The 40,529-nt window shown below is 69.8% G+C and carries 40 protein-coding genes, 1 tRNA gene and 2 pseudogenes; 36 read left to right on the top strand and 7 right to left on the bottom strand.

The window, feature by feature from the left end:
* Positions 1 to 420: 420 nt before the first annotated feature.
* On the bottom strand, positions 421 to 1,161 hold the full coding sequence (locus K377_RS38540) for a GntR family transcriptional regulator (RefSeq protein ID WP_111668310.1): 741 nt from the start codon (positions 1,159 to 1,161) through the stop codon (positions 421 to 423).
* 204 nt (positions 1,162 to 1,365) lie between these two features.
* Between K377_RS38540 and K377_RS38535 the strand changes: the two genes are divergently transcribed.
* The 7 genes from K377_RS38535 to K377_RS38505 all read left to right on the top strand — a co-directional run bounded on the left by K377_RS38535 (position 1,366) and on the right by K377_RS38505 (position 6,689).
* Positions 1,366 to 1,710 (top strand): hypothetical protein, encoded by a 345-nt coding sequence (locus K377_RS38535; RefSeq protein WP_111668309.1) that lies wholly within the window; start codon positions 1,366 to 1,368, stop codon positions 1,708 to 1,710.
* A 212-nt stretch (positions 1,711 to 1,922) separates the two neighbouring features.
* The gene (locus K377_RS38530; RefSeq protein WP_258395299.1) at positions 1,923 to 3,032 is read left to right on the top strand and encodes an FtsK/SpoIIIE domain-containing protein; all 1,110 of its coding nucleotides are present in this window, start codon (positions 1,923 to 1,925) and stop codon (positions 3,030 to 3,032) included.
* 14 nt (positions 3,033 to 3,046) lie between these two features.
* A complete protein-coding gene (locus tag K377_RS38525; protein ID WP_111668308.1) occupies positions 3,047 to 3,241 on the top strand; it encodes a hypothetical protein in 195 nt (64 codons plus the stop codon).
* Between the two features lie 224 nt (positions 3,242 to 3,465).
* A complete protein-coding gene (locus K377_RS38520) occupies positions 3,466 to 3,729 on the top strand; it encodes a hypothetical protein (RefSeq protein ID WP_111668307.1) in 264 nt (87 codons plus the stop codon).
* The gene (locus K377_RS38515) at positions 3,726 to 5,102 is read left to right on the top strand and encodes a replication initiator (protein WP_111668306.1); all 1,377 of its coding nucleotides are present in this window, start codon (positions 3,726 to 3,728) and stop codon (positions 5,100 to 5,102) included. The genes K377_RS38520 and K377_RS38515 overlap by 4 nt, the downstream gene beginning before the upstream one ends.
* Positions 5,092 to 5,307, top strand: a complete 216-nt coding sequence (locus K377_RS38510) for an AlpA family transcriptional regulator (protein ID WP_111668319.1) — start codon at positions 5,092 to 5,094, stop codon at positions 5,305 to 5,307. Before K377_RS38515 ends, K377_RS38510 begins: the two co-directional genes overlap by 11 nt.
* Positions 5,304 to 6,689, top strand: a complete 1,386-nt coding sequence (locus tag K377_RS38505) for a site-specific integrase (protein ID WP_111668305.1) — start codon at positions 5,304 to 5,306, stop codon at positions 6,687 to 6,689. The genes K377_RS38510 and K377_RS38505 overlap by 4 nt, the downstream gene beginning before the upstream one ends.
* 244 nt (positions 6,690 to 6,933) lie before the next feature.
* Here K377_RS38505 and K377_RS38500 read toward each other — a convergent pair.
* Positions 6,934 to 7,005 (bottom strand) — tRNA-Arg (locus K377_RS38500).
* 170 nt (positions 7,006 to 7,175) lie between these two features.
* On the opposite strand from K377_RS38500, the gene K377_RS38495 reads away from it, so the two are divergent.
* From K377_RS38495 to K377_RS38375, 25 genes are all read left to right on the top strand, one after another.
* The gene (locus K377_RS38495) at positions 7,176 to 7,724 is read left to right on the top strand and encodes a response regulator (RefSeq protein ID WP_111668304.1); all 549 of its coding nucleotides are present in this window, start codon (positions 7,176 to 7,178) and stop codon (positions 7,722 to 7,724) included.
* A gap of 104 nt (positions 7,725 to 7,828) precedes the next feature.
* Positions 7,829 to 8,842, top strand: a complete 1,014-nt coding sequence (gene nrtL, locus K377_RS38490) for an ArgS-related anticodon-binding protein NrtL (RefSeq protein ID WP_111668303.1) — start codon at positions 7,829 to 7,831, stop codon at positions 8,840 to 8,842.
* 28 nt (positions 8,843 to 8,870) lie between these two features.
* Positions 8,871 to 10,262 (top strand): diaminopimelate decarboxylase, encoded by a 1,392-nt coding sequence (gene lysA / locus K377_RS38485; protein ID WP_111668302.1) that lies wholly within the window; start codon positions 8,871 to 8,873, stop codon positions 10,260 to 10,262.
* A 123-nt stretch (positions 10,263 to 10,385) separates the two neighbouring features.
* Positions 10,386 to 11,678 carry a homoserine dehydrogenase gene (locus tag K377_RS38480; protein WP_111668301.1) on the top strand — a complete coding sequence of 431 codons (1,293 nt, stop codon included), beginning with the start codon at positions 10,386 to 10,388 and terminating at the stop codon, positions 11,676 to 11,678.
* Between the two features lie 14 nt (positions 11,679 to 11,692).
* On the top strand, positions 11,693 to 12,751 hold the full coding sequence (thrC, locus tag K377_RS38475) for a threonine synthase (RefSeq protein WP_111668300.1): 1,059 nt from the start codon (positions 11,693 to 11,695) through the stop codon (positions 12,749 to 12,751).
* A gap of 281 nt (positions 12,752 to 13,032) precedes the next feature.
* Complete coding sequence (gene thrB, locus K377_RS38470) at positions 13,033 to 13,950, top strand: homoserine kinase (protein ID WP_111668299.1); 918 nt, start codon at positions 13,033 to 13,035, stop codon at positions 13,948 to 13,950.
* A 396-nt stretch (positions 13,951 to 14,346) separates the two neighbouring features.
* Positions 14,347 to 16,380 carry a transcription termination factor Rho gene (gene rho / locus K377_RS38465; RefSeq protein ID WP_111668298.1) on the top strand — a complete coding sequence of 678 codons (2,034 nt, stop codon included), beginning with the start codon at positions 14,347 to 14,349 and terminating at the stop codon, positions 16,378 to 16,380.
* Positions 16,381 to 16,674: 294 nt separating this feature from the next.
* The gene (locus K377_RS38460) at positions 16,675 to 17,775 is read left to right on the top strand and encodes an LCP family protein (RefSeq protein ID WP_111668297.1); all 1,101 of its coding nucleotides are present in this window, start codon (positions 16,675 to 16,677) and stop codon (positions 17,773 to 17,775) included.
* Positions 17,776 to 17,917: 142 nt separating this feature from the next.
* Positions 17,918 to 18,139 carry a 50S ribosomal protein L31 gene (gene rpmE, locus K377_RS38455; RefSeq protein WP_018535357.1) on the top strand — a complete coding sequence of 74 codons (222 nt, stop codon included), beginning with the start codon at positions 17,918 to 17,920 and terminating at the stop codon, positions 18,137 to 18,139.
* Positions 18,140 to 18,247: 108 nt separating this feature from the next.
* Positions 18,248 to 19,324 carry a peptide chain release factor 1 gene (gene prfA, locus K377_RS38450; protein WP_111668296.1) on the top strand — a complete coding sequence of 359 codons (1,077 nt, stop codon included), beginning with the start codon at positions 18,248 to 18,250 and terminating at the stop codon, positions 19,322 to 19,324.
* 37 nt (positions 19,325 to 19,361) lie between these two features.
* Entirely contained in the window at positions 19,362 to 20,207 is an 846-nt protein-coding gene (prmC, locus tag K377_RS38445; RefSeq protein WP_111668295.1) for a peptide chain release factor N(5)-glutamine methyltransferase, read from the top strand.
* A 50-nt stretch (positions 20,208 to 20,257) separates the two neighbouring features.
* Positions 20,258 to 20,905: an L-threonylcarbamoyladenylate synthase gene (locus tag K377_RS38440; RefSeq protein WP_111668294.1), complete on the top strand. Its 648-nt coding sequence runs from the start codon at positions 20,258 to 20,260 to the stop codon at positions 20,903 to 20,905.
* The gene (locus K377_RS38435) at positions 20,902 to 21,573 is read left to right on the top strand and encodes a protein-tyrosine-phosphatase (RefSeq protein WP_111668293.1); all 672 of its coding nucleotides are present in this window, start codon (positions 20,902 to 20,904) and stop codon (positions 21,571 to 21,573) included. The genes K377_RS38440 and K377_RS38435 overlap by 4 nt, the downstream gene beginning before the upstream one ends.
* A gap of 98 nt (positions 21,574 to 21,671) precedes the next feature.
* On the top strand, positions 21,672 to 22,940 hold the full coding sequence (gene glyA / locus K377_RS38430) for a serine hydroxymethyltransferase (RefSeq protein WP_111668292.1): 1,269 nt from the start codon (positions 21,672 to 21,674) through the stop codon (positions 22,938 to 22,940).
* Positions 22,941 to 23,086: 146 nt separating this feature from the next.
* Positions 23,087 to 24,442: an MraY family glycosyltransferase gene (locus K377_RS38425; RefSeq protein WP_111668291.1), complete on the top strand. Its 1,356-nt coding sequence runs from the start codon at positions 23,087 to 23,089 to the stop codon at positions 24,440 to 24,442.
* A gap of 261 nt (positions 24,443 to 24,703) precedes the next feature.
* Positions 24,704 to 25,147, top strand: a complete 444-nt coding sequence (locus K377_RS38420; RefSeq protein ID WP_111668290.1) for a hypothetical protein — start codon at positions 24,704 to 24,706, stop codon at positions 25,145 to 25,147.
* 225 nt (positions 25,148 to 25,372) lie between these two features.
* Positions 25,373 to 26,194 (top strand): F0F1 ATP synthase subunit A, encoded by an 822-nt coding sequence (gene atpB, locus K377_RS38415; RefSeq protein WP_111668289.1) that lies wholly within the window; start codon positions 25,373 to 25,375, stop codon positions 26,192 to 26,194.
* A 77-nt stretch (positions 26,195 to 26,271) separates the two neighbouring features.
* Positions 26,272 to 26,523, top strand: a complete 252-nt coding sequence (locus K377_RS38410; protein WP_111668288.1) for a F0F1 ATP synthase subunit C — start codon at positions 26,272 to 26,274, stop codon at positions 26,521 to 26,523.
* Positions 26,524 to 26,563: 40 nt separating this feature from the next.
* On the top strand, positions 26,564 to 27,109 hold the full coding sequence (locus K377_RS38405; protein WP_111668287.1) for a F0F1 ATP synthase subunit B: 546 nt from the start codon (positions 26,564 to 26,566) through the stop codon (positions 27,107 to 27,109).
* Positions 27,106 to 27,927, top strand: coding sequence for a F0F1 ATP synthase subunit delta (locus K377_RS38400; RefSeq protein ID WP_111668286.1), 822 nt, complete (start codon positions 27,106 to 27,108; stop codon positions 27,925 to 27,927). Before K377_RS38405 ends, K377_RS38400 begins: the two co-directional genes overlap by 4 nt.
* Before the next feature lie 110 nt (positions 27,928 to 28,037).
* Positions 28,038 to 29,630: a F0F1 ATP synthase subunit alpha gene (atpA, locus tag K377_RS38395; RefSeq protein WP_111668285.1), complete on the top strand. Its 1,593-nt coding sequence runs from the start codon at positions 28,038 to 28,040 to the stop codon at positions 29,628 to 29,630.
* 20 nt (positions 29,631 to 29,650) lie between these two features.
* The gene (locus tag K377_RS38390; protein WP_111668284.1) at positions 29,651 to 30,568 is read left to right on the top strand and encodes a F0F1 ATP synthase subunit gamma; all 918 of its coding nucleotides are present in this window, start codon (positions 29,651 to 29,653) and stop codon (positions 30,566 to 30,568) included.
* Entirely contained in the window at positions 30,568 to 32,004 is a 1,437-nt protein-coding gene (gene atpD, locus K377_RS38385; protein WP_111668283.1) for a F0F1 ATP synthase subunit beta, read from the top strand. Before K377_RS38390 ends, atpD begins: the two co-directional genes overlap by 1 nt.
* 115 nt (positions 32,005 to 32,119) lie before the next feature.
* Positions 32,120 to 32,494, top strand: coding sequence for a F0F1 ATP synthase subunit epsilon (locus tag K377_RS38380; protein ID WP_111668282.1), 375 nt, complete (start codon positions 32,120 to 32,122; stop codon positions 32,492 to 32,494).
* A 158-nt stretch (positions 32,495 to 32,652) separates the two neighbouring features.
* Positions 32,653 to 33,108, top strand: a complete 456-nt coding sequence (locus K377_RS38375; RefSeq protein ID WP_111668281.1) for a DUF2550 domain-containing protein — start codon at positions 32,653 to 32,655, stop codon at positions 33,106 to 33,108.
* A gap of 150 nt (positions 33,109 to 33,258) precedes the next feature.
* On the opposite strand, the gene K377_RS38370 is transcribed toward K377_RS38375, so the two are convergent.
* From K377_RS38370 to K377_RS38360, 3 genes are all read right to left on the bottom strand, one after another.
* Positions 33,259 to 35,130: a glycoside hydrolase family 18 chitinase gene (locus K377_RS38370; protein WP_111668280.1), complete on the bottom strand. Its 1,872-nt coding sequence runs from the start codon at positions 35,128 to 35,130 to the stop codon at positions 33,259 to 33,261.
* 180 nt (positions 35,131 to 35,310) lie between these two features.
* Positions 35,311 to 35,946 (bottom strand): response regulator transcription factor, encoded by a 636-nt coding sequence (locus K377_RS38365; RefSeq protein WP_111668279.1) that lies wholly within the window; start codon positions 35,944 to 35,946, stop codon positions 35,311 to 35,313.
* Positions 35,943 to 37,133, bottom strand: coding sequence for a sensor histidine kinase (locus K377_RS38360; protein WP_111668278.1), 1,191 nt, complete (start codon positions 37,131 to 37,133; stop codon positions 35,943 to 35,945). The genes K377_RS38365 and K377_RS38360 overlap by 4 nt, the downstream gene beginning before the upstream one ends.
* Before the next feature lie 163 nt (positions 37,134 to 37,296).
* On the opposite strand from K377_RS38360, the gene K377_RS38355 reads away from it, so the two are divergent.
* Positions 37,297 to 37,848 carry a hypothetical protein gene (locus tag K377_RS38355; protein WP_111668318.1) on the top strand — a complete coding sequence of 184 codons (552 nt, stop codon included), beginning with the start codon at positions 37,297 to 37,299 and terminating at the stop codon, positions 37,846 to 37,848.
* On the opposite strand, the gene K377_RS38350 is transcribed toward K377_RS38355, so the two are convergent.
* Together K377_RS38350 and K377_RS42565 are read right to left on the bottom strand one after the other, a co-directional pair.
* On the bottom strand, positions 37,845 to 38,417 hold the full coding sequence (locus K377_RS38350) for a cob(I)yrinic acid a,c-diamide adenosyltransferase (protein WP_111668277.1): 573 nt from the start codon (positions 38,415 to 38,417) through the stop codon (positions 37,845 to 37,847). The two genes, K377_RS38355 and K377_RS38350, sit on opposite strands and share 4 nt — an antisense overlap.
* Before the next feature lie 13 nt (positions 38,418 to 38,430).
* A pseudogene (locus tag K377_RS42565) lies at positions 38,431 to 38,574 on the bottom strand (ABC transporter permease); the annotation flags it as partial.
* Here K377_RS42565 and K377_RS38340 point away from each other — a divergent pair.
* The 3 genes and pseudogenes from K377_RS38340 to K377_RS38330 form a co-directional block, all read left to right on the top strand.
* Positions 38,567 to 38,839: pseudogene (locus K377_RS38340) on the top strand (TetR/AcrR family transcriptional regulator); the annotation flags it as partial. The pseudogenes K377_RS42565 and K377_RS38340 sit on opposite strands and share 8 nt — an antisense overlap.
* A 157-nt stretch (positions 38,840 to 38,996) precedes the next feature.
* Complete coding sequence (locus K377_RS38335; RefSeq protein WP_111668276.1) at positions 38,997 to 39,848, top strand: 3-hydroxyacyl-CoA dehydrogenase family protein; 852 nt, start codon at positions 38,997 to 38,999, stop codon at positions 39,846 to 39,848.
* A gap of 175 nt (positions 39,849 to 40,023) precedes the next feature.
* Entirely contained in the window at positions 40,024 to 40,347 is a 324-nt protein-coding gene (locus K377_RS38330; RefSeq protein WP_111668275.1) for an STAS domain-containing protein, read from the top strand.
* The last annotated feature ends 182 nt before the right edge of the window (positions 40,348 to 40,529 follow it).

Below are 40,529 nucleotides of genomic sequence, written 5' to 3'. Positions count from 1 at the left end.
GTGGAGCGGGCGTGGTTCATGGCGTCCAGGTGGAGCGCGCCACTGTACGAACGACCTGGACGCCATGGGCCGCGTCTGCTCGGCTCTGCCTGGGTCGACAGTGGACGGGATGGGAGCCCACCACGCCCACCACGATGTGCCCGCGGCCGGGAACGGCGCCCCCCTCCCACCCGGTGCCGGCCGATCCCCCGCCGGAGGCATCGTCTGTGACCGAGGGCCGAGAGCGTGCCGAGTGCTCGACTCATGACCTCAGGGCCTAACCACAGTGGGCGGGCGTCGGCGCAGCCGGGGCGGAGCGGGCCGAAGGCAGGAGCGGCGCCCCGAGCGGAGCCGGGAAGCCCGCCCGGCGGAGCGGAGCGCAGCCGGGTGCTTGAAGAAGTAGAGAAAGTCTGAACCGGGAGCCGATTCTTGCGCGGCTGACTACAGGGCGAACGCAAGCTCCAAGTCGTGCCCTGAAAGGTTCAACTCCTCTAGGGCTAGCGGCTTGTCCGCTGCCGTGAGCGTGACGCGGAGGATGTGCAGCATGGGTACCCCGTCGGCCAAGCGAAGGGCCCGGGCCTGGTCCGGTAGAGGCATGCGGGTGCGGATGTACTCCGTGAAGTGGAGTTCGTGGCCCAGTTCGGCGAGCGCGTTGTAGAGGTGCGGCGCCGGCGGCGGGGGCTGCTCCTCGTACTTGGTATCCAGGAGCACCGAGAACGGGATGTAGGTGCGGTGGAGTTGGCGTAGGCGGCCCTGGTCGGCGGTCTGCAAGGCGTCGTAGGTGAACAGGGGCTCGCCCGGCGGGACACGGAGAAGGTCAGCCAATGCGAGCGGGGCGTCTGTGCGCGTGGCCGCGGGCTCCTCGGCGTCGGTCCAGCGGATGCCGTCGGCCTCTGTGTATGAGCCGTCGGAAGCGCGGCGGACACCTCGGGGGAGCGTGAGGCTGGGGCGGTTCTGGGGGGAGCGGGCGAACGTGCCTCGGCCCATGATGGCCTCGACCAGTCCGGATGCCCTTAGTTCGGTGAGGCCCTGACGGACAGTCGGGCGCGTCACGCCGAACTGCTTGGCCAACGACTCCTCCGAGGGGAGCGGCTGGCCGGCCGGGAAGGTGCCGTCCAGGATGCCTTCGCGCAGGTAGTCGGCGATCTGCCGGTACTTCGGCTGCGTGTTCTTTGGCGGCATGCCCGGTCCTCCGTGGCCCTCGGCCTTTGCGGCTTGTCCGTTTCCGTAGACGAACTGTCCACGAACGTGGACAGCTTCTCTTATCCCAACACGGTTGACAACCCGTACTACGGGTCGCCAATCTGGACTCACGTCACCCGTACTACGGGTGGTCTAGCAATCCGCAGGACTGGCCTGCGGGTGCCCATGAGAGGAGTCCAAGAAGTGGCAACCCTTCCGATCGACACCGCCAAGTTCACGGGGATCATCTGCGCCGTACCCCCGACTCCGCGGCTCGTCAGCCGTGAGTCCGGGCAGGTCAGGGTGGACCGCGACACCGGCAAGACGCTGTACCAGGTGGGCCTTTGCCTGATGGCCGGCACCTCGGCGGACGTGGTCAACGTGAGCGTCCCCGGCGAGCCGTCCGGCGTGCAGAACGGCACGCCCGTCGCCGTACGCGATCTGGTCGCCATCCCCTGGGAGAACGAAGGACGGCATGGGATCGCCTACCGTGCCGCCGAGATCCGTCCCCTTCAGGCGACCTCGGCCGCCAAGGGGGCCGGGCAGTGATCACCCTGGCGTCTGCCGACCCGTCGGCCGGGGCTTCCTGGCCGGGGCGAATTCTCGTGGTCGCCGCCGTCTTAGTTCTGGGCCTGTTGATAGCTGGCCCGGCGCTTCGCCGGAGGCATCCGGCCGCCTGGTGGTTGTTACTCGGCTACCCGGCCGCCGCCCTTCGCGTCGCCCGCACCTGGCGGGCGCTGATGGCCGGGTGCGGACTCGCCGTGAGTCGTCGCCCCGCCCTGACGGTGGTGTCCGGGCTCGTCGGCAACGGGGCTCCGCCGCCCCAACCCCGCGTTCCGCGTTTCGGGTTCATCCGGCCCGCGGCTAACGGCTTCGTCTTCCTGGTGCGCCTGCTTCCCGGGCAGTTGCCCGAGGACTTCGTGAAGGCGGCACCCGCGATGGCGGAGGACTGGCAGATCCACGCGGTCCGGGTCACTTCCCAACGGCCCGGCGTCGTACGGATCAACGCCCTGTACGCCAACCCACTCGCCGCACCACGAGCGCCGCACACCCGTGGACCAGGGCTGCTGCTGCGGGTGGTCGTCGGGACACTGGAGACCGGAGCGGCCTGGGTCATCGACCTGCGCCGAATACCGCACTGGCTGATCGTCGGTGCCACCCGTTCCGGCAAGTCGACGCTGATCAACGCACTCGTCGCCGGTCTCGCGCCGCAACCGGTCGCCCTCGTCGGCATCGACTGCAAAGGCGGCATGGAACTGTCGCTCTACGGGCCTCGCCTCTCCGCCCTCGCGACCAACCGGAGACAGGCGGTGCGGCTGCTGTCCGCGCTGGTGGATCTCACCCTCGATCGCATGACGGTCTGCCGCGTGGCCGGCGTCCGCAACATCTGGGGCCTCGCGGAGAAGGAACGGCCGGTACCGGTCGTCGTCATCGTGGACGAGATCGCGGAACTCTTCCTCGTCGCCGGGCGCCACGAGAAGGACGAAGCACATGCGGCCGGTACCGCGCTGATCCGGCTCGCCCAACTCGGCGCCGCACTCGGGGTGTTCCTCGTAGTCGCCGGACAGCGCGTCGGCTCCGATCTCGGCCCCGGGGTGACCGCGCTCCGCGCTCAACTCGGTGGCCGGGTCTGCCACCGGGTCGCTGACCCCGGTACGGCGGAAATGACACTCGGCGACCTCAACCCCGACGCGCTCAAGGCTGCTCAGGCCATCGCCCCCGAAGAGGCCGGCACCGCCGTGCTCGCCTCCGGCGACGGCTGGGAACGCGGTCGGTCCCACCTCATCACGGAAGCGGAGGCCGAAGCAGTCGCCGCCGCCCACGCGCACCTGACACCCGCACTGCCCGAACTGTCCGCCGCCCTGGCCTGACAAGGAGAGTCACCGTGCTGGTCACCACGTCGGCCGTGCTGCTGCTCGGCCTCGCGATCTGGTTCCTCCTGCGCATCCGGTACCTGCGCTGGCTGGACGTGCTGCTCTGCTGCGCCTTCGGCTTCCTGCTTTCCCGCACCGTCGCCGCACCGCTCGTCTCGCAGCTGCTCTCCGGAGTGAACGGAGTGCTCGCACAGCTCCGATTCTGAGCGCAGTGGCCCCAACGCACCCAACGACCCAAACCACTCAGCGAAAGGCACCCGTGCAGATCCGACCGCATCCACCGCCCGCAACCGGCCCGCCGCTTCCCCTCTACAGGACGGCAGTCACGGCCCGATTCACGGACTCCCGACGGGGCGCGAAGTCGCCAAACCCGACCCCGCCGGAAGCCCTCTCCCCTCGCCACATGAGCAGTGAAAGGAGCACTCACACTGTGTCCACCGCCCACCGTCCGCGCAAATCTCACGCGCCGGACTGCGACCTCCGGGCTCCCGACGACTACCCCGCTACCTGCGCCGGCCGCGAACAGGTCGTCCTGGTCGCCCTCGACGACACCGAACGCCGACTCTGCCCCGGGCACGCCGCCGCAGTCTGGCTCACCGACCCGACGTACCGCTTCAGCGCCAAGACCCCGCCGGAGGCAATCGCCATCGTGCTCGGCCACGCCTTCGGCCCCGGAGGCGGTGGTCGGCGATGAACGCGCCGTCCTCGCTCTCCCCGGGCGTCGCCGCCCTCCTGGAACGGGCGGCACAGCCGGACTTTCCCGGCTGGCGCCGCGCCATCATCCGCCTCGGCGGCTGCACCAACCCCGTCCACCTGGTCGGCTCCACGGTCCTGGTGGACACCGCGACGGGGGAGACCCTGACCGGTGCCGAGGAGTCCAGCGATCCAGCCAGTGCGCGGCGTCTGCTGACCGCCTGCGGGAACCGCCGCGCATCGGTCTGCCCGGCCTGCTCCCGCCTCTATCAAGCGGACACGTACCAGCTCGTACGCGCCGGACTCGTAGGTGGCAAGGCTGTCCCGGAGACGGTGGACGTGCACCCCCGGGTGTTCGCCACCCTCACCGCGCCCAGCTTCGGTCCGGTTCACACTCGCCGGGAGCAGTCGGGCCGCGTACGCCCGTGCCGCCCCCGGCGGGGTGCCTCGGACTGCTCGCACGGATTGCCTCTCGGCTGTACCGTCCGCCACGCCCCGGACGATCCTCGCCTTGGCGAACCGCTCTGCCCGCGCTGCTACGACTACGCCGGCGCCGTGCTCTGGCAGTCCTGCGCGGGTCTGCTTTGGCATCGGTTCGGCATCGAACTGAGGCGGGAGATCGCCCGTCGGGTCGGGGTGTCCCGTACGACGCTGGGGGAGGTGGCCCGGGTCTCATACGCCAAAGTCGCCGAGTACCAGCGGCGCGGCCTGGTCCACTTCCACGCGGTCGTCCGTCTCGACGGCCCGGACGGGCCGGGCTCCCTCCCGCCCGTCTGGGCAAGCACCGCACTGCTTGCCGATGCCGTTCCGCCCGCAGCCTCCCGAGTGGGGCTGCGGGCGCCAGGTAGCTCGGTCGTCGGGGCCCGGGTGCTGCGCTTCGGCGCGCAGATCGACGTACGCCCGGTCGCCGCCTCCGCGACGGGAAAGCGGCCATCGTCGGGAGCTGTTGCCGGGTACATCGCTAAGTACGCCACCAAGGGGGCAGAGTCGGCCGGCGCGGTTGACGGGCGTATCCGTTCCCCGCGGGAGCTGGTCCTTCTGCCGGTGCGGGCGCACGTGCTGCGGATGATCGGTACGTGCTGGTGGCTCGGCGGCCTGCCCGCGTTCGGCGGTCTCGGCCTGCGCCGCTGGGCGCACATGCTCGGCTACGGCGGTCACTTCTCCACCAAGTCCCGCCGCTACTCGACCACCCTCGGCGAACTCCGTCGTGCCCGCGCCGACCATCGGGCCGAGGAGCAGCGTGCAGCGCTCGGGTTCGCCGGCCGTCCCGTGGTCCTGGTTGGGCAGTGGCGGTACGCCGGGCGCGGCTACTCACCGGAAGGGGCGCTGCTCGCGGCCTCCGTACGGGAAGGCGGTGGTGGTCATGGCGCGTAACTGGCCATCGATCGAACTCCTCACCGTGCGGCAGGTCTTGGAGGAGTTAGGAGGCGTCTCTCGCCGCACCTTCTACCGCTGGCGTGAACTCGAACTCGCCCCGAGCTGCATCCGCCTCCCGAACGGCCAACTCCGCGTACGCCGCGACGTACTCGACGCCTGGGTGGACGAGCGGGCGGAAGGCGTGAACGGGGGCGCGCGGTGAAGTCGTACAAGGTCGTCATCTGGAAGTTGAGCGTGAACCGCTCTGCCCAGAAGCCGACGCATCTCGTGCGTTGGTCGGTGGAGGGCTCACCGTTCCACGACTCCTACAAGACCAAGCCGCTTGCCGATCGCTTCCGAGCCAAGCTCCTGCGCGCCACGGAGAGAGGCGAAGCCTTCGACACCGTGACGGGCCTTCCCGACTCCCTGCGGGGCGGCAAAGTCGCGCTGAGCTTCGTGGAACTGGCCGTGAAGTACGTCGATGCCCGCTGGGCGGAGGCTTCGGCCAAGCAGCGCGACAGTGTGACCGATGCGCTGGCCACGGTCCTGCCGGTTCCCGTGAAGACGTTGCGCGGGAGGCCTGACCCATCGGCCCTGCGCCGCGCCCTGCGGTCGCATCTGTTGCCTCCGCCTCGTCGCGAACGGGAGCGTCCCGAGGAGATTGCCGCTGCCTTGGTCTGGCTGTCGAAGGCATCGTTGCCGGTGGCCGAACTCTCGGAGGGAACCCGTGCACAGGACCTGGTCGACGCGCTCACCCGGCGCCTCGACGGCAAGCCGGCCGCGACGCAGACCTATCGGCGTCGCCGGGCGGTGGTCTTCAACGTGTTGCAGTACGCCGTCGAACTCGGCGCGCTGACCGTCAATCCGCTGTCACAGGTGCGCCGGACTCGGGGCAAGCGCGCAGTGCAAGAGGTCGACCGCCGTGTGGTGGTCAATCCCCGGCAGGCGCGGGAGCTACTGACCGCGCTCACCTACGTCGGCGAGTACGACCGGGCGAGCGGCCGTCGGCTCCGCGCCTTCTTCGGGTGCCTGTACTACGCGGCGGTGCGACCCGGCGAAGCACTGGGCTTGCGTCGCTCGGACTGCTTCCTCCCGGAGAAGGGATGGGGTCGCATCGAGCTGGCGGAGACCCGCCCGACCGCCGGCAAGGCGTGGACGGACTCCGGTGAGGCTCACGACCGTCGCGGGCTCAAGCAGCGGGAAGCCGGTGAGATCCGGACTGTGCCCATCCCGCCTCCGCTGGTGCGACTGCTCCTCGACCACATCAAGGAGTTCGGTACGGCCCCGGACGGGCGCCTTTTCTCCAGCGAGCGGGGCAACGTCGTCGCTGCCTCGTCGTACTCGCGCGTCTGGAAGCAGGCACGGGAACTGGCGCTCCTGCCACACCAGGTCGGGTCCGTGATGGCTGCCCGGCCGTACGACCTCCGGCACGCGGGAGTCTCGCAGTGGCTCAACTCCGGTGTCCCGGCGCCCGAGGTGGCCGCGCGCGCCGGACATTCGGTCGACGTGCTGCTGAGGATCTACGCCAAGTGCGTCGACGGGCAGGAAGCGGAGATGAACGACCGGATCATGCAGGGGCTGGGGGAGGGGGACGACGAGACCTGAGACCGAGGGAGGAAGCCCGCTGAGAAAAGCCCTGGAGCCGCTGTGCTCCGGGGCCTTCTCCATGCTGTCGACCGCACCCCGGAAACTGCCGCTCACCTGCGCCAATAGCTGCCAAGATCATTACGTCGCCATTACGTGATCACTGGCAAACGACTGCTTCCGCCCGCCTTCGCCTGCGCACGCAAAAAAACCCCGCCGTCAGCGTCTCCGCTGATGACGGGGTCTCCAGGCACCTAATCCAAGGTGCCCCCGGCAGGATTCGAACCTGCGCACACGGCTCCGGAGGCCGTTGCTCTATCCCCTGAGCTACGGGGGCGTGCGCCGCGCTGTGCGTGGCGACGGGTAGAACAGTACCAGCTTGCTCGGGGTCCTCATGAACAGGTTTTCCGAGGTGGCGGAACGGGGGCGGACCAGGGAGGGAGAGGCCGGGCCGGCCGGGGGAAGCGGGAGCCATGAGGGGGGCCGCGTCCCCTGTACGGGGCGGAAGTGGGGAAAACCCGGACGCGGTGGCCGGTGCGGACCTACTCTCGAGTTGTGCCAGGCGCGTCCGGCCGGGTCCTTGTCGTGGACGACAACAAGGTGATCCGGCAGTTGATCAGGGTCAATCTCGAGCTGGAGGGCTTCGAGGTCGTGACCGCGGCTGATGGTGCCGAATGTCTGGAAGTCGTGCATCAGGTGCAGCCCGACATCGTCACCCTCGACGTGGTGATGCCGCGCCTCGACGGCCTGCGTACCGCCGCCCGCCTCCGCGCCGACGACCGGACCAGGGATCTGCCCATCGTCATCGTCAGCGCCTGCACCCAGTACGAGGTGGAGAACGGGCTGGACGTCGGCGTCGACGCCTTCCTCGCCAAGCCCTTCGAGCCCGGTGAACTGGTGCGTGTGGTCGGGCAGTTGAGGGAGCGGGGGAGGACCCGTGGTGGCGCCGGCCGCAGGGGCCCCGGTGAGAGCAAGGGGGCGGGGGGCGAGTCCGAGCCCCCACACGTGAGCGGTGACGGATCGGGCGAGCGCGCCACCCGCACCGCCGACGCCTGAGGGCGCCGCATCGAGTGGCCCGGGCCCACCCGCCCCGTCCGCATCCCGGACCATCCGCATAACCGACTCGCCTACCCACCCCCCTCCTCCCCTACGCTTGCCCTGTGACGCCCGCCGACCTCTCCCGCACCGTTCTGCGCGCCGTTCGTCGCGCGGTCGACGACGGTGAGTTCGGTGTGGTTGCCGACAGGGCCGTCGACGAGGCCGTCGCCCGGGTCGTCGTCGAGCGGCCGCGGCCCGGCGGGCGCGGGGACTACGCCACGAACGCCGCCCTGCAGATCGCCGGGCCCACCGGACGGCCCCCGCGCCAGATCGCCGAGGTGCTCTCCCGGCGGCTGACCGGCAGCCCCGGGATCGCGGCCGTCGACATCACCGGGCCGGGGTTCCTCAATCTCACCCTCGCCACCGATCCGAGCCAGAAGCTCGTCGCCGAGATCCTTCGGCAGGGCGCCGCGTACGGGCACGGGGACGCTCTGCGCGGGCACCGGCTCGTCCTGGACGTGGCGCCCGAGCTGCGCGCCGAGGTCCTCGCCGACGCCCTCGCGCGCATCGCCCGCAGCCAGGGCGCCGAGGTACGGCGGGACCCCGCAGGCCCCGTCACCGTACGACCCGTCCCCGTACTCCACCCCGACGACCTGTTCTGCCTGCTGGGGCCCGACGCCGCCCGCTGGGCCCTGCTCCACCCCGCCGCGCACGACCACCCGCGCACCGACACCGCCGAGGACCGCGCCGGTCTCCTCGCGCAGCGCGAGTCGAACCCGCTCTTCCGGGTCCGGTACGCGTACGCCCGCACCCGCGCCCTCACACGCAACGCCGCCGACCTCGGGTTCGAGAGCGACCCCGGCGGGGCCCCCGGGCACGAGCAGCTCGTCGCCGTCCTCGCCGAGTACCCGCGCATCCTGCTCTCCGCCGCCCGGCACCACGCCCCGGACCGGCTCGCCCGGCACCTCGTCGTCGTCGCCGACACGGTGCTGCCCGGCCTCGCGGACGTACTGCCCCTGGGCGGAGAGAAACCCTCGGCCGCCCACCGCGCCCGGCTCGCGCTCGCCGAAGCCGCCGGGACGGTGCTGGCCGGCGGCCTGACCCTGCTCGGCATCGACGCCCCCGCCCACGTATGAGCACCCCGAAGAGAGCGCAACCGCAGCCATGAGCCGTTCCGCACACCCCGCAGGCCCCCGGCACGCCGACGTCCTGCCCGAAGGGCACTACGCCGCCCCGCCCACCGACCTCAACGTCCTCGACCCCAAGGTCTGGTCGCAGACCGTGGCCCGGACCGCCGACGGCGGCACCACCGTCGGCGGCATCGAGGTGGCCCGGCTCGCCGAGGAGTTCGGTACCCCGGCCTACTTCCTCGACGAGGCCGACTTCCGCGCCCGGTGCGCCGCCTGGCGCGACGCCTTCGGGCCGGACGCCGACGTGTTCTACGCCGGGAAGGCGTTCCTGAGCCGGGCCGTCGTGCGGTGGCTGCACGAGGAGGGGCTGAACCTCGACGTCTGCTCCGGCGGCGAACTCGCCACCGCGCTCGCCGCCGGCATGCCCGCCGAGCGCATCGCCCTCCACGGCAACAACAAGTCGGAGGAGGAGATCGAGCGGGCCGTCGCCGCCGGGGTCGGGCGCATCGTCCTCGACTCCTTCCAGGAGATCGTCCGCGTCGCCCACATCGCCGACCGGCTCGGCAAGCGGCAGCGCGTCCAGATCCGGGTGACCGTGGGCGTCGAGGCGCACACCCACGAGTTCATCGCCACCGCGCACGAGGACCAGAAGTTCGGCATCGCGCTCGCGGGCGGGCAGGCCGCCGAGGCCGTGCGGCGGGCGCTCAAGCTCGACGGGCTGGAGCTCATCGGCATTCACAGCCACATCGGGTCGCAGATCTTCGACATGGCCGGCTTCGAGGTCGCCGCGCGCCGCGTCGTCGGACTGCTTGCCGAGGTGCGCGACGAGCACGGCGTCGAACTGCCCGAGATCGACCTCGGCGGCGGCCTCGGCATCGCGTACACCAGCGACGACGACCCCCGAGAGCCGCACGAGATCGCCAAGGCGCTGAACGAGATCGTGACGCGGGAGTGCGAGGCCGCGAAGCTGCGCACGCCCCGGATCTCCGTCGAGCCGGGCCGCGCCATCGTCGGCCCGACCGCCTTCACGCTCTACACCGTCGGCACCGTCAAGCCGCTCGACGGCCTGCGGACGTACGTGTCCGTCGACGGCGGGATGTCCGACAACATCCGTACCGCGCTCTACGACGCCGAGTACACCGTCGCCCTCGTCTCCCGCCGCTCCGACGCCGAGCCCGTGCTCGTACGCGTCGTCGGCAAGCACTGCGAGAGCGGCGACATCGTGGTGAAGGACGCCTTCCTGCCGGCCGACGTCGCGCCCGGCGACCTCATCGCGGTGCCCGCCACGGGCGCGTACTGCCGCTCGATGGCCAGCAACTACAACCACGCGCTCCGCCCGCCCGTCGTCGCCGTGCGCGACGGCGAGGCCCGGGTGATCGTGCGGCGCGAGACGGAGGAAGATCTCCTGCGTCTCGACGTCGGATAAATGAAATATCTGTCTCAGAATCCGGACCGGGGGCAGAATCCCCGGTCCGGTAAGTGAGACTGGACCCACCGTAGGGATGTGGTGCGTAGTGCCATGTCGCAGTAGGAGAGGAAACGAGGTCGGATGATGCGTACGCGTCCGCTGAAGGTGGCGCTGCTGGGCTGTGGGGTCGTCGGCTCCGAGGTGGCGCGCATCATGACGACGCACGCCGCCGACCTCGCCGCGCGCATCGGTGCCCCGGTCGAGCTCGCCGGTGTCGCCGTGCGGCGTCCCTCCAAGGTCCGCGAGGGGATCGACCCCGCCCTCGTCACCACCGACGCCACCGCGCTCGTCAAACGCGGCGACATCGACGTCGTGGTCGAAGTCATCGGAGGGATCGAGCCCGCCCGGACCCTCATCACCACCGCCTTCGAGCACGGCGCGTCCGTCGTCTCCGCCAACAAGGCGCTGCTCGCCCAGGACGGCGAGGCCCTGCACGCGGCCGCGCTCGACCACGACGCCGACCTGTACTACGAAGCCGCCGTCGCGGGCGCCATCCCGCTGATCCGGCCGCTGCGCGAGTCCCTCGCGGGCGACAAGGTCAATCGCGTCCTGGGCATCGTCAACGGCACGACCAACTTCATCCTCGACAAGATGGACTCCACCGGCGCCGGGTACCAGGAGGCGCTCGACGAGGCCACCGCCCTGGGGTACGCCGAGGCCGACCCGACCGCCGACGTCGAGGGCTTCGACGCCGCCGCCAAGGCCGCCATCCTCGCCGGGATCGCCTTCCACACGCGCGTACGTCTCGACGACGTCTACCGCGAGGGCATGACCGAGGTCACCGCCGCCGACTTCGCGTCCGCGAAGGAGATGGGCTGCACCATCAAGCTGCTCGCCATCTGTGAGCGGGCCGCCGACGGCGGCTCCGTCACCGCCCGCGTGCACCCCGCGATGATCCCGCTGGAGCACCCGCTCGCCTCCGTGCGCGGCGCGTACAACGCCGTGTTCGTCGAGGCCGACGCCGCGGGCCAGTTGATGTTCTACGGGCCCGGTGCCGGCGGTTCGCCGACCGCGTCCGCCGTTCTCGGCGACCTCGTCGCCGTCTGCCGCAACCGCCTCAACGGCGCGACGGGACCCGGCGACTCCGCGTACACGCAGCTGCCCGTCTCCCCGATGGGCGACGTCGTGACGCGGTACCACATCAGCCTCGACGTGGCCGACAAGCCCGGCGTCCTCGCGCAGGTGGCGACGGTCTTCGCCGAGCACGGCGTCTCCATCGACACCGTGCGCCAGTCGGGGAAGGACGGCGAGGCCTCCCTCGTCGTCGTCACCCATCGCGCGGCGGACGCGGCCCTCACCGGGGTCGTGGACGCGCTGCGTCAGCTCGACACCGTGCGCGGTGTCGCCAGCATCATGCGTGTTGAAGGGGAGTAGCAGGGATGACCGGAATGACCCACCAGTGGCGCGGCATCATCGAGGAGTACCGGGACCGGCTCCCGGTGACCGGCACCACGCCGGTGGTGACGCTGCGCGAGGGCGGCACGCCGCTCGTGCCCGCGCAGGTCCTCTCCGAGCGCCTCGGCTGCGAGGTCCACCTGAAGGTCGAGGGCGCCAACCCGACCGGCTCCTTCAAGGACCGCGGCATGACCATGGCCATCACCAAGGCCAAGGAGGAGGGCGCGCAGGCCGTCATCTGCGCCTCCACCGGCAACACGTCGGCGTCCGCCGCGGCCTACGCCGTGCGCGCCGGAATGGTCTGCGCCGTGCTCGTGCCCCGCGGCAAGATCGCGCTCGGCAAGATGGGCCAGGCGCTCGTCTACGGCTCGAAGATCCTCCAGGTCGACGGCAACTTCGACGACTGCCTGAACCTGGCCCGCAGCCTCTCCGAGAACTACCCGGTGGCGCTGGTCAACTCCGTCAACCCGTTCCGCATCGAGGGCCAGAAGACGGCCTCGTTCGAGATCGTGGACGCGCTCGGCGACGCGCCCGACATCCACGTCCTCCCGGTCGGCAACGCGGGCAACATCACGGCCTACTGGAAGGGCTACAAGGAGTACGCCGCCGACAGCGTCTCCTCGCGCACCCCGCGCATGTGGGGCTTCCAGGCCTCCGGCTCCGCGCCGATCGTGCGCGGCGAGGTCGTCAAGGACCCGTCCACCATTGCGACCGCTATTCGCATCGGGAACCCCGCCTCGTGGCAGCAGGCCGAGGCCGCGCGCGACGAGTCCGGCGGCTTCATCGACGAGGTGACGGACCGTGAGATCCTGCGCGCCTACAAGCTGTTGGCGTCCCAGGAGGGTGTCTTCGTCGAGCCGGCGTCCGCCGCGTCCGTCGCCGGTCTGCTGAAGGCCGCCGAGCAGGGCAAGGTCGACAAGGGCCAGAAGATCGTCTGCACCGTGACGGGCAACGGCCTGAAGGACCCGGACTGGGCCGTCGCCGGCGCCCCGCAGCCCGTGACCGTCCCGGTCGACGCGGCCGCCGCGGCCGAGCGCCTCGGCCTCGCCTGACCCTTATCCGGCGCTGACACCTCGTCAACTGGACGTATCCGCATACGGGGTGCACAGGGGGCTTACGACACGCATCGTGCGCCTCCTGTGCGCCCTATGTCGCCACAGAACCTTCCTTCGATAGGCTGTACCGAACCCGCCCACCGCATATGCAGCGGTGCCGCCGCCGTTCCGTCGTTTTCTCTTCTGATTCCGTCGTTCGCGGCCCGGGTGCCTCATAAAACATCGGAAGTCTCGGAAGTTCTCGAAACATCCCGCAGCTCAAGGAGAGTCATCGAGCGATGGCCGGTCCCGCGTTCCGCGCCGCCGCCGTCAGGGTGCGCGTTCCCGCCACCAGCGCCAATCTCGGCCCGGGCTTCGACAGCCTCGGCCTGTCGCTGGGGCTCTACGACGACGTGGTCGTCAGGGTCGCCGACTCCGGGCTGAACATCGACATCGCCGGTGAGGGCTCCGAGAACCTCCCGCGCGACGAGTCCCACCTGCTCGTACGGGCCCTGCGCACCGCCTTCGACGCGCTCGGCGGACAGCCGCGCGGCCTGGAGATCGTCTGCGCGAACCGCATCCCGCACGGCCGCGGCCTCGGCTCCTCCTCGGCCGCCATCGTCGCGGCCGTCGTCGCCGCGCGCGCCGTGACGATAGGCGGCGACACCCGGCTCGACGACGCCGCGCTGCTCGAACTCGCCACCGAGATCGAGGGCCACCCGGACAACGTGGCGCCCTGCCTGCTCGGCGGCTTCACCATCGCCTGGATGGAGAGCGGCGCGGGCCGGGCGATCCGCCTGGACGCAGCGGATTCCATCGTTCCGGTGGTTTTCGTCCCCGGGAAGCCCGTCCTCACCGAGATGGCGCGGGGACTCCTGCCGCGCAGCGTCCCCCATGTGGACGCCGCGGCCAACGCGGGCCGGGCGGCCCTGCTCGTCGAGGCCCTCACCCGGCGCCCCGAGCTGCTGCTGCCGGCCACTGAAGACCGCCTTCACCAGGAGTATCGCGCTCCGGCCATGCCGGAGAGCGCCGCCCTCGTGGAGCGGCTGCGGGCGGACGGTGTCCCCGCAGTGATCTCCGGGGCGGGGCCGACGGTCCTCGCCCTCGTGGAGGACGGCGCGGCCGACAAGGTCGCCCGGCTGGCCGGAGAGGGATGGGCGGCCAATCGCCTGGCCCTCGACGTCGACGGAGCGAGCGTGCTGCCGCTTGGCTCCTGACACACGGTTGCCGGATGAGAGAGGGGGAATGTTTGTTGGATCCGGTAGTGTTAACCTCAAACCTGCACCCGACCCCACCATGGCGAGGTGCTGTGTGTCCCCGTCCGGGACAACCATTCTTCCGGGAGCCTCCCCAGCAATTCATCGCGATGCCGTCGCCTGTCGACAGCAGGCGCTGAACGTTGCCGAGCTTGCTCCGGAACCGGCGTGACCGAGCCGCGTGACACGGAAATTCAGTGCACCCGCGGAATCCGGAATCGCTGCCACCAATGAATTCTTCCGCCTCATCGGCGGACAACCGCCCCGGCACGGTCCGTACCGAGAGGACCACCGCCGGACAGCACAACCGGTCGCCGAGCCAGACAGGCCGACGTCCGCTCCAGGGAAGGACCCTTCGTGAGCGACACCACCGATCTGATGGGCGTGACTGCCGACAGCTCCGCTGCCGCGCCCGCAGCGTCTGCAGGGGACACCTCTGCTACGCCTGCCCGGCGGCGCCGCGGTACCGGCCTCGACGGCATGGTGCTGGCCGAGCTGCAGCAGGTCGCATCGGGCCTCGGTATCAGGGGGACTGCGCGGATGCGCAAGAGCCAGCTGATCGAGGTCATCAAGGAGGCGCAGGCCGGCGGCGGTGCCCCGGCGAAGAGCGCCGACACCGCCGAGGCCAAGCCGAAGCGCCGGGCCACCTCGAAGGCCCGTACCGGCGACGAGGCCGCGGCCGATTCCGGCGCTGCCAAGGCGGAGAAGGCCGAGTCCGGCGCCGCCAGGGCCGAGAAGGCCGAGTCGGGCGCGGTGAAGGCGAAGAAGGCCGTCGCCCAGCAGCAGATCGACATCCCGGGCCAGGGCGCCGGGGACGAGCAGCCCGCCGGTGAGCGCCGTCGCCGCCGCGCGACCGCCGAGGCGGGCAGCCCGGAGACCGTCACCGCCGAGGCCAAGGCCGAGTCCAAGCAGGACGGCGGCCAGGGCGGCGACAACGGCCAGGACAACGGCAACAACGAGGGCCGGCGCGAGCGCCGCGACCGTCGGGACCGCGGTGGCCGCGACCGTGACCGCAGGGGCGGCAAGGGCGACGGCGGCCAGGACGGCGGCGGCAGCAAGGACCAGGGCCAGGGCGGCGGCGGCAACCGCCAGCAGCAGGGTGGCCGCCAGGACCGTAACAACGGTCCGCAGGACGACTTCGACGACGAGGCGGGCGGCCGTCGTGGCCGGCGCGGGCGCTACCGCGACCGCCGTGGCCGTCGCGGCCGCGACGAGGGCTTCGGCAACGAGCCGCAGGTGTCCGACGACGACGTGCTGATCCCCGTCGCCGGCATCCTCGACATCCTCGACAACTACGCGTTCATCCGTACGTCGGGCTACCTCCCGGGCCCCAACGACGTCTACGTCTCGCTCGCCCAGGTCCGCAAGAACGGCCTGCGCAAGGGTGACCACGTCACCGGTGCCGTGCGCCAGCCCAAGGAGGGCGAGCGCCGCGAGAAGTTCAACGCGCTGGTCCGCCTCGACTCGGCGAACGGCATGGCGGCCGAATCCGGCCGCGGGCGCCCGGAGTTCAACAAGCTGACCCCGCTCTACCCGCAGGACCGGCTCCGCCTGGAGACCGACCCGGGTGTGCTGACGACCCGCATCATCGACCTCGTCGCGCCCATCGGCAAGGGCCAGCGCGGTCTGATCGTGGCCCCGCCGAAGACCGGCAAGACCATGATCATGCAGGCGATCGCCAACGCGATCACGCACAACAACCCCGAGTGCCACCTGATGGTCGTCCTGGTCGACGAGCGTCCGGAAGAGGTCACCGACATGCAGCGGTCGGTGAAGGGCGAGGTCATCTCCTCGACCTTCGACCGCCCGGCCGAGGACCACACCACGGTCGCCGAGCTCGCCATCGAGCGCGCCAAGCGCCTCGTGGAGCTGGGTCACGACGTCGTCGTGCTGCTCGACTCGATCACCCGTCTGGGCCGCGCGTACAACCTCGCCGCCCCGGCCTCCGGCCGCATCCTGTCCGGTGGTGTCGACTCGACGGCCCTGTACCCCCCGAAGCGCTTCTTCGGCGCCGCGCGCAACATCGAGGACGGCGGCTCGCTGACCATCCTCGCCACCGCGCTCGTCGACACCGGGTCCCGCATGGACGAGGTGATCTTCGAGGAGTTCAAGGGCACCGGCAACGCCGAGCTCAAGCTCGACCGCAAGCTCGCCGACAAGCGCATCTTCCCCGCGGTGGACGTCGACGCGTCCGGCACCCGCAAGGAAGAGATCCTGCTCGGCAGCGACGAGCTCGCGATCACCTGGAAGCTGCGCCGCGTGCTGCACGCGCTCGACCAGCAGCAGGCGATCGAGCTGCTGCTCGACAAGATGAAGCAGACGAAGTCCAACGCGGAGTTCCTGCTCCAGATCCAGAAGACGACGCCGACCCCCGGCAACGGCAACGACTGATCACCGTACGTCCTTCAGGGCTGAGCCCCGCCGCACACAGCGGCGGGGCTCAGCCCTTTCTCGCGTGGGTGGCCGGAGACCTTCACCACATGCATAAGAATTCGGGGCCTTTGTGAAGCATGTTGCGAGCACCGGCAAAAGCGCAGGTGAGAAGGGTTAGGGACCTTAGTCCCGTTACGTTCCGTGAACGTGGGTACGCGGTGCGGACACAGTTCGCTGTGCAACCCTTCTTGGCGATTCGCCGTCACACCAGGTGAGGGCCACAGTGGAGCTGACAGACCCAGCGAGGGACACATGCCGGACCGTGACAGCACGCCCGGGCGCCGACGCGCCAAGGGGCGCCGCCGCAAGCCGCGCAGCGGCCGCAGCAAGGCGCTGCGCATCGCGGCATGGAGCGCGGCGGGCGTCGTCGTGCTCGGCGGCACCGGTATCGGGTACGTCTACTTCAAGCTCGACGGCAACATCAAGAGCGTCGACATCAACGCGGCGCTCGGCACCGACCGCCCGCAGAACGTGGACAACGGCTCGCAGGACATCCTGGTCCTCGGATCCGACAGCCGCGCCGGGGCCAACAAGAAGGCCGGCGGCGGCCAGGACGACGGCTCGGCCCGCTCCGACACCGCGATGATCGTCCACATCTACAAGGGCCACAAGAAGGCCGGCGTGGTCTCCATACCCAGGGACACGCTCATCGACCGGCCGGAGTGCACCGACGCCAAGGGCACCGTGCACCAGGCGGCCTCCCAGGTCATGTTCAACTCCGCGTACTCGACGGGCGGCGCGGCCTGCGCCGTCAAGACCGCCGAGTCGGTGACCGGAATCCGCATGGACCACTACGTCGAGGTCGACTTCAGCGGCTTCGAGCAGCTCATCGACGACCTCGGCGGCGTCGACGTCACCACCACCAAGGCGATCGACGACCCCGACAGCCACCTCACGCTCGACGCGGGCACCCACACCCTCGACGGCAAGCAGGCCCTCGGCCTCGTCCGCACCCGGCACGGCGTCGGCGACGGCAGCGACCTGGGCCGCATCCAGCTCCAGCAGGCGTTCATGAAGGCCCTGATGGACCAGCTGAAGAGCGTCGGCGTCTTCACCAACCCCAAGAAGCTGTACGACCTCGCCGACACCGCCACCAAGTCCGTGACCACGGACTCGGACCTGGCCTCGGTGAAGGACCTGGCCTCGTTCGCGAACGGGCTCAAGGGCATCGGCTCGAACGACATGAACATGGTCACGCTGCCGGTCCAGTACGACACCAACGACGCCAACCGCGTCCTCGTCGACACCGCCAAGGCCGACCTGGTCTGGAAGGCGCTCAAGGCCGACAAGGCCGTCCCGAAGTCGGCCACCGAGGGCACCGCCACCGGCCAGGCCGACGGCGTCGTCAAGTAGCCGCGGGCTCCGGGGAATACTTCCGGACCCACCCCGGTTTTGGGGGATGCGGCCAGTGCTGGCAGACTGGTACGTCGGCTCCGGTTCACGCTCCCGCAATCCGCGGCTGCGACCCGGCGCCCTCCCGAACCTAGGAGACACCTTGAAGCGCGACATCCACCCCGAGTACGTCGAGACGCAGGTCAGCTGCACCTGTGGCGCGTCGTTCACCACTCGTAGCACCATCGACTCCGGCACCATCCGTGCCGAGGTCTGCTCCGAGTGCCACCCGTTCTACACGGGCAAGCAGAAGATCCTCGACACCGGTGGCCGTGTGGCCCGCTTCGAGGCCCGCTTCGGCAAGGCTGCCGCTGCCAAGAAGTAGCGAGGCTCAAGCGCCGGTCTCCGGTGCCCCTGTTTTCCGCGGGGGCACCGGGACCGGCGCTTTGCGGTGCAGCCCCCTTTTGACCCCCCGTACCAGCAGGAGCCGGAGATGTTCGAGGCCGTCGAGGACCTGATCGGTGAGCACGCCGATCTGGAGAAGAAGCTCGCGGACCCGTCGGTCCACGCCGACCAGGCCAACGCGCGCAAGCTGAACAAGCGCTACGCCGAGCTCACCCCGATCGTCTCGACGTACCGCTCCTGGAAGCAGACCGGGGACGACATCGAGACGGCCAAGGAGTTCGCCGCCGACGACCCCGACTTCGCCGCCGAGGTCAAGGAGCTGGAGAAGTCGCGCGAGGAGATCACCGAGAAGCTGCGGCTTCTGCTGGTGCCCCGCGACCCCTCCGACGACAAGGACGTCATCCTCGAGGTCAAGGCGGGCGCGGGCGGCGACGAGTCGGCCCTGTTCGCCGGTGACCTGCTGCGCATGTACCTGCGGTACGCGGAGCGCGTCGGCTGGAAGACCGAGATCATCGACGCCACCGAGTCCGAGCTGGGCGGCTACAAGGACGTCCAGGTCGCCGTGAAGACCAAGGGCGGCAACGGCGCGACCGAGCCCGGCCAGGGCGTCTGGGCCCGCCTGAAGTACGAGGGCGGTGTGCACCGCGTGCAGCGCGTGCCGTCGACCGAGTCGCAGGGCCGCATCCACACCTCCGCCGCCGGCGTGCTGGTCACGCCCGAGGCCGAGGAGGTCGACGTCGAGATCCACGCCAACGACCTGCGCATCGACGTGTACCGCTCGTCGGGCCCCGGCGGCCAGTCCGTCAACACGACGGACTCCGCCGTCCGCATCACGCACATCCCCACCGGCGTGGTCGCCTCCTGCCAGAACGAGAAGAGCCAGCTGCAGAACAAGGAGCAGGCGATGCGTATCCTGCGCTCCAGGCTCCTCGCAGCGGCGCAGGAGGAAGCGGAGAAGGAAGCCGCCGACGCCCGCCGCAGCCAGGTCCGCACCGTCGACCGCTCCGAGAAGATCCGCACGTACAACTTCCCGGAGAACCGCATCTCGGACCACCGCGTCGGCTTCAAGGCCTACAACCTGGACCAGGTGCTCGACGGTGACCTCGACGCCGTCATCCAGGCGTGCGTCGACGCGGACTCGGCCGCGAAGCTCGCCGCCGCGTAACTCCCGTACGCCCACAGCTCAGCCCCGGAGGACCAGCGTGAACCTGCTGCTCGCGGAAGTGGCCCAGGCCACTCGGCGGCTGGCCGACGCCGGCGTGCCCTCGCCGCGCAACGACGCGGAGGAGCTCGCCGCGTTCGTGCACGGCGTCAAGCGGGGGGAGCTGCACACCGTCAAGGACAGCGACTTCGACGCCCGGTACTGGGAGGTCACCGCCCGCCGCGAGGCGCGCGAACCGCTCCAGCACATCACCGGGCTCGCCTACTTCCGGTACCTGGAGCTCCAGGTCGGGCCCGGCGTCTTCGTGCCGCGCCCCGAGACCGAGTCGGTCGTCGGGTGGGCCATAGACGCCGTGCGCGCGATGGACGTCGTCGAGCCGCTGATCGTCGATCTGTGCACCGGCTCCGGCGCCATCGCCCTCGCTCTCGCCCAGGAGGTGCCGCGCTCGCGCGTGCACGCCGTGGAGCTGTCCGAGGACGCCCTCAAATGGACGCGGAAGAACGTCGAGGGGTCCAGGGTCGACCTGCGCCAGGGAGACGCTCTGGACGCCTTCCACGACCTCGACGGCCAGGTCGACCTCGTCGTCTCCAACCCGCCCTACATCCCGCTCACCGAGTGGGAGTACGTGGCGCCCGAGGCCCGCGACTACGACCCCGACCTCGCCCTGTTCTCCGGCGAGGACGGCCTCACGCTGATCCGCGGCATCGAGCGCACCGCCCACCGGCTGCTGCGCCCCGGCGGCGTCGTCGTCATCGAGCACGCCGACACCCAGGGCGGCCAGGTGCCGTGGATCTTCACCGAGGAGCGGGGCTGGGCGGACGCCGCTGACCACCCGGACCTCAACAACAGGCCGCGGTTCGCGACCGCCCGCAAGGCGATGCCGTGACCGATCACCTTTCCGCAGACGAGCAGTACGCAGAGCTGGAGGCCCGCTAAATGGCACGGCGTTACGACACCAACGACGCGACCGACCGCATCACCGGTCTGCGCGAAGCCGCGTCCGCCGTCCGCCGCGGCGAGCTGGTCGTACTCCCCACCGACACCGTCTACGGCATCGGCGCCGACGCTTTCTCGCCGGAGTCGGTCGGTGACCTGCTGGAGGCCAAGGGTCGCGGCCGCAACATGCCGACCCCGGTGGTCATCCCGTCCCCGAACACGCTGCACGGGCTCGTCACGGACTTCTCCGAGCTGGCCTGGGAGCTGGTCGACGCCTTCTGGCCGGGCGGGCTCACCCTCGTCGCCAAGCACCAGCCGTCGCTCCAGTGGGACCTCGGCGAGACCCGGGGCACCGTCGCGGTGCGCATGCCGCTGCACCCCGTCGCCATCGAGCTGCTCACCGAGGTCGGCCCGCTGGCCCTGTCCTCGGCGAACCTGACCGGACACCCCTCTCCCGAGACCTGTGACGCCGCGCAGGACATGCTCGGCGACTCCGTCTCCGTCTACCTCGACGGCGGCCCGACCCCCGGCAACATCCCCTCCTCCATCGTCGACGTGACCGGCCCCGTACCGCGCCTGCTGCGTGCGGGCGCGCTCAGCGCCGACGAGCTGCGCAAGGTGGTACCCGACCTCGAGGTGGCGAATTGACAGCCCCTGAGACGGGGCGTGGCATAGGCACCGAGTCCATCCCGTACGGGGAGCCTCTGGTGCTCCCCGGCGACTCCTTCCGCATCCTCCACGTCAGCACCGGCAACGTCTGCCGCTCACCGATCACCGAGCGGCTGACCCGGCATGCCCTCGCCGCCCGGCTCGGCGAGCGGGTGGCCGGCGGGCTCATCGTGGAGAGCGCGGGAACCTGGGGCCACGAGGGTGCCCCCATGGAGGCCAACGCCGAGGCGGTCCTGGCCGACTTCGGCGCGGACGCCTCCGGCTTCGTCGGGCGTGAGCTGCTCGACGACCACGTCATAAGAGCCGACCTGGTGCTGACCGCGACCCGCGATCACCGCGCCCAGGTCATCTCCATGGGGCACAGCGCGGGTCTGCGCACGTTCACGCTGAAGGAGTTCACGCGGCTCGTGCGGGCCATAGACCCGGCGACCCTGCCCGACCCGGTGGAGGCCGGTGTGGTCGAGCGCGCACGGTCCCTGGTGCGGGCCGCCGCCGCTCTACGCGGGTGGCTCCTCGCGCCGAGCGTCGAGGCCGACGAGGTGTACGACCCGTACGGGGCGCCGCTGCCGTTCTTCCAGTCCGTCGGCTCGGAGATCAGCGAGGCGCTCGATCCGGTGGTCTCGGCGCTCACGGGTGTGCCCAAGTAAGGGCCTCCCGCGGTGGTGTCGCTCCGTTCCCCGCGCCCCTTTCGGGGCTCGGATCTAGGCTGTGAGAACACAGCCCTCCGCGAGGCACGGAGCCGAACATGCCGGTGATCACCGAACCCTCCGCGCTCGACGCACTGCGCCGTCAGGATCCCGAGCTCGCGGAGGTCATCCTCGGGGAGACCGCGCGGCAGGCGGACGGGCTTCAGCTGATCGCCGCCGAGAACTTCACCTCGCCCGCCGTCCTGGCCGCCCTCGGCTCACCGCTGGCCAACAAGTACGCGGAGGGCTACCCCGGCGCCCGCCACCACGGCGGCTGCGAGATCGTCGACGTGGCCGAGCGGATGGCCGTGGAGCGCGCCAAGGCCCTCTTCGGGGCCGCGCACGCCAACGTGCAGGCACATTCCGGCTCTTCGGCCGTCCTGGCCGCCTACGCGGTCCTGCTGCGCCCTGGAGACACCGTCCTGGCGATGGGCCTGCCGTCCGGCGGCCACCTCACCCACGGCTCACCGGCCAACTTCTCGGGCCGCTGGTTCGACTTCGTGCCCTACGGCGTCGATCCGGAGTCCGGGCTCATCGACCTCGACGAGGTCCGCGCGCTGGCCCGCGCCCACCGCCCCAAGGCGATCGTCTGCGGCTCGATCTCCTATCCCCGGCACATCGACTACGCGGCCTTCCGGGAGATCGCCGACGACGTGGGCGCGCACCTCATCGCGGACGCCGCGCACCCCATCGGGCTCGTCGCCGGGGGAGCGGCCCCGAACCCGGTCCCGTACGCCGACATCGTCTGCGCCACCACCCACAAGGTCCTGCGCGGCCCGCGCGGCGGCATGCTGCTGTGCGGCGCCGAGCTGGCGGACCGGGTGGACCGGGCGGTCTTCCCGTTCACGCAGGGCGGCGCCCAGATGCACACGATCGCCGCCAAGGCCGTCGCGTTCGGCGAGGCGTCGACACCCGCCTTCACGGGGTACGCGCATCAGGTCGTGGCCAATGCCCGGGTGCTGGCCGCCGCCCTGGAGGCGGAGGGCTTCGCCGTCACCACGGGCGGCACCGACACCCATCTGGTCACCGTCGACCCCGCACCGCTCGGCGACGGAGGCAGCGACGGCGGCGGAGTCGACGGCCGCACGGCACGCGGCCGGCTGGCCTCGGCGGGCATCGTCCTGGACACCTGCGCCCTGCCGTACGGGGAGGGCCGCGGGCTGCGCCTCGGCACCGCGGCCGTGACCACCCAGGGCATGGGCGAGACGGAGATGGCCCGGATCGCCGTGCTCCTCTCGGGTGTCGTCCGCGACGCTTTCGACGGACGTGCCGTCCGCGAGGAGGTCCGCGATCTGGCCGGGAGATTTCCCCCGTATCCGGGCGGATGAGGGGTAGACGCACGGGCGGAGCAGCGGCAGTGCGGGCCGGAACCGTCACTCGTGCAACCATCGTCGCTACCCGTAAGTCCCCGACCCCAAGCGCACGAAGCTAGGGTGTGGGGCTGAGATGGCCAGCGATACCTGTGGGGAAGCCCGTGCGTGAATACCTGCTGACGCTCTGCATCACGGCCGCGGTGACGTATCTGCTCACAGGCCCGGTGCGGAAGTTCGCGATCGTGGCCGGCGCCATGCCGGAGATCCGGGCACGTGACGTGCACCGGGAGCCCACGCCGCGGCTCGGCGGTATCGCCATGTTCTTCGGCCTGTGCGCGGGCCTGCTGGTCGCCGACCACCTGACCAACCTGGACCAGGTCTTCGAGTCGTCGAACGAGCCGAGAGCCCTGCTGTCGGGTGCCGCGCTGATCTGGCTGATCGGCGTCCTGGACGACAAGTTCGAGATCGACGCCCTGATCAAGCTGGGCGGCCAGATGATCGCCGCGGGCGTCATGGTCATGCAGGGTCTGACGATCCTGTGGCTGCCGATCCCCGGCGTCGGCACGGTCTCCCTGACCCAGTGGCAGGGCACGCTGCTGACCGTCGCGCTCGTGGTCATCACGATCAACGCGGTGAACTTCGTCGACGGCCTCGACGGTCTCGCGGCCGGCATGGTCTGCATCGCGGCGGCGGCGTTCTTCCTGTACGCGTACCGGATCTGGTACGGCTACGGCATCGAGTCGGCGGCCCCGGCCACGCTCTTCGCGGCGATCCTGATGGGCATGTGCCTGGGCTTCCTGCCGCACAACATGCATCCGGCGCGCATCTTCATGGGCGACTCGGGGTCGATGCTGATCGGGCTCGTGCTCGCCGCGGGCGCCATCTCCATCACCGGCCAGGTCGACCCGGACGCCCTGAAGCTCAACCTCGGCGGCTCCACCCGGGACACCACGCACGCGATGCTCCCGGTCTTCATCCCGCTGCTGATGCCGCTGACGATCATCGCCATCCCGTTCGCGGACCTGGTCCTCGCGATCGTGCGCCGCACCTGGAACGGGCAGTCGCCGTTCGCCGCCGACCGCGGGCATCTGCACCACCGGCTCCTGGAGATCGGCCACTCGCACTCCCGCGCGGTGCTGATCATGTACTTCTGGTCGGCGCTCATCGCCTTCGGCGCGGTCGCGTACTCGGTGCACTCCGCGTCCGGGATGTGGGTCATGCTCAGCGTCGTCGCCCTGAGCTTCGTCGGCCTCGTGCTGCTGCTGTTGCCGCGCTTCACCCCGCACACCCCGCGCTGGGCGGAGCGCCTCGTGCCGCCGCGCTACCGGCGCCGGCGGGCCACCTCCGAGGGTGACGCCACCACCGCGGACATGGGTGAGGAAAAGGGCAAAGAAAGCGAAATCGGCGAAATCGACGAGAGCGATCGCGCGCCGATTCCCGCAGGAGTCAACGGGGCGACGGCAATTGGCGCCCGTTCGCGCTTCTCCGATCGGCGGAAGGCGAGTTCGTCGCGCTGACGCGACGTCCCAAAAGGCGGCAATACCAGACAAGTTGCTGGACTGGGTGCGCAGACGCGCACTGTCACTCTCACGTGTGACAGCAAGCACACCATCTAGGTAAAGACCGCATCAAATAGTTTGTGATACCGTTCACGAAACCCGGGGATAGAGCCGAAAGACCGGAGTGCGACGGTCCCTTGGCCCGAAATTCACTCTCGGCCCCGGACTACGCTCGTCCATGACGACACCCTGCCCCCATCAATAAGCGGAGCTGCCGCCATGCCGTCCAACGACGCACGGACCCTTCTCAAAATCGCCGTACCCACAGCGGGAGTCGGCGCGATCGCGATCGCGATCAGCGCCGCCGTCGCGGGCGGCAAGGGGGCTCTCGGTGCGCTCGTGGGCACGGTCGTGGCGATGTTCTTCATGGGACTGGGCCTTCTGGTCCTGGAGCGCACTGCCAAATCGCTTCCGCACCTGTTCCAGATGATGGGCCTGATGCTCTACGCGGCCCAGCTGCTGCTGATGGTCGTCTTCATGGCCCTCTTCAAGGACACGACGCTCTTCAACCCGCGGTCCTTCGCGATCGCACTCGTGGTCTCGACCCTCGCGTGGATCGCGGCGCAGACGCGCGCCCACATGAAGGCGAAGATCCTCTACGTCGATCCGGACTCCGCCTCCCAGAAGGGCGAGAAGGCCGAGAAGACGGGGCCGAAGTCGTGAAGCGTAGGGGCGGGATAAGCGGAGCTACGGGACCCTGCTATCGTCCGGTGCCAACTGCGGCATCGCGGGCGCGGGCATCTGAGCTGACGCCTGCTGTAGCGCGAGGCTCGATGCCCGACCGCCGCCCCCACATCCGTAACACCAGTCCCGTGCCGAACTGCGGCTGCGCGCCGCGCCGACACAACGAGGTTGCCGTACCTATGCGCCACGCTGAAGGAGCCCGCGGTGAGTGCTGACCCGACGCAGGTGCTCGCCTTCGAGACCGACTGCCACCTTTTTGATGGGTGTGGCTTCCCGGCTCCCGGCCTGCACTCGTTCCTGTTCGAGCCCCTCTGGGGCGACGCGGACAGCAACCTGTACTTCAACAAAACGATGCTGCTGGCGCTGCTCGGCTCGGTTGTCATCATCGGTTTCTTCTGGGCCGCCTTCGCCAAGCCGAAGATGGTCCCGGGCAAGCTGCAGATGGTCGCGGAGGCCGGGTACGACTTCGTCCGGCGCGGCATCGTCTACGAGACGATCGGCAAGCGTGAGGGCGAGAAGTACGTGCCCTTCATGGTCTCGCTGTTCTTCTTCGTGTGGATGATGAACCTCTGGTCGATCATCCCCATCGCCCAGTTCCCGGTGACGGCGATCATCTCGTACCCCGCCGCCATCGCGGCGATCGTCTACGTGATGTGGGTGTCGCTCACCTTCAAGCGCCACGGATTCGTGGGCGCCTTCAAGAACTTCACGGGCTACGACAAGTCGCTCGGTGCGGTGCTGCCGCTGTCGATGACGATCGAGTTCTTCTCGAACCTGATCGTCCGGCCGTTCACGCACACCGTCCGTCTCTTCGCGAACATGTTCGCCGGGCACACCCTGCTGCTGCTCTTCACGATCGCCAGCTGGTACATGCTCAACGGCATCGGTATCGCGTACTCGGCCGTCTCGTTCGTGATGGTCCTCGTCATGACCGCGTTCGAGCTCTTCATCCAGGCCGTGCAGGCCTACGTGTTCGTGCTCCTCGCGTGCAGCTTCCTCCAGGGCGCGATGGCTGAAAGCCACTGAGTCCGTCCCTGCACCACACCCCATAGACATCCGGTGGCCAACCCCCACCGGTACTTGAAAGAGAAGGAAGAACCGGCATGTCCGCTCTCGCGCAGACCCTCGCCGCTGGCGTCGAAATCAAGGGCAACCTCGGCTCGATCGGTTACGGCCTCGCGGCCATCGGCCCGGGCGTCGGCGTCGGCATCATCTTCGGTAACGGCACCCAGGCGCTCGCCCGTCAGCCCGAGGCTGCCGGCCTGATCCGCGCCAACCAGATCCTCGGCTTCGCCTTCTGTGAGGCGCTCGCCCTGATCGGTCTGGTCATGCCGTTCGTCTACCCGTCCTCCTGATCCGGACGTCGGACCACCCCTTTCGACGAAAGGCAGTGAAATGAGCCCCCTGGTTCAGCTGGCGGCTGAAGAGGCCGAGAACCCTCTGATCCCGCCGATTCCAGAGCTCGTGATCGGCTTTATCGCCTTCGTCATCGTTTTCGGCTTCCTCGCCAAGAAGCTCCTCCCGAACATCAACAAGGTTCTGGAAGAGCGCCGCGAGGCCATCGAAGGCGGTATCGAGAAGGCCGAGGCCGCTCAGACCGAAGCCCAGAGCGTTCTTGAGCAGTACAAGGCTCAGCTCGCCGAGGCCCGGCACGAGGCCGCGCGGCTGCGCCAGGAGGCGCAGGAGCAGGGCGCCGCTCTCATCGCCGAGATGCGTGCGGAAGGCCAGCGGCAGCGTGAGGAGATCATCGCCGCGGGTCACGCCCAGATCGAGGCCGACCGCAAGGCCGCCGCGCAGTCGCTGCGTCAGGACGTGGGCCAGCTGGCCACCGACCTGGCCGGCAAGCTGGTCGGCGAGTCGCTCGACGACTACGCCCGGCAGTCGCGCACGATCGACCGCTTCCTCGGTGAGCTGGAAGAGAAGGCAGAGGCTGCTCGATGACCGCCCACGGAGCGAGCCGCGAGGCCCTCGCCGCCGCGCGTGAGCGCCTGGACGCGCTGACCGACTCCACGTCGGTCGACGCCAAGGCGCTCGCCGGCGACCTGGCCGCGGTGACCGCGCTGCTGGACCGCGAGGTCTCGCTGCGTCGGGTCCTCACCGACCCGGCGCAGGCCGGCGAGGCCAAGGCCGAGCTGGCCGCGCGCCTGCTCGGCACTCAGGTCAGCGGCTCCGCCGTCGACCTGGTGGCCGGTCTGGTCCGCTCCCGGTGGTCGGCCTCGCGCGACCTGGTCGACTCCCTGGAGGAGCTGGCCAACACCGCGGACCTGACCGCGGCGCAGAAGAGCGGCGAGCTCGACGACGTCGAGGACGAGCTGTTCCGGTTCGACCGGATCGTCTCCTCCAACACCGAGCTCCGTGCCGCCCTGACCGACAAGGGCGCCTCGGGCAAGCTGCGCGGCGACCTCGTCAAGCAGCTGCTCGGCGGGCGGGCCAAGCCCACCACCGAGCGCCTCGTCGAGCGTCTTGTGACCGCGCCGCGTGGACGTAGCCTTGAGGGGGGACTGGAGTCCCTTTCCAAGCTCGCCGCCGAGCGCCGGGAGCGCATGGTGGCCGTCGTCACGACGGCGGTGCCGCTGACCGACCAGCAGAAGCAGCGCCTGGGCCAGGCCCTCGCGAAGCTCTACGGGCGTCAGATGCACCTGAACCTGGACGTGGACCCCGAGGTCCTCGGCGGGATCAAGGTGCAGGTCGGCGACGAGATCATCAACGGCTCCATCGCGGACCGCATCGAGGAGGCCAGCCGCCGTATGGCCGGCTGACACCTCACACGTACGACTACGGCCCTAGTTGGGCCGTGCAGAGGATTCCTGGGGGCTGACCCCAGACCCCAAGAACACTTCGGGCCCAACAAGGAGAGCAGGGAACCCAGATGGCGGAGCTCACGATCCGGCCGGAGGAGATCCGGGACGCGCTGGAGAACTTTGTCCAGGCGTACAAGCCGGACGCGGCCTCGCGCGAGGAGGTCGGTACGGTCACCCTTGCCGGCGACGGCATCGCGAAGGTCGAGGGTCTCCCCTCGGCCATGGCCAACGAACTGCTGAAGTTCGAGGACGGCACCCTCGGCCTCGCGCTCAACCTGGAAGAGCGCGAGATCGGCGCCATCGTCCTCGGTGAGTTCAGCGGCATCGAGGAGGGTCAGCCGGTCACGCGTACCGGCGAGGTCCTGTCCGTCGGTGTCGGCGAGGGCTACCTGGGTCGCGTCGTCGACCCGCTCGGCAACCCGATCGACGGCCTCGGCGACATCGAGACCACCGGCCGCCGCGCCCTTGAGCTGCAGGCCCCCACGGTCATGCAGCGCAAGTCGGTGCACGAGCCGATGGAGACCGGCTACAAGGCCGTCGACGCCATGACCCCGATCGGCCGCGGCCAGCGTCAGCTGATCATCGGTGACCGTCAGACCGGCAAGACCGCCCTGGCCGTCGACACGATCATCAACCAGCGCGACAACTGGCGCACCGGCGACCCGTCGAAGCAGGTCCGCTGCGTCTACGTCGCCATCGGCCAGAAGGGTTCCACCATCGCCTCCGTGCGTGGTGCCCTGGAAGAGGCCGGCGCGCTGGAGTACACGACCATCGTCGCCGCCCCGGCGTCCGACCCGGCCGGCTTCAAGTACCTGGCGCCGTACACCGGCTCGGCCATCGGCCAGCAGTGGATGTACGAGGGCAAGCACGTCCTCATCATCTTCGACGACCTCTCGAAGCAGGCCGACGCCTACCGCGCCGTGTCCCTGCTCCTCCGCCGCCCGCCGGGGCGCGAGGCCTACCCGGGTGACGTCTTCTACCTGCACTCGCGTCTGCTCGAGCGCTGCGCGAAGCTCTCGGACGACCTCGGTGCCGGTTCGATGACGGGTCTGCCGATCGTCGAGACGAAGGCCAACGACGTCTCCGCGTTCATCCCGACCAACGTCATCTCCATCACCGACGGCCAGTGCTTCCTGGAGTCGGACCTCTTCAACGCCGGTCAGCGCCCCGCGCTGAACGTCGGTATCTCCGTCTCCCGAGTCGGTGGTTCCGCGCAGCACAAGGCGATGAAGCAGGTCTCCGGCCGTCTGCGCCTCGACCTGGCCCAGTACCGCGAGCTGGAGGCGTTCGCCGCCTTCGGTTCCGACCTGGACGCCGCGTCGAAGTCGCAGCTGGAGCGCGGTCAGCGTCTGGTCGAGCTGCTCAAGCAGGCTCAGTACCAGCCGATGCCGACCGAGGACCAGGTCGTCTCCGTCTGGGCCGGCACCACCGGCAAGATGGACGACGTTCCGGTCAACGACATCCGCCGCTTCGAGAAGGAGCTCCTGGAGCACCTGCACCGCAAGGAGCAGGGCCTCATGACCTCCATCAAGGAGGGCGGCAAGATGTCGGACGACACCCTCACCGCTGTTGCCGACGCCATCGTCGAGTTCAAGAAGCAGTTCGAGACCTCGGACGGGAAGCTTCTCGGCGAGGACGCTCCGGCCGCCGCCGGTAAGTGACGACGGAAGGGACCTGACTCATGGGAGCCCAGCTCCGGGTCTACAAGCGTCGCATCCGATCCGTCACCGCGACCAAGAAGATCACCAAGGCGATGGAGATGATCGCCGCCTCGCGCGTCGTCAAGGCGCAGCGCAAGGTGGCGGCCTCCACGCCGTACGCGACCGAGCTGACGCGCGCGGTCACGGCGGTGGGGACCGGGTCGAACACCAAGCACCCGCTGACGACCGAGGCCGAGACGGCGACCCGTGCCGCGGTTCTGCTCCTCACGAGCGACCGCGGTCTGGCCGGCGCCTTCAACTCGAACGCGATCAAGGCCGCGGAGCAGCTCACCGAGCGGCTCGTGGCCGAGGGCAAGGAGGTCGACACGTACATCGTCGGCCGCCGCGGTCTGGCCCACTACAACTTCCGCGAGCGCAAGGTCGTGGAGTCGTGGTCGGGATTCACCGACGAGCCCACGTACGCGGACGCCAAGAAGGTCGCGGGCCCGCTGATCGAGGCCATCGAGAAGGAGACGGCGGAGGGCGGCGTGGATGAACTCCACATCGTCTACACCGAGTTCGTCTCGATGATGACGCAGTCGGCGGTCGACAGCCGCCTGCTGCCGCTCAGCCTCGAAGAGGTGGCGGAGGAGTCGGCGTCCAAGGACGAGATCCTTCCGCTGTACGACTTCGAGCCGTCGGCGGAGGACGTCCTCGACGCCCTGCTGCCGCGCTACGTCGAGAGCCGTATCTACAACGCGATGCTCCAGTCGGCTGCTTCCAAGCACGCCGCCACGCGCCGCGCGATGAAGTCGGCGACCGACAACGCGGGCGAGCTGATCAACACGCTCTCCCGTCTTGCCAACGCGGCCCGCCAGGCCGAAATCACCCAGGAAATCAGCGAGATCGTCGGTGGCGCCAGCGCCCTGGCCGACGCGACCGCGGGGAGTGACAAGTAATGACGACCACTGTTGAGACGGCCGCTGCCACGGGCCGCGTCGCCCGGGTCATCGGCCCGGTCGTCGACGTGGAGTTCCCCGTCGACGCGATGCCGGACATCTACAACGCCCTGCACGTCCAGGTGGCCGACCCGGCCAAGGACGGCGAGCAGAAGACCCTGACGCTCGAGGTCGCCCAGCACCTCGGTGACGGCCTGGTCCGCGCGATCTCCATGCAGCCCACCGACGGTCTGGTCCGCCAGGCCGCGGTGACCGACACCGGTGCCTCCATCACCGTTCCCGTCGGTGACTTCACCAAGGGCAAGGTGTTCAACACCCTCGGCGAGGTGCTGAACACGGACGAGCAGTACACGGGCGAGCGCTGGGGCATCCACCGCAAGGCTCCGAACTTCGACGAGCTCGAGTCGAAGACCGAGATGTTCGAGACCGGCATCAAGGTCGTCGACCTTCTCACCCCGTACGTCAAGGGTGGAAAGATCGGCCTGTTCGGTGGTGCCGGCGTCGGCAAGACGGTGCTCATCCAGGAGATGATCTACCGCGTCGCCAACAACCACGACGGTGTCTCCGTGTTCGCCGGTGTCGGTGAGCGCACCCGTGAGGGCAACGACCTCATCGAGGAAATGGCCGACTCGGGCGTCATCGACAAGACCGCGCTGGTCTTCGGTCAGATGGACGAGCCGCCGGGCACCCGTCTGCGCGTGGCCCTCGCGGGTCTGACCATGGCGGAGTACTTCCGCGATGTGCAGAAGCAGGACGTGCTGTTCTTCATCGACAACATCTTCCGCTTCACGCAGGCCGGTTCCGAGGTCTCCACGCTGCTCGGCCGCATGCCGTCCGCCGTGGGTTACCAGCCGAACCTGGCCGACGAGATGGGTCTCCTCCAGGAGCGCATCACGTCGACCCGTGGTCACTCGATCACCTCGATGCAGGCGATCTACGTCCCCGCGGACGACCTGACCGACCCGGCCCCGGCCACCACGTTCGCCCACCTCGACGCGACGACGGTTCTCTCCCGTCCGATCTCCGAGAAGGGCATCTACCCGGCCGTGGACCCGCTGGACTCCACGTCCCGCATCCTGGACCCGCGCTACATCGCGGCGGACCACTACAACACGGCCATGCGTGTGAAGACGGTCCTCCAGAAGTACAAGGACCTCCAGGACATCATCGCGATCCTCGGTATCGACGAGCTCGGCGAGGAGGACAAGCTCACTGTCCACCGCGCCCGTCGTGTGGAGCGCTTCCTGTCCCAGAACACCCACGTCGCCAAGCAGTTCACCGGCGTCGACGGGTCGGACGTCCCGCTGGACGAGTCGATCACGGCCTTCAACGCGATCATCGACGGCGAGTACGACCACTTCCCGGAGCAGGCGTTCTTCCTCTGCGGTGGCATTGAGGACCTCAAGGCCAACGCCAAGGAGCTCGGCGTCTCCTGAGCCCCGTAGCTCACGGGAGGGCCGGGGTGCGTCCCGGCCCTCCCGATACGCCCACTAGACTTTGACCCAACACCCGGCAGCGGATGCCGCCGGGTGGTGACCCGAGGAGCCCACCTTGGCTGCTGAGCTGCACGTCGAGCTCGTCGCCGCGGACCGCAGTGTCTGGTCCGGCGAGGCCACCCTGGTCGTCGCGCGTACCACGTCCGGCGACATCGGCGTCATGCCCGGTCACCAGCCGCTGCTCGGTGTGCTGGAGTCGGGCCCGGTGACGATCCGCCAGAGCGACGGAGGAACGGTCGTGGCCGCTGTCCACGGCGGTTTCATCTCGTTCGCGGACAACAAGCTGTCGCTGCTGGCCGAGATCGTCGAGCTGTCGGACGAGATCGACGTCCAGCGGGCGGAGCGGGCGCTGGAGCGCGCGAAGTCGGACGCCGACGCGTCCGCCGAGCGTCGCGCCGACGTCCGACTGCGTGCGGTGGCGGCGCGCTGACCCCAGCGAGCCCTATGACGTACCTCAGCCGCGGCCCAGGCCGGAGATGACCTCCGGACCGGGTCGCGGCTGAGGCGATCTCCACCCGTTTTTGCTGTTCCGTTATCAGGCGTTTGATCGGTCGAGAAGTTCCTTGAGAGACGAGGAGGTCGGTGCAGATGGTCCTCGTTCTCGTGCTGTGCGTAGTCGCGGTCGTCGTACTCGTACTGCTGGGATTGTTCGTCTTCGGGCTGCGGCGCCGGCTGATCCAGCGCTCGGGCGGCACCTTCGACTGCTCGCTGCGGTGGGACGCTCCCGCGCCGGACGCCGTGGACACCTCCGGCAAGGGGTGGGGGTACGGCATCGCGCGCTACAACGGTGACCGCATCGAGTGGTTCCGGGTGTTCTCCTACGCGCCCCGGCCCCGGCGGATTCTTGAGCGGGCCGCCATCGAGGTGACCGGGCGGCGTGCTCCGCAGGGTGAAGAGGAACTGGCGCTGCTGTCCGACGCCATCGTCCTTGCCTGTACGCATCGGGGGGCCCGGCTCGAACTCGCCATGAGCGAGGATGCGCTGACCGGTTTCCTGGCGTGGCTGGAGGCGGCGCCGCCCGGGCAGCGGGTCAATGTGGCTTGATCGCCGGGTGCACCACCGTCGTGGCTGGTCGCGCAGTTCCCCGCGCCCCTGAAGCGAGCTTCGCTCGTCCAGGGGCGCGTTTTCTGTGCGGTACATGGAGAAGCCGGGCGCACGGGGGGCGTTCCCGTGGGCCCGGCTTCGTTCAGGGGGTTAGTTCAGGCCGGAGGAGACGGCGCTGACGAGTTCGCCGTTCGACGTGTCTCCCGAGAACTCCCAGAAGAACGCGCCGCCCAGACCCTGCGACTTCGCCCAGCTCATCTTCGAGCCGATGGTCGCCGGGGTGTCGTAGGACCACCAGTCGGAGCCGCAGAAGGCGTACGCCGTACCGGCGACCGTGCCGTTCGAGGGGCACTTCGTCTTCAGGACCTTGTAGTCCTCGATGCCCTGCTCGTAGGTACCGGCGGCCGGACCCGTGGCGGTGCCGCCCGGCTCCTTCTGCGTCACGCCCGTCCAGCCGCGGCCGTAGAAGCCGATGCCGAGCAGGAGCTTGGCGGCAGGAACGCCCTGGGCCTTCAGCTTGGCGATCGCGTCGGCCGAGGTGAAGCCCGACTGCGGGATGCCGGAGTACGAGGTGAGCGGGGAGTGCGGGGCCGTCGGACCCTTGGCAGCCCAGGCGCCGAAGAAGTCGTAGGTCATGACGTTGTACCAGTCGAGAGGCTGGGCAGCGCCCGCGTAGTCGTTCTTCTCGATCTTGCCGCCGGCCGAGCCGTCGGCGGTGATGGCGGCGGTGACCAGGTTGGAGGAGCCGAACTTGGCGCGCAGGGCCGTCGTCAGCTTCTTCAGGGCGTCCTGGCCGCTGGTGTCACAGGACAGGCCGCACGCGTTGGGGTACTCCCAGTCGATGTCGATGCCGTCGAAGACATCGGCCCAGCGCGGGTCCTCGACCAGCTTGTAGCAGGAGTCGGCGAACGCGGCCGGGTTCTGCGCGGCCTGGCCGAAGCCACCGGACCAGGTCCAGCCGCCGAAGGACCAGAGGATCTTCAGGTTCGGGTGCTTGGCCTTGAGCTGGCGCAGCTGGTTGAAGGCGCCGCGCAGCGGCTGGTCCCAGGTGTCGGCGACGCCGGAGACGGAGTTGGCCGCGGTGTAGGCCATGTCCGTGTCGGCGTAGCTGTCGCCCATCGTGCACTGGCCGTTCTGCACGTTGCCGAACGCGTAGTTGATGTGGGTGATCTTCGCGGCCGAGCCGGAGGTCTCCAGGTTCTTCGGGTAGTACTGGCGGCCGTAGACGCCCCAGTCCGTGAAGTACCCCATCTTGACCTTGCCGCCGCCGCCCGGGTTGCCCGGGTCGGTGCCGCCGCCAGTGGTGTGGACCTTCACCGAGCCGGAGGCGGGGCCCGTCTGGTCGGCGGTGTCGCGGGCCTGCACGGTGTACGAGTAGTCGGTGCCCGCGGTCAGGCCGCTGTCGGAGTACGAGGTCCCCGTCACGGTCGCGATCTTGGCGCCGTCGCGCAGGACGTCGTAGTTCTTGATGCCCTTGTCGTCCGTGGCGGCCGACCAGGAGATCTTCGCCGAGGTGTCGGTGATGGCGGAGGCGGTCGGGGTGCCGGGCGCGGAGGGGGCCGCGTCACCGGGCACGTCGCCGCCGTCACAGGAGGCGCCGTTGAGCTTGCAGCCGGAGGGGGCGCCGGCGCCGGAGCCGTTGAAGCCGAAGGAGATCGAGGCACCGGCCGCGAGGCTGCCGTTCCAGCTGAGGTTCTTGGCGGTCCAGTGGTCGGCGGAGTTGGTGACGGTGGCGTCCCAGGCCGAGGTCACCTTCGTGCCGGAGGGGAAGTCCCACTCGACCGTCCAGGAACTGATGGCCGTGGTGCCGGAGTTCTTGATCGTCCACTTGCCCTCGAAGCCGGTGCCCCAGTCCTGGGTCTTGACGTAGGAGGCGGTGACGGCGCTGGCCGTGGCGGCTGCCTGCGAGGGGGTCGCGAGAGCGGTGACGGCGGTGAGGCCGGCGGCGGGGAGGACGAGCGTGGCCAGGGCGGCGGTGAATCTGTGCCGCAGTCGTTTTCTGGGTACGTCGGTCGAGCGCATGGGGTGCTCCTCGGGGTTCCGGGGTCCGTGAAGGGGGTGGATCCCTGCGACGCCCATGAGCACCGTGAGTGGGGGGTGTGCTCAACGCAGTGCGGTGAGAATAGAAAGGTCTGGACCATCGGTCAAGGTCTAAACCAATTACGGGTTTCGGCCAACTTCTTGCGGCCGCCTGTGCGTGATCTACAGGCCCAACTCCTGCGCCAGTACGGCCGCTTGTACGCGGCTGCGCAGTCCGAGCTTGCCGAGAAGGCGGCTGACATGGGTTTTCACCGTCGCCTCCGCCATGTCGAGACGGTCCGCGATGCCCGCGTTCGAGAGCCCTTCGCCCAGGCAGCCGAGGACCTCGCGCTCGCGCGGGGTGAGCGTCTCCAACTCCGCCGGTGCGCTGGCGCGTTGGGGACCTGACGCGAATTCGGCGATCAGCCGGCGGGTCACCGAAGGCGCGATCGTGCCCTCCCCGCGCGCGACCGTCCGGACGCCCTCGATCAGCTCCAGGGCGTCGACGGTCTTGAGGAGAAATCCGGCCGCGCCCGCCCGCAGCGCGCCGAAGACGTACGCGTCGAGATCGAAGGTGGTCAGCACCAGAACGTCCGCGAGGGCCTCGGCGACGATCTCGCGAGTGGCCGAAACACCGTCCAGGCGCGGCATCTGAACGTCCATCAGGACCAGATCGGGCCGCAGTTCGCGGGCCAGCGCCACCGCCCGCTCGCCGTCCTCCGCCTCGCCGACCACCTCGATGTCCGGCGCGCTGTTCAGGATCAGGACGAGACCCGCCCGTACGGCGGACTGGTCCTCGGCGACGAGTACGCGGATCACGCGGGGTCTCCTTCGGGGGCCGGAGGTTCCAGGGGCAGGGCCGCGCGCACCCGCCAGACGGTGCGCCCGGCATCGGGGTGCGGGCCCGCCTCGAAGGTCCCGCCGAGCAGGTCGGCGCGCTCGCGCATCCCGACGAGACCGGCGCCGGAACCGGGCGCGCGCGGCCCGTCCCGGTCCCCGCACGGGCTGGCGACCCGGACCTCGATCCGGTCGGCCGTGCGGGCGACCTCCACCGTGACGCGGCCGGGAGCCGCGTGCTTGAGGGCGTTGGTCAGGGACTCCTGGACGATGCGGTACGCGGCCAGGCCGACCGGGGCGGGCAGCCCGGCGGTGGGTCCCGTGACGGTCAGCTCGGCGTCGAGACCGTTCGCGCGGGACTGCGCGACGAGGGCGTCCAGACCGTCCAGGGTCGGTGCGGCCGCCGGTTCGGCGGAGGCGCCCGCGTCGCGCAGCAGGCCGATCAGGCGGCGCATCTCGGCCAGCCCGTCGACGCTGTTCTCGCGGATCGTCTCCAACGCCGTACGGGTGGTCGCCGCGTCGTCGAGGGAGAGCGCGGCCGTGGAGTGGATCGCGATCGCCGAGAGGTGGTTGGCCACCATGTCGTGCAGCTCGCGGGCCATCCGGACGCGCTCCGCCGTCACCGCCTGCGTGCGGTCGATCTCGGCGAGCAGCGCGGTCTGTTCGGCCCGCAGGCGCTCCGCCGCCGCCGTCTCCCGGTGGTTGCGGACCAGGACCCCGGTGGCGGCCGGGGTGAACGTCACCAGGCCCACGGCGACCCCGATCAGCAGTGCCTCCGGCCGCCGCAGCACGGCCACGGCGCCCAGGGTCGCCGCGACCGTCAGCAGGCCGCTCGCCACGGGGATGCGCCGGGCCGCCGCCGGGCTCCCGTACAGGACGGCCGCGTAGACCAGGTCCGTGTACATCAGGACCGTCGCCAGGCTGCCCGACGTGCACTGGTCGGCGATCAGCACGAGGGTGCCCGCCGCGACCGCGCACCACGGCAGCGTCCGGCGCACCAGCTCCAGGGCGGACATCGCGACGAGCGGCAGCAGCAGCCACGCGCCGCCGAGCGGCCGGCCCGCGTTCATGCCGAGGCCGATGCCCCACAGCAGCAGCCCGCCCAGCAGGCCCGCCACGGCGATCCGGACGTCGTCGCGGTGCGGCGGGCGGGGGAGCGGCAGGTGCATGAACCCATCCAACACGGGCCGGGACCGCCGGGCACGGTGCCACAGGACGACATCGCGCGAGCCTCCGGTACATCGAAGGATGCAGTGCCGTCTCGTCACGTACGACGACGATCCCGCCCGCTCCGGCGGCCAGGCTGGAAGCGGGGAACGAGAGGAGCCCGTCGTGATCGTCACGCTCATCGTCGTCTGCGAGGTCGCCTTCTGGGTGCTCCTCGCCGCCGGACTCGCCCTGCGCTACTGGGCGAAGATGCCGCGCGCGGGCCTGGCCGTCCTGCTGTGCGAGCCGCTGCTCGAAGTGGTGCTGCTGATCGTCACCGCGATCGACCTGAAGAACGGCGCCGCGCCGGACTGGAAGCACGGTCTGGCGGCCGTCTACATCGGCTACTCCGTGGCGCTCGGCCACTACACCGTCCGCTGGGCCGACGTCCGGGTCGCCCACCGCTTCGCGGGCGGCCCGCCGCCGGCCACGCCCAGGTACGGCACCGCGCGGGCGGTCCACGAGTGGAAGCTCGCCGCGCGCTGGGTGCTCGCCTCGGTCATCGCGCTCGGGCTGCTCCAGGGCGCGATCTGGTACGTGGGCGACGACGGGGACACCGGATCGCTGGCCCAGTGGCAGCAGCGGATGCTGTTCCTCATCGGCATCAACGTCGTCATCGCGCTGAGCTACACGCTGTTCCCGAAGAAGGCGCCCGCCCGTGGGGGAGGAGCGGTCTAGCGCTCACCGCCCGGCACCCACAGCACGTCCCCGACCTCCTTGTTCGCGGTGCGGGCGAGGATGAACAGCAGGTCCGAGAGGCGGTTCAGGTAGGTCGCCGTCAGCGGGTTCATCGTCTCGCCGTGCACCTCCATGGCCGCCCAGGTCGACCGCTCGGCCCGGCGGACCACGGTGCACGCCTGGTGCAGCAGGGCGGCGCCCGCGGTGCCGCCGGGCAGGATGAACGAGCGGAGCTTCTCCAGCTCCCCGTTGAACCGGTCGCAGTCCGCCTCCAGCTTGTCGACGTAGAACTGCTCGACACGCAGCGGCGGGTACTCGGGGTTCTCGGCGACGGGCGTCGACAGGTCGGCTCCGACGTCGAACAGGTCGTTCTGGACGCGCGTCAGCACCGTGACGACCTCCTCGTCCAGGCCGCCGAGGGCGATCGCCGTACCGATGACGGCATTGGCCTCATTGGCGTCCGCGTACGCCGAGATCCGCAGATCGGTCTTGGCGGTGCGGCTCATGTCACCGAGGGCGGTGCTGCCCTTGTCTCCGGTACGGGTGTAGATGCGCGTCAGATTGACCATGCGACCAGCCTAGTTAGGCTCCGGCCCTGCGGAGGACACGTGTGCCGACCATCACGGCGCCGGCCGCGAAGGCGACCGCGACCAGGACCCCGTACAGCATCAGCGTGCTCGCGTACTCACCCACGTACGCGTCCCGCATCGCGTCCACCAGATACCGGCTGTGGGTCATCCAGCAGGAGGCCCACGACAACCTCACCGAGACCCCGCGCCAGGAGACGCGCGCGGCCGACGACGACCCGCTGCCGGATCTGATCGCCGGTCAGATCGGCTGGGTGCACCAGACGGTCATGGCGGGCACCGGCCGCCGCATGCTCGACGGCGGCAGACCCGCCGAGGTCTCCCGCGAGATGCCCGGTCTCCTCGACGGCGCCGAGGAACTCCTGAGCGAAAAGGTGCTCAACTATGCGGTGCGCGACGCCTGATGGAGCCCGCCGGTGTGATGTCCGTCATTCGAGACGTGACGCGCATCTCTTAACCGCCACATGCTCCCTCACGGGCGCTATCGTCCGCCACAGAGCAACGTAAACAGTGGTTAAGCGGTACGCGGGTACGCGGGAACGCGGTAAAGGGGAGTCGCACGTGGCAGGGAAGCTCACCGTCATCGGAGCCGGTCTCATGGGGTCCGGCATCGCCCAGGTCTCCGCCCAGGCGGGCTGGGACGTCGTCCTGCGCGACGTCACCGACGAAGCCCTCAAGCGCGGCACCGACGGCATCAAGGCGTCGTACGACAAGTTCGTGAGCAAGGGCAAACTGACGGCCGAGGACGCCGAGGCGGCCCTCGCCCGCATCACCCCGACCACCGATCTGGACGCCGCCGCCGACGCCGACCTCGTCGTCGAGGCCGTCTTCGAGAAGCTGGAGATCAAGCACGAGATCTTCCGCGCGCTCGACAAGATCGTGCGCGACGACACGGTGCTCGCGTCGAACACCTCCGCCATCCCGATCACCAAGATCGCGGCGGTGACGGACCGCCCGGAGCGCGTCGTCGGTGCGCACTTCTTCTCGCCGGTGCCGATGATGCAGCTGTGCGAGCTGGTCCGCGGCTACAAGACGAGCGACGAAACCCTCGCCACCGCGCGGGAGTTCGCCGAGTCCGTCGGCAAGACCTGCATCGTCGTCAACCGTGACGTGGCGGGCTTCGTCACCACCCGGCTCATCTCGGCCCTCGTCGTCGAGGCGGCGAAGCTGTACGAGTCGGGCGTCGCCACCGCCGAGGACATCGACATCGCCTGCAAGCTGGGCTTCGGCCACGCGATGGGCCCGCTGGCCACGGCGGACCTCACCGGCGTCGACATCCTGCTGCACGCCACCAGCAACATCTACACCGAGTCGCAGGACGAGAAGTTCGCGCCGCCGGAGCTGATGCGCCGGATGGTGGACGCCGGTGACATCGGACGCAAGAGCGGGCAGGGCTTCTACAAGCACGGCTGAACCGGTAAGCGGGTCTCGACCAGGCCCGCCTGACGCGATATCACCCCTCAGGGTGAATTCGGTATCGGTTCGCTTACAGACGGCAACTTCTGGCGCCTTGAGCCAGTCAGTTGCAGTGACATACCCAGATCACATGGAAACCTCTCGTCACGACTGATCGCATTGGGGAGCGCATATGCACATCAGGGGCGACCACGCCGAGCTGGTCGTCGGGGGCCGCCTCGACGTCCGGAGCGCGGCGGACGCCCGTACGGTCCTGCACACCGCCGTCGACGACGGCATCGGAGACCTGGTCCTCGACCTGTCCGAACTGGACTCGTGGGACGCGACCGGACTCGGCGTCATCATGGGCGCCCACCGGCGCGCCGGCCGCTGTGGACGACGGCTCGTGCTGCGCGGGGTTCCGGACCGCATGCAGCGCCTGCTGGTCGCGACCCGGCTGCACCGGATCCTGGCCATCGAGGGCGGCATCGGAGTCGAGTCGCTGCCCCGCGTGTGAGGCACGTCCACTCCCGAAGGTGTGAATCATTCATTCCCATGTGAATCATTCATTCCTGGGGGAAGCGCCCACAATCCTCACGAGACTGTGACGTCTCGGGCGACGCGGCACCCCGGCTGTTCGGAGATACTGAGCCAACGTCTAGGGTTCGGTCGCCCGCGGTATGACGTACCCGCCTCGCG

The organism is Streptomyces sp. PsTaAH-137 (assembly GCF_003259365.1).
In the GTDB taxonomy this organism is placed as follows: domain Bacteria; phylum Actinomycetota; class Actinomycetes; order Streptomycetales; family Streptomycetaceae; genus Streptomyces.
The sequence above is the reverse complement of the archived record's forward strand: the minus strand, read 5'-3'. Positions and strand labels throughout refer to the sequence as shown.

Coding starts and splice junctions, on each gene's coding strand:
- atpA (WP_111668285.1), top strand. CDS start 28,038: ATGGCGGAGCTCACGATCCGGCCGGAGGAGATCCGGGACGCGCTGGAG.
- K377_RS38330 (WP_111668275.1), top strand. CDS start 40,024: ATGCACATCAGGGGCGACCACGCCGAGCTGGTCGTCGGGGGCCGCCTC.
- K377_RS38410 (WP_111668288.1), top strand. CDS start 26,272: ATGTCCGCTCTCGCGCAGACCCTCGCCGCTGGCGTCGAAATCAAGGGC.
- glyA (WP_111668292.1), top strand. CDS start 21,672: ATGCCGGTGATCACCGAACCCTCCGCGCTCGACGCACTGCGCCGTCAG.
- K377_RS38400 (WP_111668286.1), top strand. CDS start 27,106: ATGACCGCCCACGGAGCGAGCCGCGAGGCCCTCGCCGCCGCGCGTGAG.
- K377_RS38405 (WP_111668287.1), top strand. CDS start 26,564: ATGAGCCCCCTGGTTCAGCTGGCGGCTGAAGAGGCCGAGAACCCTCTG.
- K377_RS38540 (WP_111668310.1), bottom strand. CDS start 1,161: ATGCCGCCAAAGAACACGCAGCCGAAGTACCGGCAGATCGCCGACTAC.
- K377_RS38370 (WP_111668280.1), bottom strand. CDS start 35,130: ATGCGCTCGACCGACGTACCCAGAAAACGACTGCGGCACAGATTCACC.
- atpD (WP_111668283.1), top strand. CDS start 30,568: ATGACGACCACTGTTGAGACGGCCGCTGCCACGGGCCGCGTCGCCCGG.
- K377_RS38460 (WP_111668297.1), top strand. CDS start 16,675: ATGCCGGACCGTGACAGCACGCCCGGGCGCCGACGCGCCAAGGGGCGC.
- K377_RS38360 (WP_111668278.1), bottom strand. CDS start 37,133: ATGCACCTGCCGCTCCCCCGCCCGCCGCACCGCGACGACGTCCGGATC.
- K377_RS38510 (WP_111668319.1), top strand. CDS start 5,092: ATGGCGCGTAACTGGCCATCGATCGAACTCCTCACCGTGCGGCAGGTC.
- K377_RS38375 (WP_111668281.1), top strand. CDS start 32,653: ATGGTCCTCGTTCTCGTGCTGTGCGTAGTCGCGGTCGTCGTACTCGTA.
- K377_RS38515 (WP_111668306.1), top strand. CDS start 3,726: ATGAACGCGCCGTCCTCGCTCTCCCCGGGCGTCGCCGCCCTCCTGGAA.
- K377_RS38420 (WP_111668290.1), top strand. CDS start 24,704: ATGCCGTCCAACGACGCACGGACCCTTCTCAAAATCGCCGTACCCACA.
- K377_RS38480 (WP_111668301.1), top strand. CDS start 10,386: ATGATGCGTACGCGTCCGCTGAAGGTGGCGCTGCTGGGCTGTGGGGTC.
- thrB (WP_111668299.1), top strand. CDS start 13,033: ATGGCCGGTCCCGCGTTCCGCGCCGCCGCCGTCAGGGTGCGCGTTCCC.
- lysA (WP_111668302.1), top strand. CDS start 8,871: ATGAGCCGTTCCGCACACCCCGCAGGCCCCCGGCACGCCGACGTCCTG.
- thrC (WP_111668300.1), top strand. CDS start 11,693: ATGACCCACCAGTGGCGCGGCATCATCGAGGAGTACCGGGACCGGCTC.
- K377_RS38350 (WP_111668277.1), bottom strand. CDS start 38,417: ATGGTCAATCTGACGCGCATCTACACCCGTACCGGAGACAAGGGCAGC.
- K377_RS38390 (WP_111668284.1), top strand. CDS start 29,651: ATGGGAGCCCAGCTCCGGGTCTACAAGCGTCGCATCCGATCCGTCACC.
- prfA (WP_111668296.1), top strand. CDS start 18,248: ATGTTCGAGGCCGTCGAGGACCTGATCGGTGAGCACGCCGATCTGGAG.
- K377_RS38440 (WP_111668294.1), top strand. CDS start 20,258: ATGGCACGGCGTTACGACACCAACGACGCGACCGACCGCATCACCGGT.